Consider the following 57,299-nt stretch of genomic DNA (forward strand, 5'->3'; position numbering starts at 1 on the left):
CGCTAGGAGCACTTGCGTTGCTCTGCACATCTGTCGGAGCGATATTCTGCCATCTAGTGTTCGATACTTGGAAGCAGAGTATACCGGCGACGATAACAGGGACACTTGCGGCTCTTGTTTTGAACGCTGGGTATTCAAAGCTTCTAAACATACTGTAACAACGGCCACCCGACCGATACCAGGAAATCCCAGGACAGCGATGGAACGTCCATAACGGACCTTTATTCTCGACTTTGCAAAGTCCGCTTTCTGCGCATCGCAGACCTTCGCGAGAATCCCAGGTTCCTTAGGGAGGCCCTTTGCGGGATTGAGCAATGCAAAGGGCCATAAAGCACAATCACAAGTCGTATCGAGACACAACTCTGGAAGTTGAGAAGTATCTATTTACTCCCCTGCTCTGTTTGCTCGAGACCGTTGGTTTCGCCGTTTTTTAAGGCTGCTTTGTGGAGGAGCCAGCTGCGATCAGAGCCGCCATCCCTCCATCGATGAACTGCACGTTTTGAAAACCCATCGCTGTCAATACATTTGCCGCTGCCGCTGCCGCGCCTCGGTAGCTCGGAGCTCCGCCACAAGTGGTGAAAATTCGCCTTCCACGATCCTGTAACTCTTGAGATCTATATTCACTTTCAAGGTCTGCCATCCAAGCGACGGCGCGACCAGGAGCCGGAATTGCTCTAGGGCTGATACCTGTAGCCGCCATTTCAGCGCTATCCCTCACGTCCACTACAAGTGCGTTGGGGTCTTCGATCAGTACTGCCAGCGCGTCAGTTGCTGAAATCGGATTTGCTTTGAATATTTCCTGAGCTTCCATTTGTGCGAATGTTAAGACCATATTGCCCCCCGACTGCAAATCCTGCGCTATGCTACCATGCGGCTGATTTACCGCAAATCGGCACCGAAGCGATGCTTGGCAGTCTTGTCGTCGTCCAGACTGTTGCCATCAACGAAGTTAAATAAGTCCCGGTCAACGGCAGAAGCGGGCCTCGCAAATACCCCGGCCATTGCTGTTGATCAGTGATTACTGGGCGGCCAAAGCCTTCTGTCTGCAATAACACGATGCCTTGATCGGCACCTCGGCGCGAGCAGTGGCCTTGTCCAGTTGTGGCTTAATGTGGGCGGCTTCGACCGTTTTACCGCGCTGGGTGAGACATTCGTGCAAGCCATGCAGGCTCCAGACGTTGCCCGGATGCTGACAGGCCCGGCTAAGCGTTGCATCCAGGCCAAGGTCTGCACGGTAAACAGCTTCGGCTTCCTCCATCTGGCCCTGCTCAAGAAGAAGAGCACCCAGCGCATGACGGGTGGGTTGCATCCAGCCCCAGGGCTCGTCGTATGGCAAGTTGTCGTCGATCTCGACTGACTTTCGCAGGTGGTCAAAGGCCGTTTCGTGCTCTCCTGCGTGATAGGCCAACTCACCCAGCATCATTTGCTCAGCGACCTTCAGAATGTCCCGGCATGTGTTGTTGAACAGCATTCGGGTCTCAGGAACTCTGGCCAGAGCATCATAGAACTTAGCTTTTTCACTCTCGGCTTCGGCGACCCTGTGTAGGTTGGCCAAGGCAACCGTCCTTGCATACCGCATCATGGCAATGGTCACGCTGTAAAGCTCTTCATCCTCTGGCAGATCCTGATCGAGAATATCCTGCCAGAGACCAAACCTGATCAGCACATGTTGCTTCATTGGAATGAAGCCTTCAAACCAGTCCGCCATAGGCCGAAGAGTGTCTGACGGCAAGGTGTCGATCAGCTCATCGGCGGCTTCGATTGCTGCCGATGGTTGCCCCAAGAACATCGCACCGTATATTTTAAAGTGATAGTTGTGGCACCGATAGACGGAATAGAAATTGTCAGGGCCTTCGCGCTTCAGAAACTTGCGATCTGCCAATATGGCTTTGTGATTGCGCAGTACCACGTTCATGTAGTCTCCGCACAACACGTCGATATGGGTCGGCATGTGCAACAAATGCCCGGCCTCGGGCACCAGCGTGCTGAGCACATCGCCGTGACGCAGTGCCCGTTCGGGGTGGGGCGACATTTCCATCAGGTGAATGTACATGTGCAATAGTCCTGCGTGCTCCCATGCTCCGGAAAGTGTATCGAACGCATTTTCGAGCACGGATATTGCCTCGAGCGTATCGGCCCCTTCGGCGGGCTTTCCGGTCGGCAAATCCCAAAGCTGCCAAGGTGTCCGGTTCATGAGCGACTCGGCCAGAATCGCAGACACGTCCAGGTCCTGATCGAATTCGGTGTGAACCTTTCGCATCGCATCAGCGAAGGCATCATTCCACGGGCTGAAATCCTCAATATCCGATGAAGATGGATAACGCGCTGGAATGGCATCGATTAGAGCGCGTTCAACATGCGTCAGCCGCTCCTTTAACGACGCAGCAGCCTCGATTGACGCTTTCGCCAAGGCGATACAGTCAGGCTTTTCGTCTTCTTCGAATGTTTCCCAGGGCTTGTTGTAGTTCGGCCCAATACAATACGCGATGCCCCAGTGCGCCATTGCGCAATTTGGATCCGCAGCTACAGCATTCTGAAAGCATACAATCGCTTCTTCGTGGTTGTAGGCGTAAGTCCAAGCCAAACCACGATCAAACCAAAGCTGGGCTTCGTCCGACGAGGTTGTGATCTTTCGGCTGTAGCTACCGAGATCATAGTATTCCATCACAATAACCCCCTAATTAGAGGTAGGAGGTTACCACAATGGGCTGTTTCTCGATACTGGCGACATCAAAGCCGACCCAAGGCATAGACCCGTCTTATATGAACTCCATTGATCGAAGCACTCTTCTTGGCGACTGATCAACTTGTCGGCCGCGTGAGTGACGCGCCGTCCAATCCCTCCACTGTAGCCCACCGACAAGACCACAAACACCGCTCGCACACACCTAAGACGGGCTTTTGAGAAAGCTGATGTCAGCAGTCAGATTGGTCTTTTCCGCCATCTAACACTTTTGGGGCTTGGTAGCGTCGTGCGACAGCTTCCGTTCTAAGTGGTGTTGAAAACGTGTAATTTGGGCTCATTGCGGGCGTCAAAAATTCAGGCACCCTATCCTTCTAGCGTGGCAACTGCATGGTCATGAGAGGTATGCGTTCGATGCATGTTGAGAATGCGTCGAGCTTCATTCGATTGTCCCGAAATTGCCAGCGCATGCGCCAATGAAAACTCAATTAAGTCGCGTTGCGCCCGGCTGCCGCCTAGGCGTTCGTGCTCAGACATGACACCTACAAATTTCTCAATCGCTTCATCCGCATTTCCATCCGCCAACGCACGGAATGCGCCTGCGACCGAAGCAACGGTGGGGCCTGCGGGGCCCTTTGCGCCGTCAATGGTTGTTTCCAGACGCTCTCTGTTTCCAGCCATCGCATGCGCAAGAGCAGCGTGAACATCCGCAAAAGCCAAGCCAGGTGAAGGAAAGAACTGAACAGCATAGTCGCTGAGTTGTTGCCAACGCTCCTGAGGAATTTGCTCACCAGCCAAAAAGGCGCGGTGAACAATTGCCACACTATCAGTCAGAACGTTCAGTGGTGGCGCAGGAGGTCGGTCGGGGGAAACATAATCATCGAACAGCTTCCACATACCCGCCACATCGCCGCTCTCAAGCGCCCACAGAGCAACGTGCCAACTGAGATGGCAGTGCAGATACGCCGTGAAGGGATAGTCTTGCCAGAACTCGCGCAGATAAGCGTAGCCAGCGTCCGTCTCCCCGTTCTCATAGTAGAGATGGGCCCTGACATGTGCACTGTGTGCGCTGTCTGGCCTCAACTCAAGCGCGCGCTCGATGTTTTCCGCGGCGGGGCCGATCTGTCCGGCCTCCATCTGGGCAAATGCATGCTGGCAGAGAAACCACCAGTCGTCGCCATAGTGTGGCTTTAACATGGTTGTGTACGCAAGCTGCTCCGCCTCGCGTCCAGCCTGACCTGAAAACCCAATCAGACCAAATACGCTGGTACATGTCTGAGCCAGCAAAATATCTCGCGGATGGTCTGCGACGTGATCTCGAATGCGCCTGTAGGCCTGCGGTGCACGCCCCTCAATGAGATCGTTGATAAGTTCGATCTGGGCGGCTTCGCGCGGGCTGACGCCTTGCGACAGTTCCTTTGCGGCGGCTAATTCTCGCTCTGCATCTTGTCCGCGGCCGACGGTAACAAGATAGCGCGCAAGGCCAACATGGGGCATGGCAAAACTATCATCTGCCTGCATTGCAGAACGGTAAGCTTCTTCGACATCATCAAAAGCACCCAGAAAACGGTCGATGCCTTCAACATAGGCGTCACGTGCAGTTTGTGATGTTGTCGTTAGCGGGCTTCCGTACCGATCTTCGAGCATCCAAACCTTCCACTATCTGTACCAAACCTGTCCGTCAGCGAGCTATATGAGCATGCCTAGCCATAAACGAGTCAAAGGAAATCGACGATACGAGGCACCATGATTTCAGCATCCGTTTCTTTCAGAAGTCTCATGAAATCAGCGAAATGCGGTTCAAACCATAGTTGCTTCATCAAATCCCGATTTCCTAAAATTGGACTCCGAAAGCAATTTTGGGGATTATTCCATACGGCCCGACCCGCGTCCGGTTAGAGGAGAACGTAGGTATGACAACCCAAACTCGCCCGCTTATTGATACGGCTTGGTTGGCAGATAACCTGACTGACCCGAAACTACGCATCATTGATGTTCGCTGGAAGTTTAGGGAGGAAAACGGCAAGGGCTTGGCCTATGACGATAGGAGCGAGTTCCAAGCCGAGCACATTCCCGGCGCCGTGTATGTTGGCATGTCGACAGAGCTTGCAGACAGCAATCAGAACGTTCCCGATATGATGCTCGGGCCAGAGGATTTTGGGAAAAAGATGCGCGAGTTGGGTGTTTCCAAAGACAGTCATGTCTTGGTCTACGATGATTCCGGGCTTCCGTTGGCTTCAGCGCGTCTTTGGTGGGCACTTTCGCACTATGGCCATAAAAACGTGCAGGTCTTGGACGGCGGCTTGCAGCAATGGAAACTCGAAGGTCGACCCACTGAAACTGGCGATCCATCCGTTGAGCCTGGCGACTTCGCTCCCAAGGTGCAGAGCAATTGGATTGCCAGCAAAACTGACGTTCTGGACGCGATAGGTATGCTTGAGGTCAGAGTTGTGGACTTTCTGCCAAACGACCTCTTCCGAGGCGACGGTGTTCACACATGGGGAGGTCGCTCGGGACATATCCCCGGTGCAGTTAACATACCGGCGATATCGAACATCGATCCGGATTTGGCACACACACCCATTGCTGAGCGGGCAGCGAAACTAAAGGAACGAGGCTCATTCAGGTTGGCGGATCGCCTCCGCCTCCTTCAGCACTATCAGGACAAGGGAATTCAAACCGACGACGAGGTTATCGCGTATTGCGGTCGCGGTATTGCCGCCTCTTGCGGTCTCCTTGCGCTTCGCCACATGGGGTTCGACAAGTCGCGCCTCTATGATGGTTCCTGGGCTGAGTGGAGCGCCGATGAGAACCTTCCGGTTGAAACCTCGTGAGACTACGATTTTGGGTCACTTTGGGTGATCCAATTATTGACGCGTTGCTAGGAGGATATTTTTGATGACGGACAATTTCCGGCTGACCAAAGAAGCTGCGCAGAAGTACAACAACCATAGTGTGCCTGCGATGTTCGGCCCATTGGCTGAAGCAACAATGCAGAAGGTTCAGCTTCGAAGCGGCACTTGTGTTATCGACATTGCATGCGGCACCGGGGCTTTGACGCGAGAGATTGCAAGGAAACTGACGGGCGAAGGCCGGGTTGTTGGCGTAGATCTGAACGAAACCATGATTGAGGTCGCGCAGTCCAATCAGCTGGATTGTCGTCATGTGCTCGAGTGGTATGCAGCAGATGTAACCGAGTTACCTTTCGGAGATGCTACGTTTGACTATGCCTTCATACAACAGGGGCTTCAGTTCTTCCCCGACAAATCCGCCGCGTTGAAAGAAGTTCATAGGATCTTGCGCAATGACGGTCAGCTGTTTTTGACATGTTGGCGCGCTGTGTCGCCCTTCAATGGAGCACTTGCAAAAGCTCTCGAACAGCATGTTGGAACAGATGCCGCAGTCAAGGCCAGAGCGCCTTTTTCGTTTCGAGATGGGGACCTCATTTCGAACTTGTTGGTCGATGCAGGCTTCAAGATAGCTCGTCACGAGCCATTGGTACTAGAGCGAAGATTTATTGACCTTCGTGCGCAAATCATGGCGCTGCCAATCGAAACTGATCTTAGGGATGCAGGTGATGACGTCACCAACAAGGTCGTGGAAGAGGTTGCAGACGCTTTGTCTAGATATGACAATGAAGGCGTATTGCACGTACCGCAAGAAGCGCACCTTTTTGTCGCCGCGGCATAGGTCAACGACCACTGGCTCAGTTCTCAATTACGATCTTTGCCATGGTCGAAAGACAATGCGGCATTAGTGGCTGCCGAGCGTGGCTCCGCGTTGACGGTTGAGTGTGCATCAAACTATACTTTTGCCATGGCCAGCGGAAAATACATCGACGATTTGTCGGTTGGCGAAACTTTCGAAACCGGTGGCGTTACGCTGACCGAGGGAGCGATTGTTGACTTCGCACTGGTTCATGACCCGCAGCCCTTCCACGTTAACAAAGTGGCTGCCGCAGAGTCGATTTTCGGCGGTCTCATCGCCAGTGGATTTCAGACAATTGCGCTTACTTTCAGGTTGTTCCGCGACACTGGTGTACTTACCGGCACCAATCTGGGTGGACATGGTATGGACGAGGTGCGGTGGCTGGCTCCGGTGTATTCCGGTGACACGATCAGCGTGCGAGTCACGGTTGAGGCAATTACACCATCACGTTCGAAGCCAGACCGGGGAACGGTCAAATTCCGATACCAGACATTTAACCAGAACGATGTTGAAGTTCTTAACCTGGTCATGCACCACGTGATGGCATATCGGAGTTAAGGCGGTTTGCAGCGACTTGGGCGCGGCGATCAATTCGACCTCACTTTGTCATCTTCAAGAGTATCCTTGGGCTCGCCACATAAGGCTTCTATTCGCAATTGCGGTCGTGGCGTACATGCAAACAAGTTTGTTCGCGTGTTCTCAATCCTTTTTTGCCTAAATAACTACTTATAGATTGCCGCATAGCGAGGTGCGAAGAACTTGACGAAGGCTTTAACCTCTGGCCGACGATAGGCTTCCGGCGAAATGAGCATTAGGTGCGGCACCGCAAGTTCGGGGATTTCGTCGAAACATCGGATAAAGGACATGTCTGTTTCAACCAGCTTGACATTGCTGATCCCAAGGCCTTGCCCTGACCTGATCGCCGCATGCATTAGCTCCAGTTCAGTGAAAGACATGACGATCTGTTCTGGTGCCACGTGATTGGTCAACCATTCGTGGAAAACATTCGGAACATCGTCCCGCTGAAAGGTAACAAACTGATGCCCGGCCAGATCATTTGTTGACCCCGGCAGGCCAAATTTGTCCGCGTAGTTTTTGCTGCCGAACAAAGACCAGCGTGCCGTGCTAATCTTCCGGCAGATCAGGTCAGGATCAGGATCGGTTCTCGCAAGGCGCAACGCAATGTCGGCCTCGCCTGCCATCAGGTCCAGCGCCCGAACGCTGGACAAAAACTCGAATGCGACATCCTGATTGTCGGCGGAAAACTCGTTTACGATTTCAATCATGCGTGCGGAGAAGTTTGCTGAGTAAGCGGTGATACGGATGGGTTGTGTCGACGTCAATTCTTTCGCGCAATCGGCAAATTCAAGGACTGAATTCTCGATTGCTTCGGCGAGGGGAACGAGGCGGAGGGCTTCTGGGGTCGGTTTGAACCCATGCGTACCGCGCTCAAAAAGCGTCAAGCCTGTTTCTCTTTCGAGAACATCAATGCGCCGGGCAACCGTTGGTTGGGAGACCTTTAGCTTTCTGGAGGCCGCAAGCGTCGACCCTTCTCTGAAGACAGAGAGGAACACACGAATATCCGACCAATTTCGGAACCCGTTCATCATTTTTGTAGAACAGCACAATTTTGTGCCGGATACCAGAAAAACGGGTGAACAGTTACTCTTGTTGCGACAGCGCACGTAACTCGGAAAGGACCATGAGATGGCTTCCCATACAATGTCACCTAGCATCTGGACCGTATTTGATGGACTGTTCGGTTGGGACAAAAGAGCCTTTCCCGAAACCCGGAAGCCGCGGCCTACAGCCAACGATCTTCACGCGGAACGCGGCTATATTAATGACGTGATCTGGAGTAATCCCGATGCGTTTTCGAGTGAACTGGACGTGCAGAACATGATGAGTCTGTATCCCGGAAGGTTCTGACGACACTTGTTGACAATCGGCCGAGTAAGGCGATTAGATCACGCCAAATACAGCTGCAAGCTGGAAGTGACAGCAACGCACCTGTGTTGCAGCCATTGAGTAAGTACCAACACGAGACCTTCTCGTGCAACCTGGCGCCTTGTTTGACGATATTGAAGTGAGCCACCTGCTGGCAAAGGTCACTCACCTCACCTCCGCATGTTCGTCGTTTGGTGAAAGGCAATTTCCTTTGATCCGTTCTCGTAAATTTGCAAAGGCCGCTTTCTGCGCCTCACTTTCATTCGAGCAGCACGCAGCATCCAAACACTCCATCTTTGCTCTCAAAGTGAAATGTTGCGTCGATCAATTGAGACCGCCACCTAAACCGAACCTTCGCAACCAAGCTTTGCAATTTCCGAAATGCTAACCGAACAGACCTTTGTCCGAGACTACACCCGATACCAGTTTTCAACTTCTCGGGCGGCTTCTTCGGCTGTAAAAGTAGTCTCTACCTCTGCGATTGCGTACTTTACTTCGTCTGAGCTAGCACTGAGTTCTAAGGCGTCCGCATCCAGATCATGGGCTGACCCTGCATTTGAATAGATCGTATCGACCCCAATTCTGATGGCGTGTCGGAGTTGCAGCAGGTGCTCAAAAAACCGCACATAAATCATCTCCTCGTACGGAGAATGAATATCCGCTTCAGAGATCAAGCCCAATTCTGCGGCCTTGGCACACGTCAAACGCCAAGCCAGTTCCATTGTGGATGGTGGCGCGTCCCTGGCCTCTTCAGGATGTCCGGGGTTCGCAAACGTAGATCTTCGAATAGCTTCGAGATTGGCACGTAAGCCCTTTGTGGGAACCGGATAGATGAATTTGGTTTCCTCGGAAGCTAAGGCAGGCTCAATCTGATCCGGCTGCGTCTGGATGAACTCTGAAAACCTGTTTCCGATGATAGGGACTTCGCCCACAATCATGTCTGTGGGATCGGAATTCTCCGCCTGCCATCGCGCTAAGGTTCTCCGGCCCCACAATCCGGCGGCCCTTCGGATCAACGGATGAGTTCCATCCGAAACATCTGGATACTTTGTTAGTATGTCTTCGGTCTGAAACGCCGCGAGCCCCTTATCCCAACGCATGATATGCACGCGACGTCCCAAGGAGATCGCAATGGATATTTGCTGGCGCAATAGGAATGACTTTCCAGATGCCGGCAATCCAGTGAAGAAAACCATGCGGCAACGACGTGCAGCGTCCGCTAGGTGTCTTCCAATTTCTGCGTCCGCAAAACTGTCCTTAGAAATTACGAATCTCCTCATTCGGTGTCGGCAACAGCGTTAGGTAGCAAACGCAACTTGGTTCCAGAGCCGCTACAAACATTCTACGCCCGCCATTCTGAAAGCGATGTTTGCAAGCAATCGCGGCGTTAGTTCTCTGAAACTTCAATACCGGCAATGCGAAGCCCATCCATTATCTTTTCGATCAGCTCCGTTGGCATTCCACGTGCTCGATACGGTGAGCGTGGATCGTCAAGAAACTCCGGGTGTTCGTTTTGCAAGCGTTGCGCCATCTCTTGCGCCTTTTGTTGCTCGCCGTCCAAAGCATAGCTTGCAGTCAGGCTTGCCATCGACATGGTGGATTTCGGCGTACCCCAGCTCAAGATGACTTTTTGTGCCTCATTATAATTGCCTTGCAAGATCGCGTGCAGCACCCAAGCGTTATTGTAGCCAGGATGAAGTTTGGGGTTGAGGTCTTTTGCGCGGGAAATCCACTCTTTACCTTTTTCAAACTCGCCGGAGTAAGCAAGAAAGATACCCAGATCCGCGAGGATCCAGGAATCATTGGGACTAAGCTCCGTGGCGTTCTTTGCGTGTTCAAAGAAGACCGCCTTGTCTTCTCCCGTCATTCTGCTGAGGATTGCCAGGGCGTAGTGCGCATCCGCATTGTCCGGGTCTTCCTCAAGTGCACGTGTGGCGGCGTCTCGGGCCTTATTTGCCCAATCCGGATCGGTGTCGAATGATCGTTTCTTAGACTCGAGATAGTTAAAGGCCAATCGCGACCAAGCAAGAGAGTAACCAGGTTCTTCCTTCACGGTTCGCAATAGACAGTCCCGAGCCTTGCGATGCGCTTCAATGCTGAAACTTTGATAAAACCAGAATCCCAACAGATAACATTCATAGGCTTTCAGGTTTTCCGGTGCCTTGTCGCGGATAGCCTGCTGTACAGAAGTGTTGAACAACGGGGCATCGCTTGAACCGATTTGCGAGGCGATCTTTCTTGCAATCTCAACCTGGATATTCATGACATTTGCGATGCTGAGGTCCATATCAAAGGGGCCCGGCGGTGTGAGTAGACGGCAAGTCCTTGCATTGATGAATGTAGTTGTCACCCGCAATTTCGAGTCAGACCGTTGGGCCGTGCCGCCAAGTATGTAATCGGCCGCTAGCGCATCCCTGATCGCTTCGCAATCTTTGTTACTGCTGAAGTCGGCTCCAGCTTCGGGAGCTATAACAAACAGGTTAGAGAACTTCGCCAACAAAGCGTTAAGATCACGCGTCAAACCTTCAGCAAAATACTCGTCTTCCTTGTTTTCCCCGATTGTTTCAAAAGGTGTAATGACAATCCGCGCACCTGACGGAAGGTCGCGCGGATCATCTCTTCCAAATACAAAAAAAGCTGAAATCGCGGTAGCTGTGGCGACAACAGCCGTCGCGGCAGTCCATCGGATCGTTGCGCTGCGCTTGGGTTTGACCGCAAGTTCCGGAGGCCAGGTCCAAACCTCGACCTTATTGGCGATATTCTTCAATTCATGGGCGCCAGCATGCGCAAATTCCGCGTCCACCTTTCCCGAAAGTTGATCGGCAACTGCTTTGGAAACACAAAGGCCTCCGGGCGGTGCGATTGCTTCCAACCGAGCCGCAATGTTGACGCCGTCTCCCAGCAGGTTATCGCCATCTGCCACGACATCACCGAGATGTATTCCGATACGAAGGTTCATGCGCCCTTTTTCCGGCAGATCGAGGTTCCGGACTTTCAGCTCTCTTTGAATTTCCAATGCACAGCGGGACGCGTCCGTTGCACTTGTGAATTCAGCGATGACGCTGTCACCCGCGCTGCCGAACACGCGACCACCAGAGTTTGAGATGAGGCCATCAATGAGTATTCGGTAGCCCTTTAGCGCTGTAATGGTGCCCTCTTCATCACGCCCGATCAGGCGTGAGAATCCCACAAAATCCGCAGCCATAATGGCAGTTAGACGGCGTTCCATAAGTCCCCCCGTACCACTTTAATGAAAGTTACCTGGGTTCTCGAACAAAATCTAAGTTCTTTCCCAAGCTCATAACTACTCATTTGGATAGAGATAGATCGGCCAACTTTGCCTAGACTTCAGATGGTTCACAAACGCTTGGCCGCTGCCTTCGGAGATGCGCAACGCTGTGCTATGATCTTCTGTGACCTAACCACAGAGGTACACTTTTGATGCGACCCGAAACGCGCAATCGCATTTTGACGCTCGGTATTGCCATTGCTGTTATTGCTGCGAAGCCGAACGCTGCCCTCGCTTCTGATGGAGAGTGTGGTGCGCCAGATGCACCGTGCACACTGGAAGGCGGTGAATACTACGTGGCCCTGCCAGAGGCTCCGGATGAACGACCTACCGTCATTTGGTTGCACGGTTATGGACGGTCTGGAAAGGCGATGATCCAGAATTCCGCCTATGTTGACCCTTTCATCCGGCGTGGCTACGCGGTGATTATGCCGAGCGGGCAGCCCAGTATTAATGACAAAGACCTCGATTGGGGTGTGGCTGACGGATATGACCTGGCGCGCGATGATGTAGCCTTTATCGACGCCGTACGCGCCGACGCGGTGGAGCGCTTCGGAATTGACCCGTCGCGAATACTGATCGCAGGCTTCTCCCGCGGCGGCTCGATGGTCTGGGACATTGCGTGCCAAGCGCCAGAGATGGCAAGAGGTTTTGCCGCTGCGGCTGGGGCGTTCTGGGAGCCTATGACCACTGAGTGCGATGCGCCAGTTCACCTGTTTCACGTACACGGCTTCAAAGACAGAATGGTGCCGTTCGAAGGCCGAGAGCTGACATGGGAGGGTGTCGATTTTCACCAGGGTAATGTCATGAAGGGCTTGGACGTCTGGCGCCGAGAAAACGCCTGCTTAGGTAGCGCGGAAAACAGCTTTGGCGACGATGGTTCGATGCAGAAGGATTGGATGGACTGTGAGGCCGGCTCGATTCGGTTGAAGGTCACCAAAGGCGGACACGGCGTTCCGGAGGGCTGGCGGGACGCGGTGCTAGACTGGTTCGAAGCTCTACCTTGAGCACTCGAGTGCCTGCCGACCCTCCGCGAGTTTTGATCTGATGGGCATTCAGTAGCATTCAACATGATTGGTAAAAGGGGTTGAGAATGAGAGAGCAAGTTTCCGACTACTATGGTCCCAGCCGCAGGCTGATCGACCAGATAGCTGATAGCCTGAAGGCCGCGAGCATTGACCCGAAGAAACTACGCGCCGCGGATTTCTAACCAATCAATGAGTACCATTTCCGAGGCAGACAGACGACTTTACAGTTATTGGAGAAACTGAAGTTAACGACAGGCGCGAATGTACTTGATATTGGTAGTGGCTTGGGTGGGGTCACCAAAACAATTGCAGAAGAAGCAAGCGCTAAGGTTAGAGGCATTGATCTGACGCAAGAGTTTTGCGACGCAGCCAAAACCATTTCCGATTGGAAACGTTAGAACAACATCAATTCAAGGGATGTCGAGGCCGTTCTCTCGTCCGAAATCGGTATAGAAGCTGTCACTGCGGCATCGGTTTAAAGTGGCTTCGTCCGCTTCTCTTGGGTCGGTGCCAGGGCTTTGGACACCTGTTCCTTCTATGAAGCGATTCACGAGATTAAAGACACCGCAAACTTGGATAGCATCGAACAGCGCACTCTCCGACCAGCCTGCCGCGTAGACTGCTTTTGCGTCGGCTTCCGTCATTCGGGATGGTGAGACGGTGAGCTTTTCAATGTATGCCAGTAACGGTTTAAGTTGGTCTTCGACGGGTGCTGTATCGCGGTCTTCCATCAGTGCCTCGATTGTCTCGACCTCAATGCCGTAGGCTTTGGCGAAAACGATGTGCGCCCCATGGCAATACGCACAAGCATTCAAGCCAGAGACATAAGCTGCGATTAGTTCACGCTCAGCAACCGAGAGGTCGCTCTCGCCCCTCATAACCAGGCTTTCGTACGCGCAAAGCGGCGAAAGTTTGTCTGGAAAGGCTTGATAGACACTTCCAAGCGTCGCGTTCTCAGGCAGAGATGGAAACAGGCGTTTCATTCAATTCTCTTTCAGTCTTGCTTTGGATAGCTTTGTCTCAAAGTGAGGAACCTAACGTTGCATACGCAACCTTAAAGCAATTCTAGGATCCGCACAGAGCTTCTGTTGGAATACATCCGAAGGTAAGTTTGCCTAACAACACCCCAACGTGATCGTAGTTTGGCTATCTGCGGTGCCCAATTGCAGTTTACTCCCAATCGCCAGCAGACGAGCGCCACGTCTTAGCTTCCGCATCCCAAACACTGGCTGTTGTGCAAGGCGTCGGGTTTATTCCGTCACAATTGGTTCCGTGGACGTCAGCAAGGACAATGCGTTGACGCCCGAAGTCAACGACCGTCCAGCCCTGGTTGAGCAAGGAGTGAACCTCCTCTTCAATCAAGAAGTGCGACATGCATCCGCCAGTGCCGCAGTAAAGAGAAGCGGCGCTTGAACACGCAAAACCAGACTCATTCAGAACCCAGTCGCGTTGTAGATCTCCGTCAAGATCCACCCTTTCAACCGCGCCCCAATCTAAGTCAAACTGACCGTTGTTGAACTCTGCGCAGGCCTGTGCCGCCAGATCAACCTTCGCCCGCAAACCGGTTGGAAGTTGCGAACCGTCAGCCGCGAAAGCTGGTGAGGTCCAAACTAGACCCGAACCCAGCACAATCGAGGAAACCAAACATTTAAACTGGCTTACCAATTGGGAAATCGGTTGGAGGGGGGCATCAATTGCATTGATCATACCTATAGTCCCCGTATTCCAGCCAGTTTGCCGAGCCTTCGCTAAAAATCAGAAATTCGGACCTGTCTTCCCCAAGCAGGGCAACGACAAATCCGGTCGGCGGCTCAGAGTTTCCGAAGTAGCTGTAGGCCGTCATGGCTCTGATCGACTCGCCGTTAACCGTTACTCGCGCGTCCCACTCTCCCTCCGGGTTGTCCAAAATTACAGGTTCGATCACGCGCTTTATCGCCCCGCCACCACAATAGATGATGCCTTCGGGTGCTTCGTAGGAGGCCCCCTGGCTAGTATCTGAATCGCAGGCGGAACGAAGGGACCGAATTGCCGCGCCGGAACCCTTCAAGTCAAAGATTCCATAGCTGATATCTTGATCAACCATCGACAGGTTTACCGATGCATTGGCCGCAAGCTGGTCTAGTACAAAACCATAGTCCTGCTGGCTATTGAAACTGATCTCGACGGGATAATTGTCAACGATCTGCAAAGCAGCGTTTTCAGCGCGAACCTGAAATGCGCCAACCTCGGTGTTGCCGTTTTTCAAAAAACGAATTGAAAGCCCCTGCTTCTCCACAATGTCCTGGCTGTCCTCGTATCCAGCCGGAGCAAAGCGGATACGGTTACACTGAAGCTCCAGCGTCATGTTTCCGGTTTGATTAAATGCATTGGGATTAGGCCCGGAGTTGAACGACCACTCCGCTGATGCTGTGGTCGCCATAGCCATCAATAGCATTCCAATGGAAATCGTTTTGAAACTCATTTTCTATCTCCATGGTGTTGCAGTTCGCACTGTCATTCAGCCAGAGATTCCGGCCCGTTGTCCTGGCGCCTAGGTCAAGAAATAGGTGCGCCGTATTCGTTCGCGCCTTCTTGGGAAGGTCGTGTTAGCCACCAGATCATCAGGATGGACAGAACCAATTGAAGAATTGAGACAACAACAATACCGGTCACGCCCAAGACTGCCGCAGGTCCTCGCAACGCATCGGGGTTTTCGGTCCCTTGCTCCAATACCGAAAAGAACGCCACCCCACCCAGCATAACAAAAAGCGTTGTAATGCTGAGCGCCATCGGCAGCAGCAAATACCAGCCAGGTCGCCCTGTATCATGCAACCTCCGCCAACCTGCTGCGAGCATAGGTATGAGAACGGCCAGTTGAAAAACAGAGGACATGACGCGAGATCCTTGCCCAGTTTCTGGGTTGGTCCCGAATATGATTGTATCCAACACAGCCAAAGCAGCACTCACGAGAACCACAAACAAGAAGAACCACCAGTATTCTGAGCGTATCGCCCGACCGGAGAACTGGAAGTATTTCGAGAAACACGTCTTAACGGCTTCACCAAATCCCATCTTTCAATCCCTTCATTGTTTCTGTGCGGCCTCAAATCGCTTCGCCGCTCAGGGGAACACACTCGCAGCTCCCACTTACTTTTTTGTTTGAAAGCAGAAGCCAGTCGTACGAGAGCGTAAAGAAGTTTACGCGCGGAAAAAATGTTGATTTTTTAAAAATTAGATTCAAACATGCGAATTCGACACAGCTATATTTTACCTCCGTTGTTGTCGCTGTCGCCCGATGTGTCGGGCCCTTCCGACTGCTAGAGTGAGTGCTGGCGGTCGGAAGGCACTTTACAATGATTGAGCCTTGGGAGGACGCGATGCTTAGACTCAACGAACTAGCCCTCCCTCCAGAGTTCGCTCTAGCTTTTTGCAGTGACGCCATTCTGCCATCACGCGTTGTTGGCGGTCTCGGTAGTCAACGAAAAATCGTTCCGCCGACCAAGCCCTCCGCGGCAAGTTTTGGGTAAGACAGTCACAGGAACGAGGTATGTTCTATTGGCTGCACAGACGCGAGAGCTTCAAACAAGCGCATCCAATTTTACTAATTTCAAGGGAACCAAAGGGAGAAGAAAATGTCTAACAAGATGGTGATGATTGCAGGCGCGATATGTTTCGCACTGCTTGCGGCCTGCGACGACACGAGTACATCAAGCGCGTCCGCCGAGCTCACACCGGCTCAGCAAGCATGTTTGCGAGATGTAGCCAACACGACGAACAATTCGCAAGTCGTGGTGCTCTCATCCGCGTTTAGCGAGGCGGGAACACAGGTCACTGTAGGCGTTGGCGAAGATCGTGCTCCTTGGAATTGTATTGCTTACAGTGATGGCGCGACAGCTGGCATCGAGTTCCTGGGAGACGAAGGCGCATTGTGACCTGTTTGGTGCGTAGCTGAATACGGCTGCGCAGCACTGGCTCACCCTTTGGAAAGCTCGACTTGGCTTGTAGAATAACCACTATTTTATTCGCGATCCTTTACCTGTTAGCGTTGGTTGCGTTCTTAACGGGTACATTTGGTTGGCTGGGGCAAGAAAGAGACCCTTTGTCCGGGGTGTTCCTTTTGCCGTTGGGACTACCTTGGATACTTGTAGCGGACTTGGTTTTTGAGTCGGCCAAACCATGGTTCGCGGCGATTGCTCCGGTGCTCAACCTGTTAGCGCTGGTCTTGATTTGCAGATGGGCACGCAGATTGCGCCTGTAGTGGTGGCTGAACTCTTTCTCACCAAAAGGGAGGAAAACATGGGAAAAGTGATCTTGGGTATCGTGATCGGGCTCGCCCTCGGCGTGGTTGGGGCGATGACCATGGGTGGCGGTGCCGCGATAGGTGTCGGCGTTGCGACTGGCTTGTCCGCCGGTGTCTGCACCACATTGAAAGGAGCACAAGCCGAGAACCTGATCACCGCCGAGCAAGCGGATCAGATCCTCAATCGCGTTAATTCCGAGATGGCGTCACTGCAAGGAATTGAAACGACAGGCGAGATCGTCGGCAGCGCACAGGCATGCGACGAGTTTCTGTCAAAGTTACGAGTAACTAAGTGAGGTTCCGCTTTGTAGGGAACAAAACTCTAAGGATTAGCCAGCAAGGGACCATCTGATGAAATTCGCTGTACTTAAATTCCTCGCACCGATGTTCGCAATCGCAGGCACGGCTTCGTTTGCAATGTCTGAAGCAGACGACGCGTGTATCGACCACTTGCGGCAGGTTGGTGGACCAGACGGTCAATCCGGAACGATTGAAAGCTCAGAGTTCTCAGAGGCGGGTACGCTCGTCATGCTGCGAGACGCAGGTGGAACACTTTGGCGCTGCATCGCGTACAAGGATGGAAACATCGGCGAGATGGCGGTTGTCGAGGCGATGGATGATGGCGGTGGAGCAGTGGCAGGCGCGGCCGGTTCTACCGGTAGCCAACGTGTCAAATTCGATGGTGGTTCCACCGGCGCCGAACTCGTTGGTGAACTCGCGCCCGGAGCGTCACAGCAATATGTTCTCGGTGCCAAAAGCGAACAGTTCCTTTACGTTCGCGTTGCTCCGCGAAATGGCTCCTTGGACTACGTTATTCGCAACCCCGATGGTTCTGAACTGTTGGGATTGATGTCGGCGGACAAGGAGTATCGAGGACAGCTTTGGCAATCTGGTGATCATGTTGTGGAGGTTATCAATCGCAGCAACTCTTCCGTCGACTACAACGTCATTTTCGGAATTGAATAGGTGATCAATCAGAAACCCTGGAACGCAAGTATAAAAAGAGAGGGAAAAACAGATGAAACCCAAGGTCCTATTGGTGATCGGCACGGCGTGTACTACTGCGCTTGCAGCATGCGACGACAGTGGCGGATCAGTGGATGCAAGTGCACCAACTGTGGGCAGCTCTAGCGATCTTTCGTCATTTGAAGGGGCAAGAGCGGGCCAAGCTGAAATGGGTATTCAAAGTCTCGGGTTTGAACTCATCCGAAGCGAGGGGCTAACCTCGTACTGGTTTAACAAGGATACCGGTGCATGCGCTCGGATCACGACCTCCGAGGGAAGGTACTCAGATGTAGCTATGCTGCCATCAGGTGACTGCTGACAGACTTCCATCAATCCCAAATCTGAAAGAAGGTGTTCAAACTTGCAATTCGACCTGGCACACGCGGCGGTCATCGTTGTCGCCTTAATCATCACTAACCTGGCATTGAAATCCGCTGGCGTGATCAATGAAGAAAACAAGCACCAATGGAACTGGAAAGTTGTTCTAGCTTACTTCGTAGTCGTCGTTATCATCAATCTGGTGTGGCCCATTTAATGTTTCACAGCGGAAAGCTAACTGCCCACTTGATATGGTTGTCGTGAACTAGCCTTTCCGAGAAACTATCAGGTCGCAAGAGTTTGAGCATCAAAGGTTCAAGTATAGAAAGGAGATGGCATGCGGTTTTTGGCGTCCCTCATATTCATTGGTGTTCTCGCAACCACTGCGAATTCTGACGTGACCAGTCGAAATGGCGGTCCAAGCAACAGTCAAATGCTGTCAAAGGGTGGTGACGGAGGCGTTGATGGTGTCGCTTTCTTTCGCCCAGTCTTAAGCGGAGTGTTGTATCGATCCGGTTTCAAGGGTGGCGACAAGGATCGAACTGGCCTAAGTGAGGGTCAACGCGAAACTCTGTGCGGTGAAGGGTTTTCAACCGGGTTTTATGCCGACTTTGGCAAAAACACTGAATACGGTCGCACCAGTTGTGGAAACGGATCCTTTGACTATCAAAGTGCCAGATCCTCCCGACCCAGTGCTGTCATGGCTTCCATACACGAGGTGATTCAAAACCCTGGAAAAGGCCCTGTCCTGGTGCACTGCATGTGGGGTGTTCATTCCTCGGGGGCATTGTCGGCAATGGCGCTCGTTCAGTTTTGCGGTTGGACGGAAGAAAGGGCCAAGGAATATTGGAATGATGCCCGAAACGGGGCCCCTTGTTCAGGCGGGTGCGACCAGTGGATTGACTCAAAATTCTCCAACTTCAGCGTTGACCCCAAGTTGAAAATCTCCACCGAACAACAGGCAGCGATTTGCCCTAAATGATACCGGGAGGACTATCCAAATGAAGTTCAATCTTCTGGGGTCACTTGCTCTCATTGCACCCACTGCCTTGTGGGCGAGCGACGATGTTCTAGGTGAAGCCACGACATTTGATAGTCCCAACGGCATTACTGAACGCTGCATTCGGATCGAAAAAGTTCCAACGGGCGAGTACAAGAACAGCGATCTTGAAGAAGAAACTGCCTATTGCGAGATCGATTTTTATGCCTCCGAAATTGCGATTTGCCCAAAAACTTGGAGCACCAGCCCAGGAATGGCCGTCTACGATATTTCGGAAGGACCCTACACGGGGAACCGTTCCGAATTCGAGAGAAACGCTTGCAAAGAGGGGAAGGCAGCAAAAGATCTGGCCAAGGACAGGGTGGCTAAGTTCAAGTCCACCATGAACCAAAAGGGCACCAGTGGAACGTTTTCAACCTCGTCGCTGCTTTACTATCATTTCTCCAGATATTTCGACACGACTGTCAAAGTTCCAGTCGCCGTTTGGCGTAGCATGGACGCCCAGGCGCATTTTTCCGAGGTCGCAGAGCCTGGCCTTGCGATTTCTGGCGGCTCTCATGGCGGGCGCATGAACCATGAAGGCTGGCGGGTCTTCGCAGCTGCGGATGCCGACCCGAACTCATACCAACCGACAGATGATCTGTTCACATCGGATCGAACGCAAATATACGGTGTGCTGCTTGATAGCCCTGGGCATCGATACGGCTCGGAAATCAACGGCACCCGTAAATCTGGTTGGGGGAAAGGTCAGAACCGCGATTTTCAGGAAACGCCCGCTTTCTTAGCTTTGCGGTCTTCAAAACCATTGTCAGAGGCAATCGCAGAGGGCGTCAGAGAAGGTCGAAGAGACCGGATGATCAACAAGGATCTCGGCCCCGATGTCAGCGACCAACAGATGGCATTTTGGATGCAAGAACTTACCGAGATTGTTCTCCTAGATTTCATCTTTAGCCAGCAGGACCGCGTAGGAAACATAGACTTCACACCCTATTGGTATTGGGTCGAAGACGGAGACCTGAAGCATAGGAAGGCCAAGCACCATCAGCCAAACGATGGAGACGTTCCCGCCGACGCATTATTGATCCGTCGCAGCAATCTAAACGACAACGATGCTGGTGGGCGTATCGAGTATGCCAACTTCGCAAAATCTACTCAAATGCTAGAGAAAATGCGGCATTTCTCTCCAAGCACATACCGACGCTTGGTTGCTTTGAATAATGATCTTCAATCTCAAGGTCCCGCCTACGGCTGGTTGTCGCAGAGCCTTGGATTGTCAGATAAGCAAATTTCACAAGTTATAATTAACACCGCGCTTGCAACATCCATCCTCCAGGACAATTGTTCTAATGGTGATTTGATGTTCGACTTGGATCCTGTCGCTTTCTTTGTGAGAAACGACACCGTAGTGGAGGCCGTGAACTGTAGTGACCCGTAAGCTTTCTATGCTTTTTGCGGCGTTCATTTGGACCGCTCTGCTCACCTGCAAAGCGGCGGCATTGGATGTAATCGTCATATCGGATCTGAACGGAAGCTATGGTTCGGCAAGATACGATGCCCGCGTCGACAAAGCGATTGAGCGCATAATCGAGATTGATCCCGATTTGGTGATTTCGACCGGAGATATGGTTGCGGGACAGCGCATCCCCAACTTATCCGACAAACAGGTCAGGGAGATGTGGAAGGCGTTTCACGAGGCCGTATCAGATCCTTTAGAGGCTGCCGGCATTCCATTTGCGGTCACGCCTGGGAACCATGATGCCTCCGCCTACCGTGGGTTCGAGCGTGAAAGAAAAATATACGCAGAGGAATGGGCACCAAGAAAACCAGACGTCGACTTCCTGGTTTCGGATGACTACCCGTTCTTCTACGCGTTTGAGATGCAGGGCGTAACGTTTGCATCTTTGGATGCTACGACCTTAGGGCCGCTATCCGGTGATCAACAGGACCGACTTGTGGAACTGGGTGCAAATGGAAATCCGGTTGTCACTTTCAGTCACCTCCCACTTTGGCCCTTCGCGATCCAGCGCGAACGCGAAATCATCGGTGACCCAACACTTGAAAAAATCTATTTGGAAAGCGGTGTCGTTCTGCATCTGTCAGGCCACCATCATGCCTTCTATCCCGGTTGGAAAGACGGTGTAGCTTACGTCTCTCAAGCTTGTTTGGGAGGTGGCCCGCGACGGCTAATTGGCGATAACGCCAGATCGCCTCACAGCTTCACTCATGTTACGTTCCAGCCAAACGGAGAATTTGGGATAGCAGTATATCGAGGGCCTGATTTCGAAAGGTCAGTAAACTTCAAGTCGCTCCCGAAAGAGATCAGATCCCCGAATGCGGTGTTGAAACGCTTAGACCTTGTGAAATGACTAGAGGTTGAGTTTCAGCTCAACTTTATCAGGGACCAGATCGTTTATCATCTCTTCTATCCGGGCTTCTGAAAGCCCTCCCGAGGTGATGAAAAGCAATGAGACGCGAGACTTTCCGGGGACGTGGTGTTTTCTGACCAGCTTCCAGCCAGCGTCTGCGGCCATGGCTTCAATGTCCCCGCTGACTTTCAATGAGTGCTCTTCGTTTGAAGCCTTGAGCGAAATTTCCACGCCCTTGTTTCGCCCACCGAGCCAAATGAAACACCAACATACAACCGCCACCAGTGTGGCCATCAAGGGTAAGCCCAGCCCTACCGCCAGCCCAAGCACGGTGACTATAATCATTTCCACCGTGTCGACCGGGTCATCCATATTTGATCGGAACCTTAACAGAGCTCCTATTCCAAAAATCACGAACCCGATCATCGATCCGTGCTGTACGACCAGAAACCCAACCGCCATGCCGACAAGCGCATAAAGGAAGAACAGTCGCGGCATGACGATATCGCTGACACTTCTACGGGCTTTACGTCTCACCGGATGATAGACGATCAAGCCAGCCAGAAAGATCGTGACGATCACATCGAGAGTAAAGAAATACAGTTCCTGTTTGCCACGAAACTGCGTCCACCGGCGTTCGATGAGAATTCCCGATTCCGAAGCCCCGGCCAGCATCGTCGCAGGGTCGACTTGTGACACCGCAGCACCTGGCAACAGCAGCATCAACAACACGGTCACAAATGTGAGGGTCGTATTCAACTTGTCTTCCTTCCTGCTCACGCCAAAGGCTTACGCTTCACCAAAGGCACATCGTGCCCTATTCAATTCAATCGCAACAGGCGGGATCAGGTAAAGAGATTACCGTGCATTCTTCGGACATTGCGTCCGGACTGTGATACGAACGCTGATACAAGGATATGGTCCAAGCGCGAGAAAATTGAATGGCAGAAAACAAAGTGTTTCCGTCAAAACCTACAATTTCACGGTGTTTCTGCAAACTTAGACGACTCGCTTTTACGGCCAGCTTGGTTGCGGCAGCCTTCTTGCCTTGGACCGATTTTGCCTACGCCGAAAGTGCTGGTTTGGTTCTGGTCGATAAATTCAAGGTGGCAGACAAATCAGAGGGATTTTCAGAGCCTTCCGGTTTGGCAATGTCTAACACTGAAGGCTTCTTGTGGTCTGTAAGTGATGCCGAACCTAAACTGCACCTACTCGGAGTCGACGGGGTATTAGGAAACTCTTTCAAGTTGCCAGCATTGGCAGGATCAGATTTGGAGGGTGTTGCACCTCGAAAAGATGGGTCTGTTTTGGTGCTTCAAGAAACTGACCGATCAATCCTAGTCGTTCACCCAACTGACCCCATTCAACTGACGACAATACCTCTCGCATCTCTTAAAGGTTACCCGACCGCCGCTGAATTACTCGTCGGCAACCCTTTGAATAAGGGACCCGAAGGTATCGCCGTTGACCCGGAATCCGGGCGGGTCTTCGTTGGCATTGAGGGACAACCAAGGTTGTTAATGGTGTTATCGCCAGAGCTAGACGAAATTATTGAGATCATTCCTTTAGCCCGCGATGCAGGTTTTATCTCCGAGCGTGTAGATGATGATGAACTGGATTTGAGCGGCCTGGCATGGTCCCGGTCCTCGCGTTCTCTTTGGATTGTGAGTGACAAAGGCCGTCAGATCTTCATCTACAATCCAGAATCCAAGTCCGTAAAGTCTATCAGTTTGACGTTCACAGAAGATGGAAAACAAAAAGAAGTTAAACATCCCGAAGGGATCGCTCTCGATGAGATCAGAGGGCTTCTCTATATCCTGACAGATGATGCCAAGAAATCGCGGCTTTATGTTTTTGAGCAACCGGAGTTGTGAGGACTGTCCTACTAGTTCTCTACTCTGCGTGGTTGAAAAGCGGGGTTGTGTAAATGAGTGCCGTCTTATGTGCAGTATATTAAGTAAATCTGCGCTCTGTTCGATATGTTTCTAAAAAACATCACCCATCAATATATTCGAATAGCGTCAGGTTCACACATGCGAACCATGTAATAACGTTGGGCTTCAACATGCTCAGTCACCTTAAGGTTATCGATAATGCCCGTATCCAATTCGGTTGTAATTGCGATCATTTGCACATTAGTGGCCTTTGTTGCAGTTCCAAAATACAGCATTGCCCAAACCTGGGACATCGCATCACAGCACTCTGTCAGCGGCGTAACGGTATATGATACGGATGAGCTGTTAACGTTTGCCGGTCAGTTGGCTTTTGATCGGTCAGGGCGCATCACAGCAGTGGATGTCGCATCAACGATCACGCAGATCTACCGAGAAGACGGTTACTTCTTGGCTGAGGCCTGGCCCGGCCCCGATGGGCAGAGCATAATTGTTGATGAAGGGCGCATTCAAACCATCGAAATTGAAGGTGTAGATACGCGCACGTTCCAAACCCTAGAGAAGATTTTTCAGCCCCTCACCACCTCCTATCCCATAACGCTGAAACGATTTGAGCGGGCGGTTATGCTAGCCGAGGACATACCTGACTTGGAGTTGTCGACCGAACTTGATTACCCGGATCAGGCTGGTGCTCGGCTGAGAGTATTGGGAGAGCCACTGCGAAAACAAGCCGGTAGTGCGACACTCGACAACCCTCCGCGTGAGCTTGGAGAAGCGCTCAGCTTCTATGTCGTGCAAGAGTTTTATTCAACGCTGACCGTCGGGGATTTGCTGCGATTTGAGGGATCAGGCAATTACAATTGGGACAAAGACGATGAGCACTCTTTATGGGGCGCTCTTACCTATCGCACGCCGCTGAACAGCAATGGTCTGTACGGTGAGATCTTCTACGGGAACATAAACGCAAAACGTGACCTCTCAGGGGACTTTGCGAGAACAGATATTGACGGCGAGAACTTCACAGTCGCGATGGGTTACCCCGTGATCCGCGATGTGGCCCGTTATGGATATCTTCTGCTGGACTATCGCCTTTCAAAAGCGGATTCAGTCAGTGGTGGCGTTCCACTATCCAGTGACGCGAGTGTCGTTGGCCTTACATATCTTTACGGGCAAAACTATCCAAAGGGACAAGCTCTGGAAGCGGGGCTAACCTTATCTTTTGGTGACAATGACAACGACACGACAGACGCGAATTTTGACGACGGGGACTCTTCGTTCTGGCATCTACGAGGCGGCATCGGATACGAAAGCCCACTAACGGGCTTGTCGCCCAACACAGCTTGGCGCACCGAGATTTGGGGGCAGTACACAACAGACCGGCTGCCCTCTGTCGAAGAGTACTTCCTTGGTGATCGCTATGCTTTGCGCGGATATCGTTTTGACGAAGTGGATGGTGATTCCGGGATTTCCGCGATTTTCGAAGTGTCTCATTCCTACTTCCCCAGTTCCCAGAGCATACATCGCTTAACGCCCTTTGCCTTTTTCGACGTGGGTTACATCTCGAACAATGACCCTGCGAGTTTTGAAGTTGACAATGCTACACTGGCATCGACAGGTCTTGGGTTGGACATTGAGTTTAAGCAAAATCTATTCCTGTCCGGATATGTCGGTGTCCCTTTGAGAAACGGTCCGTTGACCGACTCAGGCGATCCTGGCGCGTATCTTGCTCTGACAACAAGTTGGTGAGGATGTTATGAAACTGAACCGAATTGCTGTACTTACCGCAACTTGTCTAATTGCAGAACTGGCCGCTACTCAGGTCTTTGCCCGCGGAAATCACTACGGGTGGTGCCGAGGCGTAGGGAACCCACACCAGTCGAGCCAAGGGTGCGGGCAGGCTGGTGGGCAAGGGGCAGGTAATCAAGTTACTGGCCCAACTCAGCCGGTGGCAAATCAGTTACCGCCTAAGGGAACGCAGCAAACGCCCACGTCCGTTACTGTTCCAGTCCTTACGCCGGGCGCGGTCCCGAACGCAATTCCCGGTCAGGTTCCTATTGCGACACCAATAGCGGTTCCTGGTCAGGTTCCCACGCCGGTAGTAGCGCCAACTCTAGCTCCGCCTTTGGCACCAAACGCGACACCAAACCGGGTTCCGACAGCCGTTCCCAATCAGGTTCCACCATTGGCTACCGGTCCTACCGCGGTGCCGCCGCAAGTTCCGACTGCAACTCCCAATCAAGTTCCGGTCGCTACCCCTGGCCAGGTTCCGCCTCAACCCACCGGCCCAACAGCGGTGCCGCCACTTGTGCCCACCGCAACACCAAACCAAATACCAGTCGCAGTTCCTGGTCAGGTCCCACCTCAGCCCACCGGTCAAACTGCTGTGCCACCGCTCGTCCCGACTGCAACACCAAACCAGATTCCGGTTGCAGTGCCCGGCCGTGTTCCGCAACCCAGCGGTACTACGGCGACGCCACCGCTTGTACCAACCGCAACCCCCAATCAGGTTCCCACGGCGGTTCCTGGCCAGGTTCCACAGTTGACACCAAAACCGACGGCAACTCACGTGGCAGTCCCAGGACATCCGAAACCACAAGGCGTCGTGACAATCATGCGCCCTAAGCCGAGGCCGACGACCGGTACTGTCCAGCGACCTGGAACAACTCAAGTGACCCACCATATAACCCACCAAAGCAATGCGAAGAAACACGATCACGTCGCAGCAACACCTGGGCGGCATGATCCGCACGACCTACCGAGATTCCGCAACGCGGCGGCCAAGGAAGACTGGGAATGCGTTGCCAGCGGATTTGGGCAACGTCGGTATGATGCCGGGCGCGGCGTGTTGCTGAACAGCGGGGCACTACGACACCTTGGAAATGTGGATGCGATGGCTCGTGATGTACCAGCACGGCACCCGAAGCATTCCGGATGCATTATCTCGGTCAAACGAAAGCGGCAGTAGCGCCAGGCGCATCTTGAAGCCTTAGAGGAATTCTTCCGAGTGGGAAGCTGGTTTCCAACCAAGGTTAAGTTGAAGAATAGACATCAACCGAAGGTTGTCATCTCTCAGAAGGTTAATGAGGCATATCCACACTTTCATTGCAAGCCTTTGAGTTTCCGACGATGGCCCTTCAAAACCTCGCTTGCATCGCAATCCAGCCGTCGGAGCGTATAATGCGAATATGACAAGAGATATTGAATCTAACGCTCAGACAATTGCTGATGCCCTGACCTCTGCCCAGCAGATACCTAAACTGTCTTCAGAGGCAGGACAGCTATCGCTGGATGACGCTTATTCGATTGCTAGTCGTGTCCGCGAGATTCTGGACAAAGAAAGAGTTGGCAGAAAAGTCGGCTTCACGAACCGCACGATTTGGCCTGTTTACGGTGTGGATCAACCCATTTGGGGAGAGGTCCACGCAGATGGGCTGTTTTCGACTGATCAGCCGGTAAACTTGGCAAGGTATTCAGAACCGAGGATTGAACCAGAAATCGTACTCGGCCTTAGACATACACCGACGGCTGAAATGAACGATGAGCAGTTGGCAGGTTGCGTGGAGTGGGTCGCTCCAGGATTTGAAATCGTCCAATCGATTTATCCCAACTGGAAATTCTCGGTCGAAGACTCAATCGCAGCACAAGGATTGCACGGCTGCCTTGTTCTTGGCGACAAAATCGAGGCGACGCATGATATCTTGACCGGCTTGGCCGAAGTGCCACTAGCGTTGTTCAAGGGCACCGAGGCTATCGAGGCCGGCAAGGGTGAAAACGCGCTCGGCGGCCCAATTAAAGTCCTGGCTCATCTTGTGTCTCTGCTTTTCAAAGACGACCAGCTTCAGGGAGGCGAGCTAGTCACAACTGGCACATTGACAGACGCATGGCCAGTGTCTCCAGGTGAAGAATGGTCAGCTGGTTTTGGTGGCGTGATGGACGCCGAGCTATCGGTACGATTTACATGAGGCTTTGGTAGAGTGGTAACGCCGACTGCACCAAAGAAAAGTTACTCTCAATAGCTGACCATGATGGTCTTCCACTGGTTTCACCAATTCTGGAATGCAAATTACACGATGCTATCCAAATCAGACTACATGTTGTTTCTCAGGCACCCTGCCTGGCTCTGGATCAAAAAGCATGCCAGGCATCTGTTGCCGCCAATTGACCCTTCGTTGCAAGCACGCTTTGACGAGGGGCACGCCTTTGAACCATATGCAGAGGAGCTTTTTGGTGATCTCGTTCGCCTCGGTTTTTCAGATTTTTCAGAATACCAGGCTCTGCCCGCGCGTACTTTGGAGGCTTGGAGAAACGGTGCAAACGCAGTGGCGCAGGGACGCTATGAAGATGGAACCATAACTTGCATCTCCGACATCGTGAGCCGCAGTGATGATGGGTACGTTCTGACAGAGATCAAGAGCGGGACTTCTGCAAAACCCGAGCACACTTTTGATCTCGCATTCCAGCGTGTCGTGCTTGAGGCGGCCGGGTTCCCCATTACGCGCTGCGAAGTTGCACATGTGAACCGTGATTACGTCAGAAACGGCGAAATCAATCCGCAAGAGCTTGTCGGCATCACTGACATCACGGATGCGGTGACTGAGCAGCTCGAAAAAACACGCACGCTTATCGATCAGGCATTGAGCGTCGTTGCCAGCGGTACGATGCCTGATCCGTCCCCCGAACGTGCGCGCCTTAAATCCTATGGTGAATGGCTGGAGATCCGCGAAAAATTCGACCCACCTCTCGCGCATGACAGTATCCACCGCCTTCCGTTCATGAATGCGGAAAAAGCCTCGGAACTCATCGCAAATGGGATCACAAAGATTGACGAGATCAGTGATCCATCTGTGTTGGGCAAGTCGACACAGCGCTACTTGAGAACAGTGGCGAACGGTGAACGCACAATCGATCATCAGGAGTTAAGCAGGTTTCTGAGCGAGATTGTCTATCCGGTTCACTATTTTGACTACGAGACATCTCAGAGTTTGCTGCCACCCTGGGACGGAACGCGTCCCTATCAGCAAGTGGCTTTCCAGTATTCCTTGCATATCCAGCATGAGCCTGGCGGAGAAATTGAGCACAGGGAGTATCTCCACCGAGACGCCAGTAACCCAATGCCAGCCTTGCTGAAAAGGCTTCGTGAGGACATAGGAAACGTTGGCTCTGTAGTGGTTTGGTATGCTCCGTTCGAGAAATCGCGCAATACGGAAATGGCGGAAACTTATCCAGAGCATGCAGAGTTCCTGAAAGGCCTAAACGCCCGCGTTGTAGATCTTATGAAGCCGTTTGCGGATGAAGTGATCAACGATCCCGCGTTCAAGGGAAGCGCCTCTATCAAGGCCGTTCTTCCAGCGTTTTTGCCAGAACTTTCATACGATGATCTGGACATCAAAGAGGGGGCGAGCGCGTCTCGCCTTTGGAAGGACGTAACACTGACGGAACCGGATGATCCAGCGCGCGAGAAGGTATATGCTGATCTTGTGGCGTATTGCACGCGCGACACCTGGGCGATGGTCGCAATTCATCTGGAATTGCTGGCGATGTGAGGCGTGCTGCGTAGCAAAAGACGTTTTGCGACTTTGCTCTGCTGGGTATCTGTGTGGTTTGTCGGCGTTAGAGCAGCCGCAATACTCAATCTTGCCACTCCAGCCGATATAAGACGTGGTGACCGCGTAGACCTTTCAGGAGTCTCGGCTCTATTTCAGAAAATGAGAAATCGGTTCGTCCTCCGACCATGGCGCGAGTCGCATCTGACACGAGTATCTCGCCTGCCGCACCAATGGTCGTTATCCGTGACGCTTTGTTGACCACCGTACCGAAAAAATCTCCACGAGATTGCACGACATCACCAGTATGAATCCCAATCCGGACACCGAAAGATGGCTCCTCGGAAGCCGATGCAATGGCCCCCTGAATCTTGATAGCGGCCGTTAGTGCTTCTTTCGCGGACGGAAAGACGGACAACGTTCCGTCTCCAAGGGATTTCACGAACTGGCCATGATACTTTTCAATGATCGCCGCCAAGACTTGGAAGTGGTTTTCGATCAGCACCGACCAACGCTGATCGCCCAACGCCTCCGCCAACGTTGTGCTGCCCTCCACATCAGTGAAAAGTACCGAAGCCAAACCTTCAGTTTGGATCAGTTCGGGTCCATCTTCGCGCGCAGCATCAACCAGTTTTTGGATGGCCAGCTGTTCTTTACCCACGAGTTCAATATTTGGAGTGGGCACTGAAGCGTGGCGATTGATGATCTTCCAGGCCGCACCCTCCAAGACAAAAATCAGAACGGTGCGGTAGAAGACGGGCTCATCAAAGCCGACAAACTGAATCTTATGGACAAAGGATGACCATCCGGTTTCTGCGTTTTCAAAGGCCTCAGCTTCAACTTCTTCGAAAACGACGGGAGCCGGGATCTCCGCAAAAAAGCCGCTAACCCCATCGCGAACTGCTTGCCCGCTCCAAAACTCACCTTCGCCTGTCCCAACGAACCTTAGTTCATCTGATTTCGAGAGATAGTTCCGTAATTCGTCAGTATTCTTCTTGGTTCTGAGTATTTCATACCAACGCCTTGAAACTGCCAGCAATTCAGGTGAGGAACGTATCATCACAAATGTCTCGAGACGCTAAATGGAACGAGATTTACAAGGCCTTGCAACCGGTATCTCCATTTTTCGAAAGATGCAGATCAATGCTGCCGCTGAGGTTTGGTCAGATCAAGACTTTTGTATTTCTCCAGAACAGAGCGCACCAAACGCAGATCAAAAGACGCGCGGCGGTTCAGAGCGAGTTATCGACGGAACTTCTGAGTTCGAATCCGGATGACAGGGCATCGAATCGCTTCGCTGTCTGAGAGCTACTCGACGCTGTACTGAACCGTAAAATAGGATGCTTCATTCTTTTTGGCACACGCTAAGCTAGAAGGTTCCCAGAACTACGCGGTGAATTTCTAGGTGCAGCACGCTCTGTCTTGACATGGTTATGCGAACTGGTTCAGCTTGCGGACATGACGTTCACACGCATCCACTGCCATCGAATATCGGCCTGAGGTCGATAACCCACGCAAAATCCGTGGGAGGCAGCATTGGTATGCGGGCGAGGCTTATATCCTTGTAATTGCTCCAGATTAGAGTGCACGAGTCGGTTCGATTCCGACGCCTCCTACCATTCTCAGGAGGAATCCGACATGGCGGACGACGTGAAGAACACAATTGACTTCAACGATATCAAGCAATCGGTCGAGGAGTGCCTCGGACGCACACCCGAAGGCTGGTCCGGCTTGCCAGATCTCGAGAGGGGTCTTCCATCTCAACAAGACCAAGTTCTGGAGAATGTGAATGATGGATGATGTCGAAAAGAGCTGGAAGGAATTTCGGGAAAAGGTCCGAGGTGTGATCGAGAACCATGGAGCGCCAGATGATCTCCGCTCATTTGACGCCTGGTACGCCGAAGAGATGCGTTTGGTGATGGCGCACAACTACCCAGCTCCGCACGTCTCTGACGTCACATGGTCGACCGAGGTTCTGCATGCCGAGTGTGATGACCGCGAAGTGGTCGACCGTATGATGACTGCTATGGCGGAGGTTTCACATGATCTCAAAGAGGCGCGGGCCGGGAGGTCAGTGATGAGCAGTGTTGTCGACTGGAACGATATTCATGGAAGCGTCTTCAAGCAGCTTGGTGAGTATCGTGCCGGGTGGGCGGAGCAGCTTACGCTTGCACTTGAGAAAGTGAAGAGGTTGATCGACGAGCAGCCCGACCTGTTTGGTGATGAACACCCGTCCATCGTTCAGATCAAACAGAAATGGGGAGGCTTGCGCGTCTATGAGGGCCCGGACTGCAACCAGGCTGCGAGTGAAGAGATTCAATGGCGTGTCGATCAGATTGAGCAAACCTGTGAAGGTTGTTCTAATTCTGCCCAACGCCAGAACTTCCTTGGGTTTGTGACGACGCTTTGCAGCTGGTGCTACAATGATGCTCTGCGGCGGCGATTTGAGGGCGCTGAAGAATCCTGGCCCGACAGCCTGAGGCTGGACATTGTGGAAAACTATCCAGACCTCGTTTCTCCGAATTGCGCATCTCTTGTTCCTGCTGTCGGAAAGGGCTGGCTCGTCATGATTTCGCAAGCACTCCACAAGCTTTCCTTCAGTCAGGATTTCAGGGCACTGGACCTTGGAACTATTCAGATCTCGGAAATTAGGAAAGGCCGGGATGGCAAGATTTCCATCGGTTTCAGTCGATACCACGATCTCATTCAGGAGTACGCTGACTGGATGGAATTTCGATGCGGTGTGACGTGTGAAGAGTGTGGCCACGTTGGTGACATCGTTCGGACAGCCGACGGGTCTCAAGTGCTCTGTTCTCACTGTTACTGTACTCGGGAGAAGTCTGATGGGTGATGACGACGACGTTGAGCTGGATGAACAAACCTTGCGTTTGCTTAGGCTTCGGGAGGCTGAAATTGCGGCCGGTCGAGCAAAACTTACCAAGCCGATTACCTCGGATGAGATCCGGTCGCGAAAGGTGCCTGATCCGAAGGGTAAGCCAGATGAGTGACGAGACTTCAAAAGAGGAAATCCCAATTTTCGTAATCTACCAGACTTTGGTGAACGGCCAACTTCGAGCGATTGAAGGAAAAGAAGTCACTGTAAAACCAAACAAGATCTTAGTCTTGACGATCAGTGTCGAGGATGTTGAGTGATGACAGATGATTTTTCAGAAGAAGAGATCTTCGGGCGCCCGTTACAGGATGTTCCTCTGGATGCCTTGATCGCAGAGTTGCAAGCTCGTCGCAGAGAGGGTCCGGAGGTCTGGCTTGCATTGCGCAAAATGATTCTCGAGCAAATCGCCGATTTTGCACAGCGTCCGGCCGATGCGCCCAAATGGCGGGATGAATGGGTCAAAGAGAACACCTGGGATCTAGTGACTGAAGACCATGATGTCGAGATCACTGATGGTAGCGGCAACGTGTTCGACGACCTCGGGATCGAAGACCCAAGGAAGAAGACTTGGTGATGGGGGCCGAGCATTTCAGCTTGATCTTATCCGCCGTGATCATTGTCGCTTTGACGATCTACGTCAGACACATCGTCCACACTGCTGGAAAAGATCGCGAAGTCGATCCAGAGCGAGTGAAGAAGATCATGCGAGATCTGGACTACAAAGTGGGCTCGATGCGGCCATTATCCGCGGCTTGCATGTTTGGCAGGTCCAGCCCAATCCGGACACTTAATCCAAGACTTTGCAATTCCGACTTGCGGACAAAACTGACCTTGGCGTCTACACCTTCGCTGACGCAGGATCCACCGCACTGGCAACAACAGCTCTTCCCTTCAACAGGGAAAATCGCCAAAGCGGCCGTTCCACAACGGGCTTTGGAGCTCCTTGGTCGCTCTTTGACCAGACGGCGCTCTGGCATGGAAACAAAGGGGCTTGGCTCAGCGCATAACCAAAGCTAGCGAATAGGCGTCAGGATCATGAAATTGGGCTTCTTCGCGCAAGGAGGGCGAAGACAGGCAACATTGTTACGATCCAGACCACGCTATAAATTGCGGATGGTATGGCATATTCGCTTAACCCATTGGTGTTAGGCAACAGCAAAGTAGCAATTGCGATTCCCAAAGCTCCGTTTTGAACGCCGGTCTCAATTGAAATCGTCTTCGCCTCGATGTCTGTGCATCCGAGCATCCCTGAACTCATGATGCCAATAAACGTGAGTGACGCACCTACAACAAAAAGTGCGGGTCCAAGCCTAAGGTAGTTATCCGCGACCACCACCCAGTTTGAAATGATAGCGCCTCCGATGACCATCGCAAAAAGTAGCATAGAGACCTTGCTAAAGATTGGTTCGACCGCAGCTACAATTCGCGGCGCCAAGGATCGCGCGATCACCCCGGCTAGGATCGGTGAAGCTGTTAAAAAAAACATTGCTAAAGCCGTCGAAGAAATGTCGATAGCGGGCGCAGTTGCCCCCATGAACATCTGCATCGAAAACCCCAGGATGAGCGGTACCGTAACGACACAAGTCAGACTGAAGACTGCTGTAAGAGTAACGGACAAAGCGACATCCCAATTCGAAAGCTTGGTCACGATGTTACTGATCACCCCGCCCGGACAGGCCGCTAAAATCATGATGCCAACGGCTGCCTCAGCGGAAATCCCAAAGATAAAAGTCACCATCAAAGCGATGCAAGGCAGCAAAATGATCTGGTTGAGAGCGCCGACGCAAAAGGCCCGTGGACGTCGTCCGATGCGTTGAAAGTCAGCCGCTGTGAGTCCGAGGCCAAGGCAGAACATGATGACAACAACTGCGAGCGGCAGCAGCACAGATATGAAAATTTCGCCCATCTACCATGACCTCTATGGCTGCATGCTTCCGCACGCTTTCGGACGATACCGTTCAGAAAACCTGATGACGAGTGTTATCAGTTTGGCGCATTTATCCTCAAGCGCCCGAAGATCGAGGCTGTCTCTATTTATTATACCTATCACAGGGTTGGACGATCTGGCGTGAAAGAGCTTTCCAGTGCTAATCTCACTGTATGGCAAGTGTAACTTACGCATTCGCCCGCGCGATGGCCAACGCCGCCGGGATGACGCTAAACGACGATGGCGCCCTGATTTCGAATGGCGCTGTCGTGCTGCGTCTACCAGAAGCTCAAGACGGCCAATTGGCGGATGATGCGTATTTCGATCTGATCGATTGGATTCGTACGCAACAAGCGGACGAGGCCGCGTTGGTTGAGGCCTATGCGAACGCGATTGCGACCGATGATCTCGGCGTCCTTGGCCTAGCCGTAAAGACAGCTCCGACCTTGCGGCAATCTTTGCAACGGATCGAGCGTTATTTTCGTCTCGTAACGGACACCGCAGTTTACAGACTTGATGAAACCGGCGATCCGGTCCTTTGGATTTTTGAGGGACAAACATCACATCGCGCTGCCTTGGAGCTGCGCAACGAATGCGCGCTTGCGGCCTTTGCGAGGAACATGCATCGGTTTGTGGGTGATGGGTTGTCGCTCGCATATGTCACGTTTCAGCATCCATGCAGACAAGAACCAGAGCGTTACGCCGAATATTTCGGGTGCCCGGTTCGATTTGGGAGCGCCCACAACGCCATTGCTATGCGCCCTGCTATGCTGGAAAGCGAAAATCGTCTTGGCGATCCGGGCTTGTCAGATTTCATGACGAAGCACCTGGATGAGGAGTTCAACTCTCGCGATGACGACACCTCACTGAGCCAAGCAATTGTCCACCGGCTTACACCGGCCCTGAGTAACGGCGCGCCGCAAGCAGCGCATGTCGCACAAGAGATGGGAATGAGCGAGCGCACGCTTTACCGCAGGTTGGCCGAGGAAGGGCTGACCTATCGCGACGTTCTTGGTCAGGCACAAGTTGCACTTGCTCGTGACCTGCTCCGTGACGGTAAGGCTTCCATAGCCGAGATCGCCTTTATGACCGGGTTTTCGGAACAGAGCACGTTCAGCCGCGCCTTCAAGCGCTGGGTTGGCCAGGCTCCGGCACGATTCAGGCAGCAGGCGACCTCCGACTAGGCACACACCTCAATACCACATGGCAGGTTCGGCCAAAACCTTGGCAGGGCGGGCCGATACCTCAATCGATGTGGTGCATAACTTCTTCTTTGTCAGATCCACCTGGGGCGCTGCCGAGTAAAGCAAACCCATTTGCCCCTCTCAGACAAAGGAAATTTGCAATGAGCAATCATGACCACAAACATGGAGCAAGCTGCGCTTGCGACGTCACGCCCGAACGCGTTGATATGGCGCGCCGGCGACTCTTGCAACAAGCCGCCGGTGCGGCCGCGGCAGGTACAACAATAGTGGCTGGCGGGCAGGCCCTTGCCGCGACCGACGAAGCACGCGCCTACTATGCTGACCCGGAAAATCCAGGCCTTCCCCAAATCGACATGACCATCGAGCCGGGGCGTACTGCGCTTGTGGTGACCGACCCCCAGATTGATTTTTTGTCAGAGGACGGTGTGACGTGGGGCGTCGTTGGCGAAAGCGTGACCGAACAGGGCACGGTCGACAATATCGAACGGCTTTTCATTGCCGCCAAGGCTGCGGGGATGCCGGTCTTCATCTCGCCCCACTATTACTACCCACATGACCACAAATGGGAGTTCGAGGGCACTCTGGAAGCGACGATGCACAGCATCGGCATGTTTGACCGCCTGGGACCGCTCAATTTGGACAACTTCGAGGGCTCAGGTGCCGACTGGATGCCGCAATACAAGAAGTACATCGAGGATGGCGAAACCATCATTTGCTCGCCACACAAGGTTTACAGCCCTGCTCAGAATGACCTGAACCTGCAATTGCGTAAACGCAAGATCGACAAGGTGATCCTCGCGGGGATGTCGGCGAACCTGTGTACGCAGGCGCATCTCTACGAGCTGCTGGAGCTGGGCTACGAAGTCGCTGTCGTTCGCGATGCCACAGCCGGGGCCAAGGTGCCTGAAGGTGACGGGTATCTCGCCGCCATCATCAACTTCCGCATGGTCGCCAACGGCGTCTGGTGGACCGACGACGCGGTTGAGCGCATTGGCCAATCGGCCTGACCCAAATCGATCTTCAAATTTGATCCTAGCATCCTGAAAGGACATATCATGACACGCATCTTTACATTTCCCACGCTTACAACAGCGTTGACTCTCGCCCTGGCGGCGGCGGCATTGGCTGACGATGAATACAACGTTTCGAACAGTCTTACCTTGACTGGGCAGCCCCTCGGCATGCATGGCGTCGATCCTGTATCGATGTTTGAAGCCGAAATACCCGAAATGGGCAACGCCACTTTTACATCGGCCCATGATGGAGTGGACTACTATTTTGCGTCGCAGGCAGCGAAAGCCACATTCGAGGCGGATCCGACGGCACATCTGCCTCAATTCGGCGGGTTCTGCGCCTTTGGCGTCTATGTAGGCAAGAAGCTTGATGGCGATGTTCGGTATGCCGATATCGTGGACGACAAGCTCTATCTCTTTGTGAATGAAGAAATCTTCAAGAAGTACCTTGAGGACAAAGAGACCGTGATCCAAGGCGCCCATGCCAAGTGGGCAGACATCCACCACACGCCTGTCGGCAGCCTTTGATCGAGGAATTTGGTGGCTTTTGCCGGTCGGAGCCACCACTGCCTCTCCCCTCCCCAAAAGGCCGGCATTTCTCCAAGACACCCTGTCCGCAATGACAATTCGCGTGTGTCGAAAACTCTTCCCAAAGGAAACCAGACATGACTGATTTTGAGACATATACAATCGCCTCAGCCCCTGATGCCGCGAAACCAATTCTGGAAGCATCGCTGAAAGGATATGGTTTTGTACCCAACCTTTATGCGGCCATGGCCGAAGCGCCCGCAATTTTGGAAGGCTATACGACACTTTCCAGCATCTTTGGAAAGACCAGCCTGTCAGAGACTGAGCGCCAGATCATCCTTATGACTAACAACCGGTTGAACGGGTGCAAGTACTGCATGGCCGCCCATACCACTCTTTCACAGATGGCCGGTGTCCCCGAAGACGTGATCGCAGCGTTACGCGATGGCAGCCCTATCGCCGACCCCAAATTGGAAGCACTGCGCAAATTCGCCATCGTGATCAACGAAAGCCGAGGCTGGCCCAGCGACGCACAGGTCGAAGCGTTTCTGACGGCTGGTTACACACGCCGATCTATGCTGGAAGTCATCCTCGGCACAGCGTTGAAAACCCTGTCGAACTATACGAACCATGTGGCGGAAACCGCGTTGGATGATGCCTTTGTGCCAAATGCATGGATCGCCTCGGTCGCGGCAGTGGCTGAATAGCGCGACGCCCGCCCATTTGTTAATCTTGCTTTTGGACCTGTGTTTGATTCCCGACAAGAAGGGGATCTGATTTTAGACGTCCGACAGCAAAGTCAACAAAGGTGCGCACCTTCGCAGACACGGTTCGTCCCTCTTGATGCACAAGATGGATGGGGACTTCGGGTGGTTCATACGACTTTAGAACAGTCTTGAGCCGCCCATCTGCAATGTAGGGTGCGACTTGATAGGACAGAAGCCGCCCGACACCATGACCTTGCAAGGCCAACTCGATCACAGCGTCATTTGTGTTCATGCTGATGCGTGGGCTCATGCGTTTGGTGACAGTCTTTCTGCCCCGTTGAAAATGCCATTGGGCCGATGCATTCAAGGCAGTTGAATTAATGATTGCATGGCAGGATAAATCATCGGGCGTATCTGGTTCGCCATATTGGTCAAGATATTTACGGGAAGCAAACGCGACCTGCCTCACCGTACCACACCTGACAGCCATCAAACTGGAATCAGCGAGGTTGCCAATTCTGATCCCGACGTCGAGACCCTCATCAATCAGATTGACCACTCGGTCCACATAGAGCGTGCGCGCTGAGAGCTTTGGATACAGATCCAGAAATTCGCCCAAAATTGGAGTGACGAACATACGGCCAAACAGGACTGATGCAGTAACACTAATTTCCCCGGTCGGTTCGGCATAGGAACCGACAGCGGCGCGCTCGGCCTCTTCAAGGTCAGCCAGAATACGTCTGGCATCCTCAAAAAACCTTTGCCCGCTATCAGTCAGCATCACTGAGCGCGTTGTGCGTACAAAAAGACGTAGCCCGAGGCTGTCCTCAAGCATAGAAACCATTCGGGTCACTGTCGGTGGTGACATGTTGAGGTCGCGGGCCGCAGCAGCGAAACCTTTTAGTTCGGCGACCTTCACAAAGACTTTTAACGCGTGAAATCTGTCCAAGATATTATTCCATATTTTTGAATAATATATTGCCAAGTATCCAAATTCCGCAACTTGAAAGCTCCAATTAACTTCACCTCAGTCCCAGGGCATCGCCCAGGCCGAGATGGAGAATTCAATGGCACGACCCTTTGCAGAGATCAGCTTCACGCCCTCCGTTCGCGAAACGCAGGCCAAAAACGGTTCAGCTAACGGCTACGCGAAGTTTCTGGACGGCACGCGTCAGGAGGACTCAATCAGCCCGGTCGAGGCCAGGTTCATCGGGCAAAGAGACGGCTTCTATCAGGCAACAGTCTCGGAAACCGGCTGGCCCTATGTACAATTTCGCGGTGGACCAGCGGGTTTTCTGAAAGTGTTGGATGAACGGACACTTGCCTACGCCGATTTCCTCGGCAACCGGCAATATCTCAGCACTGGGAATCTGCTGGGCAATGACCGAATCTCGCTGATCCTGATGGATTATCCCAATCAGCGACGCCTCAAGATCTGGGGTCGGGCGATACTCATTGATGCCAATGCCGATCCGGCGCTGATGCAACGCCTGAGTGAGCCGGGCTATCGCGCTCATCCTGAGCGGGCGATTGTGATCAAGCTTGAGGCGATGGACTGGAACTGCCCGCAGCACATCCCCCAACGCCTGACCCTTGAAGAATTTGAAGATTACCTCGTCCCGCTTCGCACTGAGCTGGAAGCACTGAAAGCTCGAAACGCAAGGCTCGAAGAGGCACTGGGTCAGCAAAACTGACCGATATCAAGCCCCGCGCGTTCAAGCACGCACGCCGTAACCTGAAGAAAGGAAACATCCATGTCGCGCAATCTGAAATCCGTCCTGAGCGCCAGCATTCTCGCACTTTCCATTGCTGCGCCATTTACACCGGCGCCAGCAATCGCCGCAGAGACTGGAATTGAAGCTACGCAGGCTGTCAGCTTCCGCACGGAAGAAATCGGCGACATCGCTATCGCCTATCGTGAAGCAGGAGATCCAAACAGACCTACTGTCCTGCTGCTTCACGGCTTTCCGACCTCATCACATATGTTCCGCAACCTTATCCCTGAACTGGCCAAGCACTACCACGTGATCGCACCCGATTTTCCCGGATTTGGAGCGTCGGAGATGCCAAAGGCCGAAGGCTTCGAGTATTCCTTCGCGAATATCTCCGAAATGATGACATCGCTGCTCGACCGGAAGGGAGTCGAACAGTACTCGGTCTATTTGATGGACTATGGTGCCCCGGTTGGTTTCCGAATGTTTGCGGAACAGCCCGAGCGGGTAACCGGCTTCATCATTCAAAACGGGAATGCTTACGAGGAAGGGCTGCGCGAGTTCTGGGATCCAATCAAAGCCTATTGGGCCGAGCCATCGCAAGAGAACGGCGACCAGCTTCGTGGATTCCTCACTCTGGATGCAACCAAATGGCAGTTCACCCACGGCGTTAAAAAACCGGAACTGATCAGTCCCGACAATTATTGGCATGTCCAATACCTGCTCGACCGCGAAGGTAATCAAGAGGTGCAACTTGAACTCTTCCTAGACTACGGCACCAATGTTGCCGAGTACCCAAAATGGCAAGCGCTGTTTCGGAAGCATCAACCCCCGGCGCTACTGATGTGGGGTAAGAATGATCACATCTTTCCGGTCGAAGGCGCCTATCCCTATGAACGCGATCTGAATGATCTCGAGTTTCATCTGCTCGATACGGGTCACTTCGCGCTGGAAGAATATGGGCCCGAGATTGCGGCGCAAATGACCGCCTTTCTGAACCGCATCACCGCCGCCAGCAACTGACGTAAAACTGGCCGCACCATGCTCAAAGGTGCGGCCGACGCATGGAGAAAACCAATGAATACGCAAGCAAATACTGTCAGACAGGTAACGGTTGAAATCGTACACGGCTTTGTCGACGGTGGCGCCGGTGGAAATCCCGCAGGCGTCGTCCTGGATGCTGATGAATTGGGCGAACAGGATATGCAAACCGTCGCGGCAAGGGTTGGATTGTCCGAAACGGCCTTTGTGTCGCAGTCCAAGACAGAGGGCTTCAAACTGGATTTCTTCACACCGAACAGGCGCATCGCTCATTGCGGTCATGCAACAATTGCCGCCTTCTCTCACCTTGACGCGCTGGGCCGGATTCCCAATCCCAACACCTCGAAGGAGACAGTTGATGGGCCAAGGCGCATACTAATGAAAGAGGGTGCCGCCTATATGGAACAGCTGGCCCCAAAATACGCGATACCAGAGGACTGGGTGGAAAAAGGTGTAAGCATCGACGATGTACTGAACTCCCTTGGGATCAACAGACATCATCTTGATCAGGAAATACCACCGGTTTTAGTCAATACCGGTAACAGTTTCATTGTCATCGGCCTCGCTGATGCCGATGGTCTTGCCAATGTGAAACCAGATTTTGCCAAAATCACGCAAATCAGCGAACGACTGGATTTGATCGGCTACTACGTCTTCACAAGAGACCCATCGGCGACCGACCGAGACGCTACAACCCGCATGTTTGCGCCCCGATACGCGATTGAGGAAGAAGCCGCGACGGGGATGGCTGCGGGGCCCTTAGCATGTGTATTGCACGACTTTGTCGTATCATCTCAACGATCATTTCAAATCGAACAAGGGGTGTTTATGAACCCGGCGAGTCCGAGCCTGATAAAAGTCGATCTGGAAATCGACAATGGAACAATCTCTGGCCTCTTGGCAGGTGGTTTCGGCAAGGTCATGTGCTCGCGTCGAATTAGTTTCTAGCGTTGCGCTCGCGGCGAATGACTGGCTTGGCGGGCCGCACCGCAGCAACGACGCCCATCGGGCCACGTCCGAATTGGGCCGTCCGCTGAATTTTGCAAAGTCCGGATTCCTGCGCATCGCTGACCTTACGGCACGGACAAGCACTTTGTGTTCTCGGCTCAACGCTACAACTGATCTAGATTTCACGACTGACCGTTGTTCGGGTGCAGCAGGTGGTTGGCTGACGAGAGCGAAAACGCTGCATAATCGCGACTTATGTTAAATCTCGAACTCCCGGCATCCAGTCACAAAACCGGTGCGAATTTCCGACAGTTTCAGGAAAACGAATGTTTCTTCCTGTGATGTCTTGAAGGACGATGCGCGCAGTATCACTATTAGACTAAGCGTCCTAAAACCAAGTCTTGTTCATTGTTTTCACTCCCTGAGTGGCTGCGTTCCAAGCCAAAGCAGCTCACCGAAGCAAATCAAAAGCCAGAAGACGAGCTTGGTGCCGAACCGGTTGCGAAGGTCGGCACCAATATCGACCGGCCGGTCATCAATCTCTATCGACCCCATATCACCTCTGGGGATTGCCTGATTGTCACCGGGTATCAGGACTTCCTGTCTTCCCTTTCGATTTTGATGAAGGAATTGCCAGAGCTGAAGGATCTGGAAAACGACAGCGATATCCGGATCCGGATATCGTTCGGGATCGACACAGCGAATACCAAAAGGCTGAGCAACCCCAAACCAGTCACCGAAGAAATGAAACTCTACTGGCTGGAGCGCTCCGGGCTTCAAGTGGAAGAGGATCACGATCTTATCGCGGTGCTGGCAAAACACGCCATCAAAACCGGGAAAATAGATCTGCGTGTCTTCGATCCGGAGCTCGCCAAACGCAAGTTGGGGATATCTGGGGATCGGCGGCTACACTCAAAAATCGTCAGCTCACCAAAAGGTGCCGTCGCCGGGTCCGCAAACTTTTCCTACTCAGGGCTCTACAGAAACATCGAGTATGCCGATGACCTGGATGCGGGCACTCATGATCTTCAGGTCGAACGCACAGAAGCCGCTGAGCAGGCTTGGGATGTATCTGTCGATTGGAATACCGAAGCGCTGGAGATTCTCGAAAAGCTTATCAAACCGGTGACCGCTGAAGACGCGATGGCGCGAACTATCTCGGAGCAAAAGGGGTTCGAACCCTGGCTCACCGGTGCCCGAAAAGAGATCACGAGCCATACGCTGTTTGGGTATCAACAGGAGCTGACCTACGAGGCATGCTCCATCGTCTATGACCATGGGATCGCCTTCGTAGAAGCCCCAACCGGTTCGGGAAAGACCGAAATCGGCTGTCATCTGGCCGAAGCATTGTCAGAAACATTCTCGGAAGTTGTGCCCCGCTCCCCGGTCCATGGCGTAGCGCGAAAAAATGCAGCTGTAATTGCCCCGCCCAAAGTCATTCCCAGTTGGCGCAAGTATTCGACAAACTCGCTCCAACCTGTCGCAAACAGCAAACTTGCCAAACAACACCTCCGCGGAGCCGGCGATGGAGAAAAATCTGGGCTCAGGCTCGATCAGTTTGGCATTCTGATCATTGATGAAAGCCACACTGTTACACCGGGCTTTGAACAAGCATCTCAAATGGCCTCAGCCATCGAGCTTGCCCCCCCAAGCTGGAATGTCTGTCTGTCGGCGACGCTGCTCGGAAACCGGGATGTCGACTGGTTGACCCATATGCAGGAGAAACGGGCGTCCATTTTCATGACGCCGACCTTCATTCAGGCCATGGGCGAGTTGTTCGAGCGCGAAACCCACGTGCCCAAGGATATCTTCAATCAAGATGCGCAACTGGCTGTTCTGTCAGAGCCTGACACGACCCTCACGCGAGAGGCTCGCACCGAACTCGCTCAACTTGTTTCGCCGTTTTTGACACGCAGACAAAGGCGATGCATTGGCGAGGACGAAGACCACAAGAAACACAGTTACCCGAGACTTAAAAACCACGGGCGCCCGAAGAAACTTAAGGTGACAAAGCCTCAGCAAACGCGCCTGGATGAGATTGTGGCGCTCTGTAAAGAACTTGCGCCTGGCGGTAGGGTGACCGCTGTCGAGAAAAGCCGGTTCGGGCACGTCAGCACGCAACAAAGCACGCAGGACCAACTCTACATCCGTAACCTTTTGAACATTCTGCGCGTGAGCGCCGCCCAGGCCCATTGGGAGATGTCTCATGGAGCTATTGGCAAATCGCTTCGCGACTTCGAGCGTGGTGGGAAATCGAAGAAAAAGGTATCCCACCGCGACCAGTCCGACATGTTCGCAGCATTGGGAATAGAAGCGCCTGAACCCACAAAGAAATGCGACGCTCTAAACCAAAAACTGGGTCTCAGTGTTCTCAAGGAGCTTGATGAGAAGCGGTATGAGGCGTGCCTGAGAATACAAAATGAAAAAGACAGGGTCGTCTTTCTCGCAGAACGGACGGACACACTCGAGATTTTTGCAGAAGCACTGTCGCGCAGAGGCCACCACACCAACTATGTCGTGGGAAACCAAACCAAGGGTGAAGATCGAGCCGTGAAGGCAATCTTTGGAGATGGCCCCGACAGCTTCAAGCGTATCAAACAGGGCAAGTCCGTGGAGTCTTACTTCCGGCCTGGAGGAAAGAACGAACCAAAAGGATCTGCATCGGTTTTTCTGACTTACAAGATGGCTGAAGGTATCAACCTTCAGTCGTCAGACACGCTGGTATTGCTTGGCCTGACCTCGAACCTGAAAGAGCTCATCCAAGGTCTGGGTAGGATCGACAGGATCGATAGTGAGTTCGGGGTCGTCAATTACCACCTGGTTGATGTGACAGTAGGTCAGTTTGCATCTGACGAAAAAATCGCCCAGCGCATAGAGAACTATAAAACTTTGGCTGGGGAGGCGCTAATCGACGCCGTCTTAGAAGAAAGCACCGAAGACGCAGAACTGATCCTCGATAGTGTTGTTGAATATCTGCGATCCCCACGGCGGCTTCGCGACAATAACTTTCACGACGTGCTGGAACGCACCAAGCAAACAATCCCCGAAGACCGCTACAAACTCATCGACAAGGCCAAAATCCAGGGCACCTGGGGTGCAGAGTTGGCGCTCCTATCGGCCCGTGAGAAATTCACGGCGCTACATCTCAAAGGACTTAGCAAGAGCAATAGCTTCTTTCCGCCTCGCCTGCTGCTTCTTAAGGATACTGCGCCAGGCCTTATATTGGAACGCGACCAGCTAGCCGGCGTCCAATCGCTGGAGACTGCATACGAACGGACCAGAAGCCTTGGCATGGAGCACGCCCACATGTCACTGGAAGATTTCTCTGAAGCGCTAGAGACGATTTCAGAGCAGATCGGCAAGCTGACTGAGTGGGACTTGCGCCCGGCGCGCGTTGAGAGCCTCATGAAAGCTTGCGCCGAGTTCATGGGACGTAAAGGTGGTATCGAACTCAGTGATCAAGAATGGTTTGGCCATCTGTCACTACCGGCCGTGGAAATGGTGTGCGAGGCGTGGAGCCGTGAGCTTGATCCCTTCTGGGAACAAGCAAAACACGAAGTGCGTGACAGCTTCGCCTATGAGGATCTTCCCAAGGGGTACATCGCGCTTCAAGTTATCCTGGAAAAGCTCGAAAGCGATCATCAGGCGTCCGCAGAGATCCATGAGAAGATGGTCCGGGTCATCGAGGAAGCTGAACAGGTTTCACGCGACCATGAACCTGCAATTGGACAGCGCATTTCAGTGGTGTTCTTTTCGGATGGTGCAGGCGAGCACTAGGCGGCCTCAGACAGCAGCGAAGCCAGGTCACTTAGTTTTACTAGGTGCCCTCGCGTCGTCTTACCTTCAATCTGCGCGCCATGTGTCTCAATCCCTTTGCTCTCAAAATCGGACAGTAGCTTTCGGGATGTTGTACCTCTTGACCTCGCCAGTGTCGCGACGGGCATGTACTCGCTTTGAAAGATCGCAAGCTGCTGTGGTCTGACCAAGAAAGACTCGCTTGGGCCGTGCGGAACTTTGCGAGATCCGAGCAGGCCCAGCTTGCACCAATGTGTCACCGCCTGAGCCTTCCAACCCGTTAACTTCGCGACATCATTTGCTGTCCAGTCCAACGAGTGCCGCTCAGATCGCAGAACCTTTTCGACGTCCGATTTCTGGAACCTGAAATCACCGAGTAGGACATCCTGATCTTCCAATTCAGCAGCGATAGAACCTTCACAAATGAGACGAATGAGCTTCTTCAGCGCCGTCTTGTCAGTTGTTCGATTAAGCGTAAGCTCTTTGAACAAAACTGCCTCTCACCGACGTGCTCAAACCACTCCGTCCGGCGATCTAGAAACTGACCATGGATAGTCCTGTGAACAAAATGCTCCAAATCTGCAAAGCTCTGCCAAGTCGATAGTGTCGCCAGTGCGACCTGAGGCCGACCAAACAATGCACCGGTGTCGTTCTCCGGTAGATCGTAGCCCTCTCCTTGAAGGCGCCAGATAAAACCTTTGGATCGATCTGCGACAGAGTTTAGACGATCCGAGTTGTCCTCGAACCCCGCAATACGGGGATCTCCTAGCGGGTGCAGCAAGTACCCCATGTTCATTTGTGCAATATGTTCCACAAAAAAACTCCACCGCTGACAGTGGCTTCTACAGTCACCAGCAGCTAGGACTCTGTCCAGCGATTTTTGGTCCGAGACCTACAAACCGGCACGCAGAAACAACGCCGACGCTGATCGCTCGATGCATCCTCTGCGGTTTATTCGTTTGTCGAGTAGCAGCCCGAAGCGGTCATTGCCGATCCGCAGGTCAGGCGGGAACCGGACTTTCGCTGCAGGATAAACTTAAAGAGGATAAGCCGGCGGTCCGCCCCCCCCGCCAGCGTGATCAGTTGCCGTTTATAGGCTGCCTGATCTTGGAGCTTGTGTGTGTGCCGCATAGCCTGAAAGGCGGGCAATTTAGTTTAGGCGAAGCTCTGCCATCAGTATACTTCTCGTGTGCGTTTCTTGTCCAGCGCGATGGACAAGTCAAAACCCTTCCAGTCCGTGAACCAAAATGGCGAAGCTGATTTGATGGCGCGGAAGTCCGTGACTGAATGCCCATAAACCCGTGCAAGTCGATATTTGGTTCGAGCCGAAACGAATGGACAGCACGCAATATCAAGATACGCCATCAAGGGTTCCGCCTCGTTGTGAACATAGGCCGCCCGGCTCTTGACTCTGGCTACAAGCGCCTCTTCTAAGGCTTGACGAAATCTCGAATACCTCCGTTTTCCGGTCGCGTAGCTCAAACCAACAGTCACCGCGAAGTAGTCAATCTCAGAACTCGCCTTGTAACTTTTGCCTTGACCGCTGTCGTCCATTCCAAAGTATTCAGCCAGCGCTTCTTCAGACACGAGATACTCCCTCCCGAGTTTTCTCAAAGCTAAAATTAAGTACATCACCTCTATGTTGGGCTGCCCTGTCGTTGAAGTTCGCCGTAGCTGCCGCGCAACATTGTCAAAGATGTACTTGAACACCTGGTGTTTACTATCTCGTCCAATACCAGCTTCGTGCATTTGATCGACCACTATGGAGATCAATCGAGCGAGGCGGATCGAAATGTTTGCTCTTGGATCGGCAGCGTAAACAAAGAACGAAAACTCCAATATTCCAATGAGGGCTTGAGTCAGTTTTCGCTCGTCCCTCATAGGTTTCTGTGTGTGTTCGTTTCTAAGGAAGATTTTTGAAGTGTTTCTCTCAAGTGCTGCAAAGGAGTAGTTTAGGATATCCTTGTACTCGACGCCGGTCTCCTGAAGGATACTCTTGAAGCCAACGATCAGGTTATTGGAACGAACTCTTGGGGTGAATTTCTTCACCTTCGCTCCAGACCCGCTTGGGTCATCTACCTCCTTTTCATAGATTTCGATACACTCTCCAAGCACTGAACGAACACGGTTCTTTGCAATCGTGAGCTTCGTGATAATCGGTTTTTGTATGACCGTAGATTTCGACGCGTTGACGCCAAGCTTCAACTCTTTCAGTGCGATCCCGAGCTGCCTTTCGACGTGACTCAAGTCCACTTGAGATGTGCAGAAAATGAAGTAGTCGTCCACATACCTGAAAGCTTGATAATGGTCTCGATGACGGTAACCATGCACTTCGAACATTGACCGCTGAAAGTTCCTGTCAGCGTACTGCAAAATAATCTCAGCAAATATTCTGGAGAACTCAGGGCCAATAACTATACCGTTGGTCTCGCCTTGGTTCATTTCCAGCATAAGTCGATCAAATCTACCGCCAAAGGTGTTTCTCGATTTATCCAGAAAGTCTTTAGCCGCTGCGGTTCCCAAAGTGCTCCAAGGTAATGAATGTGTGTAGATGCTATCGAAGCATTTTGAGACGTCTAGCCGAAGCAGGAGGTCGAACTTCTTTTCCGCGTTATGATACTTATAGTGCTCGAAGAACTTAAAAATGTTGCTGTAGCTTCTGTAGGAGAAGAACGAGCCAAGATTTTCGTATTCTTTTGAATTTTGTTCAACTGAGTCGGCGATTCTTGATCGACGCTCATAAAACAAACGATCAGAAAACTTCACTGTCTTTGCCACCGACGCTGGATGCCTAATCGAAAACTCACTTAGGCCAGCATGGTAGACTATGTTGGCACTGTTCCGATTATAGAAATGAGCGACAGCCAGTTGATTTCTCGGGTGAATTACAGACAGCCTGCGGAACTCGCGCTCTTTGTGTGCAATATCAAAACCATAGGGTTTTGTTCGCATAGCATACTCCGAAAGCTTCCATTCTCTTTTGGATATCGTTTTGCCGTCTCGGAGAAGATTGCTTTGCGTAGGGTTCTCAATAGTTTTTCGGTCTTTTTTCGGTGGTGGTGAAGTCAGCGGGTGCTTTCGGCAGGTTCCGAACAATAATTGAATGACCTCATCCAATCCAGCATCCGGACACTCCCAAACAACATAGGTATCTCGACCTCTTTGCTCGAGTCTCACATCGTGCTTGGTAACAAAGTCAAAGAAACCTCCGTTGCTGAACGTCGGCGGGACTTCGAAGGGATGAACGTCAGAGAGTATCGGTCTGTGGTAGCTAAAGTTTGCCGGGATCGAGCGTTTACTGACCATACTTCCAAGCCTTTGTTATCTCTTCAAATTCACGCAACCGGTGGAACCGACGGAATGTTCTTTCAGAATATCCAGTTTGAAATGAGTACGCCTGAAGCTTGGTCCTTAGACTTGCGCTGTGTGCTAGCTTGCCAATGTGCGTAGCCAGTGCATCGTCTAGTCTTTGAAGCTGAGACAAATCGGTCAGGTGTGGATTGCTGAAGTAGATACCCACAAACGCGTTTTGCTTGCTGTGCGTTAGCTGCGTGTTTCCAGTGAGGTACTGCACACGTTTGACGAGCAACCTGTATGCTTTCTTAGACTTCTTCGCCCGTTGTCGATTGTATCTCGTGAAACACGCGTCGAGCCTTTTCTTGTATTTCTGAAACTTTGCGTCGCTCATCAGAACCGTACACGAAGTACTCCGCACGCAACGGAACTTGTAGCCTAGGTACGTCAGCTCAGTAGCCGGAGGAGCTTCTGTAGACTTGCTCGCATTAACGAGGAGCCTCTTGCGCCTAAGTTCTTCGACAACTTTCTTTCGGTAGTCGTCGGTAGTGGAACCTTTCGTAGGGGCAAAAAGCACGATGATGTCATCAACGTAACGAGCAAAAAAAGCGACGTCCTCAAGCGACGATATCCGATCATCGAAATCTCGCATGTACAGCTCTGACAAGATTGCACTAAGACCTACGCCGCGCGGCAAACCCCGTGCTGCGGTTCCTGCAGCCGCAGCATAGTCCCATAGAAGGCGTTCGATCAGACGCATTGTCGTCGCGCTTAAGAGTTGATCAGATCTCAGCTTGGAAAGCAAAATAGAGTGGTCGACCGACTCGTAGAACTCTTGCACATCCAATTTGACCACGTGATACGGAAATCCGTCACTCAGGCAGTCGCTCAGTTGCGTTACAATTTGATTTCTATTTGCTTGCCTTACTTTGTAGATTCTGGAGATGTTATTGGCGATTTGTTTGATCGCGTAGTAGCTCTGCGCATAGGAGTCCACGGGTGTTTCAGGAACAACATAGACAGGCTTTCCATTGGGGCCTCCCACCCTGCGTATGCTTATCCGAAAGCTCTTCTTTGATATTTCATCCGAGATGTTCGCCAAACAGGAAAGCAACTCTTGATCCCTTGCTTTCCTAGCATTTTCACGATCTTCCTTGAGTGCGTCAAAAATCGCTTGGTCGGCTGCCGAATACTTGTGCTTGTGAGTGGCTCGGAAGTGTTTGGTCGCCCTTATGCAATCTTTTAGCTCTTCGGTGGCAACCAGAACAGAAGGAAAGAATTCGAGACTCTTGTTCGAACCTCGCCGGTTTTCGATTTCTGTAATTCTACTTAGGTTCTTAGGTGAAAACGATTGATCAAACACTTAGTCTGCGGCCCCAATGAATGGCGAATTATGGCAAACACACTTCAAAAGTGTACAAGTTGCAACCACGTATCGCGTCAGTTGGCCAAGAAGTTCGGACTTCAAGATAAAGGCTGAGCCGGAACACTGTTGAAAATTGACAGCGGTCATTCGATCCACCGAAGTTGAACGGCCGGTTTGGGCCGTCCTTCCGACTTTGCAAAGTCTGCTTTCTGCGCATCACAGACCTTCGCGAGAATCCAACCAAATAGGCTGCATAGATCCCAAGGTTTCTTTGGGAGACCCTTTGCGAGATTGAGCAACGCCAAGGGCCATAACCGCGACGACTACGCTAAGAACTGATTGAATTCATCGCTAAGGCAGACAATCGCGCTGCGCAAAACTATGGGCAAACTACGCAAACTTATGGGGTGCGCGAAGTGTTTTGCGCAAACCTACAAAATCCTAGAAATCCAGGTTCTCCACGCTCAGAGCATTTTGTTGGATAAACTCGCGGCGAGGCTCCACCACGTCGCCCATCAGTTTGGTGAATAGGTCATCCGCTTCAACCATGTCGTCCACCCGCACCTGCAAAAGCGTACGTGCGTCCGGGTCCAGCGTTGTTTCCCAGAGCTGATCCGGGTTCATCTCACCCAGACCTTTGTAGCGCTGCAGCGACAGGCCCTTTTCACCTTCTTCCAGAATGGCGCGCAACAGATCCAGCGGGCCGTGAATTGCCTGCGACCGGTCGCGACGGACCAGCGTTGCCGGAGTGTTGTAGATCTCTTGCAGGCTTTGGGTAAAGCTGCCGGTCTTGCGCGCCTCGCCCGAGCGCAGCATCGGACCGTCCAAGGTACGCACCTCTTCCACGCCGCGCAAAATACGGGCAAGACGAATTCCGTGATCCTGTGTGATCCGGCCCTGCCAACCGCGTTCGTATTCCAGCGCAATCAGGTCGAGACGCGCGGCGACTTTGTCTGCAACGCCTTGCAAATCCGCATCAACCGCGCCCGGCACAAAGGCACCTGCAACGGCGGCCTGTTCCAGGATGTGGCGTGGATAATGGGTTGGGAAGGCGTCCAAGACGCGCTTCAACTGACGCGCTTCGTCGACAATGCGCGTCAGATCCTGACCCAGGATCTCTTCGCCAGAACCGAGCTTCAGAACTGCCCCTTCGACACCTTGGTTGACCAGGTATTCATCCATCGCGGCCTGATCTTTCAGGTACACTTCGGATTTTCCGCGCGCCACTTTGTAAAGCGGCGGTTGGGCGATGTAGAGATAACCGCCCTCAATCAGCTCGGGCATCTGCCGGTAGAAAAACGTCAACAGCAATGTCCGGATATGCGCACCGTCGACGTCCGCATCGGTCATGATGACGATTTTATGATAGCGCAGTTTTTCGATATTGAACTCGTCTCGCCCGATCCCAGTGCCCAGCGCCATGACGAGGTTGCCGATTTCCTGAGATGACAACATCCGGTCAAACCGTGCACGTTCAACGTTCAGGATTTTACCCTTGAGAGGCAAAATTGCCTGAGTTTGCCGATCGCGGCCCGTTTGCGCTGAGCCGCCCGCGGAATCACCCTCAACCAGGAAGACTTCGGTTTTGGTCGGGTCCTTTTCCGAACAATCCTTGAGCTTGCCAGCCAGAAAATTCACATCCATCGCCGTTTTGCGGCGGGTCAGCTCGCGCGCCTTGCGAGCGGCTTCACGGGCCAGAGCAGCCTCGATAATTTTGCCAACGATAATCTTGGCCACGTTCGGATTTTCTTCGAACCATTCAGCCAGCTTTTCGTTCATCAGACCTTCGACTGCAGGGCGTACCTCGGATGACACCAGCTTGTCCTTGGTCTGGGACGAGAATTTAGGGTCTGGGACTTTGACCGACAGCACACAGGTCAGACCCTCGCGCGCATCGTCGCCGGTAAAGCTGACCTTTTCCTTTTTCGCGATCCCGCTGGTCTGGGCGTAATTGTTGATCGTCCGGGTCAACGCACCGCGGAAACCGGCAATATGGGTTCCACCATCGCGCTGTGGGATGTTGTTGGTGAAGGGCAGGACTGTCTCGTGATAGCTGTCATTCCACCACATGGCGATTTCGACACCGATATCGTCGCGCTCACCCTTGATATAGATCGGTTCGGGCATCGCGGACGTTTTGGAGCGGTCCAGGTATTTGACGAATTCCTTGACGCCGCCTTCGTAAAACAGCTCGGTCTCCAACCGCTCTGCCGGGCGTTCATCAATCAGAATGATCCGCACGCCCGAGTTCAGGAAGGCCAGTTCGCGCAGACGCTTTTCCAGCGTCTCGAATGAATATTCCAGGTTTGAGAACGTATCCAACGACGCCAGAAACCGCACCTCGGTTCCGGTCCGGTCACCGCATTCAGCGACAACTTTCAGATGCTCGACCGTCTCACCACCTTCGAACCGTGCAACGTGTTCCTTACCGTTGCGCCAGACACGCAATTCCAGCCAATTGGACAGTGCATTCACCACCGAAACGCCCACGCCGTGCAGACCGCCGGACACCTTGTAGGAATTGCTGTCGAACTTGCCGCCAGCATGCAGCTGGGTCATGATCACTTCTGCTGCGGACACACCTTCTTCGGGGTGAATATCGACGGGAATTCCGCGGCCATTGTCGCTGACAGAAACGCTGGAATCCGCGTGGATTTTGACGGTTACATGGTCCGCGTGACCGGCCAGCGCTTCGTCAATCCCATTGTCAACGACCTCATACACCATATGGTGCAGACCCGAGCCATCGTCCGTATCCCCGATATACATACCAGGGCGCTTTCGAACTGCCTCTAACCCTTTGAGAACTTTAATGGAATCTGCACCGTATTCCTGGGGTGCCTGTGCGTCTTCGGACATGCCGTCAGTACCTATATTATTTTGGTAACTTATACGTTTTCTGGGGGGGATTGTCACGCGCTACCCCAACATTTTGTGTCGGTCTTGCGTGATTTAGTTTCTTTCGGCAGCTGACTGCCGAATCCCTATAAACGGTCGATATCGGCCGCTATATCCGCTGCGATTTCATGGGCGTCGACATCACTGCGCTCGGCCGACAACCGCAGCCCCAAAAGGTCGGATTGATAACGCGTCGCCAGCCGGTTCGGATCGTGGCTTGGGGCAATATCACCGGCCTCTTGCGCCTGACGGAACAGCTCTGCAAAGCAGGCCTTCATCTCGGACATGAGAACACCCGCCCGACCAGCGAGCTCGTGATCCTTGGCCTGCAATTCAGCGTAGGTCTTGGCCAACATACAAGCCTTCGCGGGCGCTCCGCTTGCCTCAATAACCAAACGCGGCTGCGCCTTTAAAGCCCCGAGCGGACCTACCCGGTCAGCCAATGCCCTCAGCCGCGCGACACCCTCTTGCGCGTAGCGGTCCAACGCCAGCCCGTAAAGCGCATCCTTGGACCCAAATGCCGCATAGAAACTGCCGGGTTTCAACTTCAACTCGCGCTCAAGGTCTTTCAGGGATGTGCCAGCCCAACCCTGACGCCAGAAGATATCCCTGGCCCGGGCAATCAGGTCATCTCGGTCATATTCGGGTTTGCGTGGCATAACCTTCACCAATTCTTGAACGGTTGCTCAAATATATACTTGAGTGATCACTCAAGAAAGACTATTTCTGCCTTACCCCACCAGAAAAGGAGTTCCAACATGGCCAATTTCCCGTCACATGATCTCGAATCCGCCCCCGAAGGGTCCAAACCGCTACTGGAAAAATCGCAAGCCGCTTTTGGCCGCCTGCCCGGCCTGCACAAGGTCATGGCCGAAAGCCCCCAGCATCTGGAAGGCTATCAGGTGCTGCATGGCCTGTTCATGCAGACCGATTTCGACAATGATGAGAAAACCGTCGTCTGGCAGACCATCAATGTGGAAAACGAATGCCACTATTGCGTGCCCGCTCATACCGGCATCGCCAAGATGATGAAGGTTTCGGACGAAATCACCGAAGCCCTGCGCAATGAAACCCCGCTACCTTCGGCCAAGCTTGAAGCACTGCGCACCTTCACCCTGCAAATGATGGAAACCCGCGGCAACCCGACCGAAGCACAGCTGCAGGCATTCTTTAATGCGGGCTACTCGCACCGCGCTGTGTTGGATGTGGTGCTGGGCCTCGCGCAAAAAACCATGTCGAACTACGTGAACCACATGGCAAAAACCCCGGTCGACGAAGTCATGCGCGGCTTCCTGTGGGAACGAAAGGTCGGCGAGTCGGCCTAAGCGGACACGACCGAGCCCTCCGAGCCATCACTCACGATCAAGGATTGGGCCCGGTCGCCCAGTTCCGCAAACAGCTCAGGCCCGGTGCCCGTCATCCAGGCCTGAGCACCCAGCGCAGAAATCTCATCATACAGCGCCGCGCGCCGATCCGCGTCCAGATGCGCCGCCACCTCGTCCAACAACACGATCGGGGGCGCGCCGATCATACTCGCCAAGGCTCGTGCGTTCGACAGGATCAATGAGACCAACAAAGCCTTCTGCTCACCGGTCGAACAATCCTTGGCCGGAACGCCCTTGGCAGCGAACACCCCGTACACGTCCGACCGATGCGGCCCCACCAGCGTACGCCCAGCCGCCAAATCCCGGAACCGGCTTTCACTTAGTGCTTCGCGCAGATCCGCTTCTGTTTCCGGCATCGCACCTTCGGTCTGTACCAGCTCCAATTCCGCAGATGGAAACGCAGTTTCCGCCTGATCCTGCGCCGCGCGCAGATGATCCAGCGCCGAAAGCCGCGCCGCGTGAATACGATACCCCGTCTCCGCCATCTGCGCTTCAAGTGCTGCATACCAATGCGCATCGCGTACCTGCTCTTTCAGCAGACGGTTCCGTTCGCGCATGGATTTTTCATAGGTCAAAGATGCTTCAGCATGGGCCGGATCGAAACTCAGCGCGATCCGGTCCAGAAAACGCCGGCGCCCTTCGGCCCCCTCGATCCAAATCCGGTCCATCGACGGGATCAACCAGACAATTCGCGCCAGCTTGCCCAGATCAATCTGGCTGGACGCCTTGCCATCAATGCGAATCTGCCGCGCGACACCGCCCTCGGACCAGGTTTCTATCTCGTATTGTCGCCCCTGCGCCTGCAGCACCCCGGACAGTTTCCAACCTAGCGCCTCGGGGCGTCGGGTCATCTCGGCCGCGCTGGCCCGCCGCATTCCGCGACCGGGAGAAAACAGGGACACCGCTTCCAGGATGTTGGTCTTGCCCGCCCCGTTCGGCCCGTGAATCGCAACAGGCCGACCATCCAAAGACAGTCGCGCCAGCTTGTGGGACCGAAAATGCGAGACGGTAAGCTCGGTCAGGGCCAAACCCATGACCCCTCCCTTCATCTTTTCAAAAATACTCCTGCCGGAGGCATCGCACGTCCGTGCGATCAGACGCGCATCGGCATGACGACGTATACCGCGCTCAGATCATTGCCTTCGCGCATCAGGGTCGGATCAGCCGCTGAATTGAACAGGAACACAGCGTTCTCACGATCCACCTGAGAGGCGATTTCCAGCAGGTACTTGGCGTTGAATCCGATCTCCAGCCGCTCGTCGCCATAGGCCACGGCCAGTTCTTCCTCGGCCGCGCCGCTATCCGGGGCGTTGACGGAAAGCACCAGTTTATCTGTATCCAGCTGCAGCTTTACCGCTCGAGACCGCTCAGAGGACACTGTTGCAACCCGATCTACCGCCTTTGCGAATTCGGCCGCATCGACTTCCAGCTGGCGCGTATTGCCCTGAGGAATCACACGTGTGTAATCCGGGAAGGTCCCGTCGATCACTTTTGAGGTCAGCGTGATGTCCGGGGTTGCAAAGCGCACTTTCGTTTCACTGACCGACACTGCGATATCCATCTCATCGTCGTCCAGCAGCTTGCGCAGTTCGCCTACGGTTTTGCGCGGTACGATCACGCCGGGCATGTCTGCAGCGCCATCCGGCAGATCCGCGTCGATGCGTGCCAGGCGGTGGCCATCGGTGGCCACACAGCGCAGCACCTTGCCGCCTTCGGACCCGTCGGCCACATGCATATAGACGCCGTTCAGATAGTACCGGGTCTCTTCGGTCGAGATGGCGAATTTCGACTTATCGAACAACCGGCGCAGCAAGGCTGCCGAGGCGGTAAAGTTCGATTGGTATTCCGAAGACGCCATCACAGGGAAGTCTTCCTTTGGCAGCGTCGCCAATGAGAAATTCGACCGGCCTGCTTCAACCGTCAGACGCCCTGCGGCGCTGTCGGCGGTCAGTGTCACCAACGCTCCATCGGGCAGTTTGCGCACGATCTCATGCAACGTCGTTGCGGCCACCGTTGTGGCCCCGGCCTTTTCGACCTGTGCGGGCGCTTTGTCGACAACTTCGATATCCAAGTCGGTCGCCCGGAACATGGCCTGATCGCCATCGGCTTCGATCAAAACGTTGGCAAGTATGGGAATGGTGTTGCGACGTTCGACAACAGATTGGGCCTGGGAAACGGCCTTGAGAAGGGTGCCGCGTTCGATGCTGATCTTCATACCCTTAATTCCTCTGACTTGCGTGCCGAAATGGGCGGGACTGGCACGTTAGCGGTTCCGCCCTGAGGCACAAGGATTTTTTATGGATTTCTCGGTCGGATTGCCCAAAGCGTCAAGGGCCGCGTGGCCCTGCAAGCACAGTTCATTTCCAACCGTGGAAAATAACGCACAAGAAAACGCCCCGGGCGTGAGGGTCCGGGGCGTTTCTCAAGTGATATGAGTAGGAGCTCAGGCTTCCAGCGCGCGCCGCAGCATTTCCACATCTTCGGCAATCTGGCCGTCCGTGGTTTTCAGCTCTTCGATGCGTTTTACGCCGTGCATGACAGTCGTGTGGTCACGTCCTCCGAACCGGCGCCCGATTTCCGGCAGGGACCGGCTGGTTAGTCGCTTGCACAGATACATCGCAACCTGACGCGGGCGGGCATAAGACCGCAGGCGTTTAGGTCCAATGATGTCGGACAGGCGGATGTTGTAATAGTCCGAAACCTTGCGCTGAATCTCTTCGACAGTGATCTTGCGCTCGGATGCGCGCAGCACATCGGCCAGACAGTCCTGCGTCAGCTCCATGTCGATCTCGCGCCCCACCAACGAGGCAAAAGCGAACAGACGGGTCAGAGCACCTTCCAGCACGCGAACATTGGTCGAGATCCGGTGCGCCAGGAATTCCAGGACACCATCGGCAATTGTCAGGTCGGGATATGTGCTGCTGTACTGCTGCACCTTGTTTTGCAGGATGCCCAGGCGCAGTTCATAGTCGGTTGGGTGCAAATCGACCACCAGACCACATTGCAGACGCGATTTCACCCGATCCTCTAGGTCCTTGATCTCACCCGGGGCGCGGTCGGCCGAGATGATGATCTGCTTGTTCTGGTCCACCAGTGCATTGAATGTGTGGAAGAACTCTTCCTGCGTCGAATCTTTGCCCGCGATGAACTGCACATCGTCCACCATCAACACGTCAACCGACCGGAACAAATGTTTGAAGTCCATCATCCGGCGCTCGCGAAGGGCCTGCACGAAACGGTACATGAACTGTTCCGCCGACAAATATAGCACGTTCAACTCGGGGTGTTTTGTTTTCAGCTCCCATGCGATGGCATGCATCAGGTGCGTCTTACCCAGACCAACGCCACCGTAAAGAACCAGCGGGTTGAAGGTCACAGGACCACCTTCAGACACACGGCGCGCCGCGGCATGGGCCAATTCGTTGGGTTTACCAACAACAAAACTGTCGAAGGTAAAGCGGGAATCCAATGGCGCGGCCTGCAAGGATTCAAACGCGCCATTCGCGGCTTCCATCTGCGGCGCAACAGG

At 53.1% G+C, this 57,299-nt stretch carries 56 protein-coding genes and 1 tRNA gene (1 of these 57 running past the window's edge); 32 read left to right on the forward strand and 25 right to left on the reverse strand.

Going from position 1 to position 57,299, the window contains the following annotated elements:
• Positions 1–430: 430 nt before the first annotated feature.
• From AC2FIO_RS18615 to AC2FIO_RS18625, 3 genes are all read right to left on the reverse strand, one after another.
• Positions 431–811: a rhodanese-like domain-containing protein gene (locus tag AC2FIO_RS18615; protein WP_496699534.1), complete on the reverse strand. Its 381-nt coding sequence runs from the start codon at positions 809–811 to the stop codon at positions 431–433.
• A gap of 207 nt (positions 812–1,018) precedes the next feature.
• Positions 1,019–2,665: a hypothetical protein gene (locus tag AC2FIO_RS18620; RefSeq protein WP_496699536.1), complete on the reverse strand. Its 1,647-nt coding sequence runs from the start codon at positions 2,663–2,665 to the stop codon at positions 1,019–1,021.
• 384 nt (positions 2,666–3,049) lie between these two features.
• Positions 3,050–4,330 (reverse strand): tetratricopeptide repeat protein, encoded by a 1,281-nt coding sequence (locus AC2FIO_RS18625; protein WP_496699539.1) that lies wholly within the window; start codon positions 4,328–4,330, stop codon positions 3,050–3,052.
• Between the two features lie 266 nt (positions 4,331–4,596).
• On the opposite strand from AC2FIO_RS18625, the gene AC2FIO_RS18630 reads away from it, so the two are divergent.
• The 3 genes from AC2FIO_RS18630 (at position 4,597) to AC2FIO_RS18640 (ending at position 6,949) form a co-directional block, all read left to right on the forward strand.
• Complete coding sequence (locus AC2FIO_RS18630; protein WP_496699541.1) at positions 4,597–5,517, forward strand: sulfurtransferase; 921 nt, start codon at positions 4,597–4,599, stop codon at positions 5,515–5,517.
• 64 nt (positions 5,518–5,581) lie between these two features.
• Positions 5,582–6,373, forward strand: a complete 792-nt coding sequence (locus AC2FIO_RS18635) for a class I SAM-dependent methyltransferase (protein ID WP_299641593.1) — start codon at positions 5,582–5,584, stop codon at positions 6,371–6,373.
• A gap of 126 nt (positions 6,374–6,499) precedes the next feature.
• Positions 6,500–6,949 (forward strand): MaoC family dehydratase, encoded by a 450-nt coding sequence (locus tag AC2FIO_RS18640; RefSeq protein ID WP_496699543.1) that lies wholly within the window; start codon positions 6,500–6,502, stop codon positions 6,947–6,949.
• A 164-nt stretch (positions 6,950–7,113) separates the two neighbouring features.
• On the opposite strand, the gene AC2FIO_RS18645 is transcribed toward AC2FIO_RS18640, so the two are convergent.
• From AC2FIO_RS18645 to AC2FIO_RS18655, 3 genes are all read right to left on the reverse strand, one after another.
• Positions 7,114–8,163, reverse strand: a complete 1,050-nt coding sequence (locus AC2FIO_RS18645; RefSeq protein ID WP_496699545.1) for a LysR family transcriptional regulator — start codon at positions 8,161–8,163, stop codon at positions 7,114–7,116.
• A 585-nt stretch (positions 8,164–8,748) separates the two neighbouring features.
• Positions 8,749–9,534, reverse strand: a complete 786-nt coding sequence (locus AC2FIO_RS18650) for a hypothetical protein (protein ID WP_496686394.1) — start codon at positions 9,532–9,534, stop codon at positions 8,749–8,751.
• 191 nt (positions 9,535–9,725) lie between these two features.
• Entirely contained in the window at positions 9,726–11,567 is a 1,842-nt protein-coding gene (locus tag AC2FIO_RS18655; RefSeq protein WP_496699547.1) for an adenylate/guanylate cyclase domain-containing protein, read from the reverse strand.
• 212 nt (positions 11,568–11,779) lie between these two features.
• Between AC2FIO_RS18655 and AC2FIO_RS18660 the strand changes: the two genes are divergently transcribed.
• Entirely contained in the window at positions 11,780–12,634 is an 855-nt protein-coding gene (locus AC2FIO_RS18660; RefSeq protein WP_282170817.1) for a CE1 family esterase, read from the forward strand.
• Between the two features lie 251 nt (positions 12,635–12,885).
• Complete coding sequence (locus AC2FIO_RS18665) at positions 12,886–13,053, forward strand: SAM-dependent methyltransferase (RefSeq protein WP_353390963.1); 168 nt, start codon at positions 12,886–12,888, stop codon at positions 13,051–13,053.
• A gap of 12 nt (positions 13,054–13,065) precedes the next feature.
• Here the strand turns inward: AC2FIO_RS18665 and AC2FIO_RS18670 are convergent, their stop codons facing one another.
• From AC2FIO_RS18670 to AC2FIO_RS18685, 4 genes are all read right to left on the reverse strand, one after another.
• The gene (locus AC2FIO_RS18670; protein WP_299637032.1) at positions 13,066–13,638 is read right to left on the reverse strand and encodes a carboxymuconolactone decarboxylase family protein; all 573 of its coding nucleotides are present in this window, start codon (positions 13,636–13,638) and stop codon (positions 13,066–13,068) included.
• 187 nt (positions 13,639–13,825) lie between these two features.
• Positions 13,826–14,362 (reverse strand): hypothetical protein, encoded by a 537-nt coding sequence (locus tag AC2FIO_RS18675; RefSeq protein ID WP_299637031.1) that lies wholly within the window; start codon positions 14,360–14,362, stop codon positions 13,826–13,828.
• Entirely contained in the window at positions 14,346–15,074 is a 729-nt protein-coding gene (locus AC2FIO_RS18680) for a hypothetical protein (RefSeq protein ID WP_496699551.1), read from the reverse strand. Before AC2FIO_RS18680 ends, AC2FIO_RS18675 begins: the two co-directional genes overlap by 17 nt.
• A 116-nt stretch (positions 15,075–15,190) precedes the next feature.
• On the reverse strand, positions 15,191–15,706 hold the full coding sequence (locus AC2FIO_RS18685; RefSeq protein ID WP_496699553.1) for a DUF805 domain-containing protein: 516 nt from the start codon (positions 15,704–15,706) through the stop codon (positions 15,191–15,193).
• A gap of 560 nt (positions 15,707–16,266) precedes the next feature.
• Between AC2FIO_RS18685 and AC2FIO_RS18690 the strand changes: the two genes are divergently transcribed.
• The 6 genes from AC2FIO_RS18690 (at position 16,267) to AC2FIO_RS18715 (ending at position 21,623) form a co-directional block, all read left to right on the forward strand.
• Positions 16,267–16,566, forward strand: coding sequence for a hypothetical protein (locus AC2FIO_RS18690; RefSeq protein ID WP_496684672.1), 300 nt, complete (start codon positions 16,267–16,269; stop codon positions 16,564–16,566).
• Between the two features lie 244 nt (positions 16,567–16,810).
• Complete coding sequence (locus tag AC2FIO_RS18695; RefSeq protein ID WP_496699555.1) at positions 16,811–17,230, forward strand: hypothetical protein; 420 nt, start codon at positions 16,811–16,813, stop codon at positions 17,228–17,230.
• Positions 17,231–17,285: 55 nt separating this feature from the next.
• A complete protein-coding gene (locus AC2FIO_RS18700) occupies positions 17,286–17,900 on the forward strand; it encodes a hypothetical protein (protein WP_281996018.1) in 615 nt (204 codons plus the stop codon).
• A 400-nt stretch (positions 17,901–18,300) separates the two neighbouring features.
• Positions 18,301–18,474 carry a hypothetical protein gene (locus AC2FIO_RS18705; protein WP_157054209.1) on the forward strand — a complete coding sequence of 58 codons (174 nt, stop codon included), beginning with the start codon at positions 18,301–18,303 and terminating at the stop codon, positions 18,472–18,474.
• A 784-nt stretch (positions 18,475–19,258) separates the two neighbouring features.
• Positions 19,259–20,692, forward strand: a complete 1,434-nt coding sequence (locus AC2FIO_RS18710) for a hypothetical protein (RefSeq protein ID WP_299637027.1) — start codon at positions 19,259–19,261, stop codon at positions 20,690–20,692.
• Positions 20,682–21,623 (forward strand): metallophosphoesterase family protein, encoded by a 942-nt coding sequence (locus tag AC2FIO_RS18715; RefSeq protein WP_299637026.1) that lies wholly within the window; start codon positions 20,682–20,684, stop codon positions 21,621–21,623. Before AC2FIO_RS18710 ends, AC2FIO_RS18715 begins: the two co-directional genes overlap by 11 nt.
• Here AC2FIO_RS18715 and AC2FIO_RS18720 read toward each other — a convergent pair whose 3' ends face one another.
• A complete protein-coding gene (locus AC2FIO_RS18720; protein WP_299637025.1) occupies positions 21,624–22,382 on the reverse strand; it encodes a DUF4956 domain-containing protein in 759 nt (252 codons plus the stop codon). It lies immediately after the preceding gene.
• Positions 22,383–22,564: 182 nt separating this feature from the next.
• Here AC2FIO_RS18720 and AC2FIO_RS18725 point away from each other — a divergent pair, with 182 nt between their 5' ends.
• The 5 genes from AC2FIO_RS18725 (at position 22,565) to AC2FIO_RS18745 (ending at position 29,058) form a co-directional block, all read left to right on the forward strand.
• Positions 22,565–23,497 carry an SdiA-regulated domain-containing protein gene (locus AC2FIO_RS18725; RefSeq protein ID WP_142639638.1) on the forward strand — a complete coding sequence of 311 codons (933 nt, stop codon included), beginning with the start codon at positions 22,565–22,567 and terminating at the stop codon, positions 23,495–23,497.
• 219 nt (positions 23,498–23,716) lie between these two features.
• Complete coding sequence (locus AC2FIO_RS18730; RefSeq protein WP_496699558.1) at positions 23,717–25,261, forward strand: ShlB/FhaC/HecB family hemolysin secretion/activation protein; 1,545 nt, start codon at positions 23,717–23,719, stop codon at positions 25,259–25,261.
• A 922-nt stretch (positions 25,262–26,183) separates the two neighbouring features.
• The gene (locus tag AC2FIO_RS18735) at positions 26,184–26,480 is read left to right on the forward strand and encodes a hypothetical protein (RefSeq protein WP_282121536.1); all 297 of its coding nucleotides are present in this window, start codon (positions 26,184–26,186) and stop codon (positions 26,478–26,480) included.
• A gap of 220 nt (positions 26,481–26,700) precedes the next feature.
• The gene (locus tag AC2FIO_RS18740; protein WP_271952844.1) at positions 26,701–27,477 is read left to right on the forward strand and encodes a 2-keto-4-pentenoate hydratase; all 777 of its coding nucleotides are present in this window, start codon (positions 26,701–26,703) and stop codon (positions 27,475–27,477) included.
• Between the two features lie 408 nt (positions 27,478–27,885).
• Positions 27,886–29,058, forward strand: coding sequence for a DUF2779 domain-containing protein (locus AC2FIO_RS18745; protein WP_496699560.1), 1,173 nt, complete (start codon positions 27,886–27,888; stop codon positions 29,056–29,058).
• An 85-nt stretch (positions 29,059–29,143) separates the two neighbouring features.
• On the opposite strand, the gene AC2FIO_RS18750 is transcribed toward AC2FIO_RS18745, so the two are convergent.
• Complete coding sequence (locus AC2FIO_RS18750; RefSeq protein WP_496699562.1) at positions 29,144–30,118, reverse strand: adenylate/guanylate cyclase domain-containing protein; 975 nt, start codon at positions 30,116–30,118, stop codon at positions 29,144–29,146.
• A 22-nt stretch (positions 30,119–30,140) separates the two neighbouring features.
• On the opposite strand from AC2FIO_RS18750, the gene AC2FIO_RS18755 reads away from it, so the two are divergent.
• The 7 genes from AC2FIO_RS18755 (at position 30,141) to AC2FIO_RS18785 (ending at position 32,525) form a co-directional block, all read left to right on the forward strand.
• Positions 30,141–30,335: a hypothetical protein gene (locus AC2FIO_RS18755; protein WP_170808407.1), complete on the forward strand. Its 195-nt coding sequence runs from the start codon at positions 30,141–30,143 to the stop codon at positions 30,333–30,335.
• A gap of 248 nt (positions 30,336–30,583) precedes the next feature.
• A tRNA-OTHER gene (locus AC2FIO_RS18760) sits at positions 30,584–30,677 on the forward strand.
• Between the two features lie 19 nt (positions 30,678–30,696).
• On the forward strand, positions 30,697–30,858 hold the full coding sequence (locus AC2FIO_RS18765) for a hypothetical protein (protein WP_496699565.1): 162 nt from the start codon (positions 30,697–30,699) through the stop codon (positions 30,856–30,858).
• A complete protein-coding gene (locus AC2FIO_RS18770) occupies positions 30,848–31,909 on the forward strand; it encodes a hypothetical protein (RefSeq protein ID WP_496699567.1) in 1,062 nt (353 codons plus the stop codon). The genes AC2FIO_RS18765 and AC2FIO_RS18770 overlap by 11 nt, the downstream gene beginning before the upstream one ends.
• Positions 31,902–32,066: a hypothetical protein gene (locus tag AC2FIO_RS18775; protein WP_170334772.1), complete on the forward strand. Its 165-nt coding sequence runs from the start codon at positions 31,902–31,904 to the stop codon at positions 32,064–32,066. The genes AC2FIO_RS18770 and AC2FIO_RS18775 overlap by 8 nt, the downstream gene beginning before the upstream one ends.
• Positions 32,059–32,211: a hypothetical protein gene (locus tag AC2FIO_RS18780; protein ID WP_496699569.1), complete on the forward strand. Its 153-nt coding sequence runs from the start codon at positions 32,059–32,061 to the stop codon at positions 32,209–32,211. Before AC2FIO_RS18775 ends, AC2FIO_RS18780 begins: the two co-directional genes overlap by 8 nt.
• Positions 32,211–32,525: a hypothetical protein gene (locus AC2FIO_RS18785; protein ID WP_171236819.1), complete on the forward strand. Its 315-nt coding sequence runs from the start codon at positions 32,211–32,213 to the stop codon at positions 32,523–32,525. The genes AC2FIO_RS18780 and AC2FIO_RS18785 overlap by 1 nt, the downstream gene beginning before the upstream one ends.
• Before the next feature lie 459 nt (positions 32,526–32,984).
• Here the strand turns inward: AC2FIO_RS18785 and AC2FIO_RS18790 are convergent, their stop codons facing one another.
• On the reverse strand, positions 32,985–33,857 hold the full coding sequence (locus AC2FIO_RS18790; protein ID WP_142639611.1) for a bile acid:sodium symporter family protein: 873 nt from the start codon (positions 33,855–33,857) through the stop codon (positions 32,985–32,987).
• Positions 33,858–34,051: 194 nt separating this feature from the next.
• Between AC2FIO_RS18790 and AC2FIO_RS18795 the strand changes: the two genes are divergently transcribed.
• Positions 34,052–35,062: an AraC family transcriptional regulator gene (locus tag AC2FIO_RS18795; protein WP_142639613.1), complete on the forward strand. Its 1,011-nt coding sequence runs from the start codon at positions 34,052–34,054 to the stop codon at positions 35,060–35,062.
• A 9-nt stretch (positions 35,063–35,071) separates the two neighbouring features.
• On the opposite strand, the gene AC2FIO_RS18800 is transcribed toward AC2FIO_RS18795, so the two are convergent.
• Complete coding sequence (locus AC2FIO_RS18800) at positions 35,072–35,194, reverse strand: hypothetical protein (RefSeq protein WP_496699572.1); 123 nt, start codon at positions 35,192–35,194, stop codon at positions 35,072–35,074.
• Between the two features lie 29 nt (positions 35,195–35,223).
• Between AC2FIO_RS18800 and AC2FIO_RS18805 the strand changes: the two genes are divergently transcribed.
• The 3 genes from AC2FIO_RS18805 to AC2FIO_RS18815 all read left to right on the forward strand — a co-directional run bounded on the left by AC2FIO_RS18805 (position 35,224) and on the right by AC2FIO_RS18815 (position 37,331).
• Positions 35,224–36,090 carry a cysteine hydrolase family protein gene (locus AC2FIO_RS18805; protein WP_058282012.1) on the forward strand — a complete coding sequence of 289 codons (867 nt, stop codon included), beginning with the start codon at positions 35,224–35,226 and terminating at the stop codon, positions 36,088–36,090.
• A gap of 48 nt (positions 36,091–36,138) precedes the next feature.
• Complete coding sequence (locus tag AC2FIO_RS18810; RefSeq protein ID WP_142639615.1) at positions 36,139–36,624, forward strand: YHS domain-containing (seleno)protein; 486 nt, start codon at positions 36,139–36,141, stop codon at positions 36,622–36,624.
• 137 nt (positions 36,625–36,761) lie between these two features.
• Positions 36,762–37,331, forward strand: coding sequence for a carboxymuconolactone decarboxylase family protein (locus AC2FIO_RS18815; protein WP_142639617.1), 570 nt, complete (start codon positions 36,762–36,764; stop codon positions 37,329–37,331).
• 19 nt (positions 37,332–37,350) lie between these two features.
• Here the strand turns inward: AC2FIO_RS18815 and AC2FIO_RS18820 are convergent, their stop codons facing one another.
• Complete coding sequence (locus AC2FIO_RS18820; protein WP_246097326.1) at positions 37,351–38,316, reverse strand: LysR family transcriptional regulator; 966 nt, start codon at positions 38,314–38,316, stop codon at positions 37,351–37,353.
• 82 nt (positions 38,317–38,398) lie between these two features.
• Here AC2FIO_RS18820 and AC2FIO_RS18825 point away from each other — a divergent pair, with 82 nt between their 5' ends.
• The 3 genes from AC2FIO_RS18825 to AC2FIO_RS18835 are packed head-to-tail and all read left to right on the forward strand — an operon-like array spanning position 38,399 to position 41,032.
• On the forward strand, positions 38,399–39,025 hold the full coding sequence (locus AC2FIO_RS18825; protein WP_496699574.1) for a pyridoxamine 5'-phosphate oxidase family protein: 627 nt from the start codon (positions 38,399–38,401) through the stop codon (positions 39,023–39,025).
• Positions 39,026–39,085: 60 nt separating this feature from the next.
• Positions 39,086–40,066, forward strand: a complete 981-nt coding sequence (locus AC2FIO_RS18830; RefSeq protein WP_281995597.1) for an alpha/beta fold hydrolase — start codon at positions 39,086–39,088, stop codon at positions 40,064–40,066.
• A gap of 18 nt (positions 40,067–40,084) precedes the next feature.
• Entirely contained in the window at positions 40,085–41,032 is a 948-nt protein-coding gene (locus AC2FIO_RS18835) for a PhzF family phenazine biosynthesis protein (protein WP_496699576.1), read from the forward strand.
• A gap of 414 nt (positions 41,033–41,446) precedes the next feature.
• On the opposite strand, the gene AC2FIO_RS18840 is transcribed toward AC2FIO_RS18835, so the two are convergent.
• A complete protein-coding gene (locus AC2FIO_RS18840; RefSeq protein ID WP_496699578.1) occupies positions 41,447–41,812 on the reverse strand; it encodes a hypothetical protein in 366 nt (121 codons plus the stop codon).
• Between AC2FIO_RS18840 and AC2FIO_RS18845 the strand changes: the two genes are divergently transcribed.
• Positions 41,777–44,809: a DEAD/DEAH box helicase family protein gene (locus AC2FIO_RS18845; protein WP_496699580.1), complete on the forward strand. Its 3,033-nt coding sequence runs from the start codon at positions 41,777–41,779 to the stop codon at positions 44,807–44,809. The genes AC2FIO_RS18840 and AC2FIO_RS18845 overlap by 36 nt on opposite strands.
• Here AC2FIO_RS18845 and AC2FIO_RS18850 read toward each other — a convergent pair.
• The 6 genes from AC2FIO_RS18850 to AC2FIO_RS18875 all read right to left on the reverse strand — a co-directional run bounded on the left by AC2FIO_RS18850 (position 44,806) and on the right by AC2FIO_RS18875 (position 53,044).
• Complete coding sequence (locus AC2FIO_RS18850; RefSeq protein WP_496699668.1) at positions 44,806–45,318, reverse strand: hypothetical protein; 513 nt, start codon at positions 45,316–45,318, stop codon at positions 44,806–44,808. The two genes, AC2FIO_RS18845 and AC2FIO_RS18850, sit on opposite strands and share 4 nt — an antisense overlap.
• Positions 45,270–45,623: a DUF3291 domain-containing protein gene (locus AC2FIO_RS18855; protein WP_496699667.1), complete on the reverse strand. Its 354-nt coding sequence runs from the start codon at positions 45,621–45,623 to the stop codon at positions 45,270–45,272. Before AC2FIO_RS18855 ends, AC2FIO_RS18850 begins: the two co-directional genes overlap by 49 nt.
• Before the next feature lie 377 nt (positions 45,624–46,000).
• Positions 46,001–48,133: an antiviral reverse transcriptase Drt3b gene (gene drt3b, locus AC2FIO_RS18860; protein WP_496699582.1), complete on the reverse strand. Its 2,133-nt coding sequence runs from the start codon at positions 48,131–48,133 to the stop codon at positions 46,001–46,003.
• Entirely contained in the window at positions 48,123–49,484 is a 1,362-nt protein-coding gene (gene drt3a, locus AC2FIO_RS18865) for an antiviral reverse transcriptase Drt3a (RefSeq protein ID WP_496699584.1), read from the reverse strand. Before drt3a ends, drt3b begins: the two co-directional genes overlap by 11 nt.
• Before the next feature lie 444 nt (positions 49,485–49,928).
• Entirely contained in the window at positions 49,929–52,346 is a 2,418-nt protein-coding gene (gyrB, locus tag AC2FIO_RS18870; protein ID WP_058272964.1) for a DNA topoisomerase (ATP-hydrolyzing) subunit B, read from the reverse strand.
• 125 nt (positions 52,347–52,471) lie between these two features.
• Positions 52,472–53,044, reverse strand: a complete 573-nt coding sequence (locus AC2FIO_RS18875) for a TetR/AcrR family transcriptional regulator (RefSeq protein ID WP_496699587.1) — start codon at positions 53,042–53,044, stop codon at positions 52,472–52,474.
• Positions 53,045–53,143: 99 nt separating this feature from the next.
• On the opposite strand from AC2FIO_RS18875, the gene AC2FIO_RS18880 reads away from it, so the two are divergent.
• Complete coding sequence (locus AC2FIO_RS18880; protein WP_496699589.1) at positions 53,144–53,710, forward strand: carboxymuconolactone decarboxylase family protein; 567 nt, start codon at positions 53,144–53,146, stop codon at positions 53,708–53,710.
• On the opposite strand, the gene recF is transcribed toward AC2FIO_RS18880, so the two are convergent.
• The 3 genes from recF to dnaA form a co-directional block, all read right to left on the reverse strand.
• Positions 53,707–54,804, reverse strand: coding sequence for a DNA replication/repair protein RecF (gene recF, locus AC2FIO_RS18885; protein ID WP_282170893.1), 1,098 nt, complete (start codon positions 54,802–54,804; stop codon positions 53,707–53,709). The genes AC2FIO_RS18880 and recF overlap by 4 nt on opposite strands.
• Before the next feature lie 59 nt (positions 54,805–54,863).
• Positions 54,864–55,985: a DNA polymerase III subunit beta gene (gene dnaN / locus AC2FIO_RS18890; protein WP_496699591.1), complete on the reverse strand. Its 1,122-nt coding sequence runs from the start codon at positions 55,983–55,985 to the stop codon at positions 54,864–54,866.
• 228 nt (positions 55,986–56,213) lie between these two features.
• Positions 56,214–57,299, reverse strand: partial view of a chromosomal replication initiator protein DnaA gene (gene dnaA / locus AC2FIO_RS18895; RefSeq protein WP_058276502.1) — the 3' portion only. Its footprint extends 300 nt past the window's final position; the window shows 1,086 of its 1,386 coding nt (coding positions 301–1,386); the start codon falls outside the window, past its right edge; it ends in the stop codon at positions 56,214–56,216.

The sequence above is a fragment of the Ruegeria sp. CDSB086 genome (genome assembly GCF_059611065.1).

Bases quoted from the DNA above. Each gene is read 5' to 3' on its own strand.
- AC2FIO_RS18615 (WP_496699534.1), bottom strand. From the start codon at position 811: ATGGAAGCTCAGGAAATATTCAAAGCAAATCCGATTTCAGCAACTGAC.
- AC2FIO_RS18620 (WP_496699536.1), bottom strand. From the start codon at position 2,665: ATGGAATACTATGATCTCGGTAGCTACAGCCGAAAGATCACAACCTCG.
- AC2FIO_RS18625 (WP_496699539.1), bottom strand. From the start codon at position 4,330: ATGCTCGAAGATCGGTACGGAAGCCCGCTAACGACAACATCACAAACT.
- AC2FIO_RS18630 (WP_496699541.1), top strand. From the start codon at position 4,597: ATGACAACCCAAACTCGCCCGCTTATTGATACGGCTTGGTTGGCAGAT.
- AC2FIO_RS18635 (WP_299641593.1), top strand. From the start codon at position 5,582: ATGACGGACAATTTCCGGCTGACCAAAGAAGCTGCGCAGAAGTACAAC.
- AC2FIO_RS18640 (WP_496699543.1), top strand. From the start codon at position 6,500: ATGGCCAGCGGAAAATACATCGACGATTTGTCGGTTGGCGAAACTTTC.
- AC2FIO_RS18650 (WP_496686394.1), bottom strand. From the start codon at position 9,534: ATGGTTTTCTTCACTGGATTGCCGGCATCTGGAAAGTCATTCCTATTG.
- AC2FIO_RS18655 (WP_496699547.1), bottom strand. From the start codon at position 11,567: ATGGAACGCCGTCTAACTGCCATTATGGCTGCGGATTTTGTGGGATTC.
- AC2FIO_RS18660 (WP_282170817.1), top strand. From the start codon at position 11,780: ATGCGACCCGAAACGCGCAATCGCATTTTGACGCTCGGTATTGCCATT.
- AC2FIO_RS18670 (WP_299637032.1), bottom strand. From the start codon at position 13,638: ATGAAACGCCTGTTTCCATCTCTGCCTGAGAACGCGACGCTTGGAAGT.
- AC2FIO_RS18675 (WP_299637031.1), bottom strand. From the start codon at position 14,362: ATGATCAATGCAATTGATGCCCCCCTCCAACCGATTTCCCAATTGGTA.
- AC2FIO_RS18680 (WP_496699551.1), bottom strand. From the start codon at position 15,074: ATGGCGACCACAGCATCAGCGGAGTGGTCGTTCAACTCCGGGCCTAAT.
- AC2FIO_RS18685 (WP_496699553.1), bottom strand. From the start codon at position 15,706: ATGGGATTTGGTGAAGCCGTTAAGACGTGTTTCTCGAAATACTTCCAG.
- AC2FIO_RS18690 (WP_496684672.1), top strand. From the start codon at position 16,267: ATGTCTAACAAGATGGTGATGATTGCAGGCGCGATATGTTTCGCACTG.
- AC2FIO_RS18695 (WP_496699555.1), top strand. From the start codon at position 16,811: ATGGTTCGCGGCGATTGCTCCGGTGCTCAACCTGTTAGCGCTGGTCTT.
- AC2FIO_RS18700 (WP_281996018.1), top strand. From the start codon at position 17,286: ATGAAATTCGCTGTACTTAAATTCCTCGCACCGATGTTCGCAATCGCA.
- AC2FIO_RS18710 (WP_299637027.1), top strand. From the start codon at position 19,259: ATGAAGTTCAATCTTCTGGGGTCACTTGCTCTCATTGCACCCACTGCC.
- AC2FIO_RS18725 (WP_142639638.1), top strand. From the start codon at position 22,565: ATGGCAGAAAACAAAGTGTTTCCGTCAAAACCTACAATTTCACGGTGT.
- AC2FIO_RS18730 (WP_496699558.1), top strand. From the start codon at position 23,717: ATGCCCGTATCCAATTCGGTTGTAATTGCGATCATTTGCACATTAGTG.
- AC2FIO_RS18740 (WP_271952844.1), top strand. From the start codon at position 26,701: ATGACAAGAGATATTGAATCTAACGCTCAGACAATTGCTGATGCCCTG.
- AC2FIO_RS18750 (WP_496699562.1), bottom strand. From the start codon at position 30,118: ATGATACGTTCCTCACCTGAATTGCTGGCAGTTTCAAGGCGTTGGTAT.
- AC2FIO_RS18755 (WP_170808407.1), top strand. From the start codon at position 30,141: ATGGAACGAGATTTACAAGGCCTTGCAACCGGTATCTCCATTTTTCGA.
- AC2FIO_RS18765 (WP_496699565.1), top strand. From the start codon at position 30,697: ATGGCGGACGACGTGAAGAACACAATTGACTTCAACGATATCAAGCAA.
- AC2FIO_RS18770 (WP_496699567.1), top strand. From the start codon at position 30,848: ATGATGGATGATGTCGAAAAGAGCTGGAAGGAATTTCGGGAAAAGGTC.
- AC2FIO_RS18775 (WP_170334772.1), top strand. From the start codon at position 31,902: ATGGGTGATGACGACGACGTTGAGCTGGATGAACAAACCTTGCGTTTG.
- AC2FIO_RS18780 (WP_496699569.1), top strand. From the start codon at position 32,059: ATGAGTGACGAGACTTCAAAAGAGGAAATCCCAATTTTCGTAATCTAC.
- AC2FIO_RS18785 (WP_171236819.1), top strand. From the start codon at position 32,211: ATGACAGATGATTTTTCAGAAGAAGAGATCTTCGGGCGCCCGTTACAG.
- AC2FIO_RS18790 (WP_142639611.1), bottom strand. From the start codon at position 33,857: ATGGGCGAAATTTTCATATCTGTGCTGCTGCCGCTCGCAGTTGTTGTC.
- AC2FIO_RS18795 (WP_142639613.1), top strand. From the start codon at position 34,052: ATGGCAAGTGTAACTTACGCATTCGCCCGCGCGATGGCCAACGCCGCC.
- AC2FIO_RS18800 (WP_496699572.1), bottom strand. From the start codon at position 35,194: ATGGGTTTGCTTTACTCGGCAGCGCCCCAGGTGGATCTGACAAAGAAG.
- AC2FIO_RS18805 (WP_058282012.1), top strand. From the start codon at position 35,224: ATGAGCAATCATGACCACAAACATGGAGCAAGCTGCGCTTGCGACGTC.
- AC2FIO_RS18810 (WP_142639615.1), top strand. From the start codon at position 36,139: ATGACACGCATCTTTACATTTCCCACGCTTACAACAGCGTTGACTCTC.
- AC2FIO_RS18815 (WP_142639617.1), top strand. From the start codon at position 36,762: ATGACTGATTTTGAGACATATACAATCGCCTCAGCCCCTGATGCCGCG.
- AC2FIO_RS18825 (WP_496699574.1), top strand. From the start codon at position 38,399: ATGGCACGACCCTTTGCAGAGATCAGCTTCACGCCCTCCGTTCGCGAA.
- AC2FIO_RS18830 (WP_281995597.1), top strand. From the start codon at position 39,086: ATGTCGCGCAATCTGAAATCCGTCCTGAGCGCCAGCATTCTCGCACTT.
- AC2FIO_RS18835 (WP_496699576.1), top strand. From the start codon at position 40,085: ATGCTCAAAGGTGCGGCCGACGCATGGAGAAAACCAATGAATACGCAA.
- AC2FIO_RS18845 (WP_496699580.1), top strand. From the start codon at position 41,777: ATGAAACTCTACTGGCTGGAGCGCTCCGGGCTTCAAGTGGAAGAGGAT.
- AC2FIO_RS18855 (WP_496699667.1), bottom strand. From the start codon at position 45,623: ATGAACATGGGGTACTTGCTGCACCCGCTAGGAGATCCCCGTATTGCG.
- drt3b (WP_496699582.1), bottom strand. From the start codon at position 48,133: ATGGTCAGTAAACGCTCGATCCCGGCAAACTTTAGCTACCACAGACCG.
- gyrB (WP_058272964.1), bottom strand. From the start codon at position 52,346: ATGTCCGAAGACGCACAGGCACCCCAGGAATACGGTGCAGATTCCATT.
- AC2FIO_RS18875 (WP_496699587.1), bottom strand. From the start codon at position 53,044: ATGCCACGCAAACCCGAATATGACCGAGATGACCTGATTGCCCGGGCC.
- AC2FIO_RS18880 (WP_496699589.1), top strand. From the start codon at position 53,144: ATGGCCAATTTCCCGTCACATGATCTCGAATCCGCCCCCGAAGGGTCC.
- recF (WP_282170893.1), bottom strand. From the start codon at position 54,804: ATGGGTTTGGCCCTGACCGAGCTTACCGTCTCGCATTTTCGGTCCCAC.
- dnaN (WP_496699591.1), bottom strand. From the start codon at position 55,985: ATGAAGATCAGCATCGAACGCGGCACCCTTCTCAAGGCCGTTTCCCAG.